Genomic DNA, 55,268 nt, shown 5'->3' on the forward strand with positions numbered 1-55,268 from the left:
CGGATGCGGAACGAGGAGGCCACGACGCCGATCGTACGGCCCGCGTGTTACGCCTCGATACTCCGCGGATGGCGAATTCGCTACGCTTCGATTCTCCGCGTGATGGTCATCTCGCTACGCTTCGATTCTCCGCATGATGGTCATCTCGCTACGCTTCGATGACGAGCGGGACGATCATGGGCCGGCGGCGCAGCGACTGGTTGACCCAGCGGCCGATCGTGCGGCGCACGACCTGCGACAGCGCGTGCGGGTCGCGGACGCCGGACTTGGCGGCCTCGGCGAGCGCTGCAGCGATCTTCGGCTTGACGTCCTCGAACACGGCGTCGTCCTCGGCGAAGCCGCGGGCGTGCACCTCCGGCCCGGAGATGATCTTGCCGGTCGACGCGTCGACCACCACGATCACCGAGATGAAGCCCTCTTCGCCGAGGATCCGGCGATCCTTGAGGTCTGCGTCCGTGATCTCGCCCACCGTCGAGCCGTCGACGTAGACGAAGCCGAGGTCGAACTGTCCGACGACGTGCGCGTCGCCGTTCTTGAGATCGATCACGGTGCCGTTCTCGGCGAGAATGGTCCGCTCCGGCTCGATCCCGGTGTCCTGCGCGAGACGCGCGTTCGCCATCAGGTGGCGATACTCGCCGTGGACCGGCAGCACGTTCTTCGGCTTCAGGATGTTGTAGCAGTAGAGCAGCTCGCCGGCCGCGGCGTGGCCCGACACGTGCACCTTGGCGTTGCCCTTGTGCACGACGTTCGCGCCGAGCTTGGTGAGCCCGTCGATCACGCGGTACACCGCGTTCTCGTTGCCGGGGATGAGGCTCGACGCCAGGATCACGGTGTCGCCGGGACCGGGCTCGATCGCGTGGTCGAGGTTCGCCATGCGGCTGAGCACGGCCATCGGCTCGCCCTGCGAGCCGGTCGACATGTAGACGATCTTGTCGTCGGGCAGGTCGCGCGCCTTCTTGTAGTCGATGAGCACGCCCTCAGGCACGTGCAGATAGCCGAGGTCCTCGGCGATCGTCATGTTCCGCAGCATGCTGCGGCCGAGGAGGGCCACGCGGCGGCCGTGGGCGGCGGCCGCATCCAGCACCTGCTGCACGCGGTGGACGTGGCTCGAGAAGCTCGCCACGATCACACGCCGCGGCGCCTTGCCGATCACCTGGTCGAGCACTGGGCCGATCGACCGCTCGAGGGGGGTGAAGCCGGGCACATCGGCGTTGGTCGAGTCGACGAGGAAGAGGTCGACGCCCTCCTCCCCCAGCCGCGAGAACGCGCGGAGGTCGGTCAGCCGGCCGTCGAGCGGCAGCTGGTCCATCTTGAAGTCGCCCGTCGCGAGCACGAGACCCGCGGGCGTGCGGATCGCGACGGCGAGCGCGTCGGGGATCGAGTGGTTCACCGCGACGAACTCGAGCTCGAACGGCCCGAGGTTCTCGCTCTGTCCCTCCGCCACCGTGAGGCTGTACGGCTTGATCCGGTGCTCCTTGAGCTTCGCCTCGGTGAGCGCGAGCGTCAGCCCCGATCCGATGATCGGGATGTCGCTCTTGAGCTTGAGCAGGTACGGCACCGCGCCGATGTGGTCCTCGTGGCCGTGCGTGAGCACGACGCCGACGATGTCGTCGAGCCGCTTCTTGAGCGGCTCGAAGTCGGGGAGGATCAGGTCGACGCCGGGCTGGTGCTCTTCCGGGAACAGCACGCCGCAGTCGACGACGAGAAGCTTTCCGCCGTATTCGAACACCGTCATGTTGCGGCCGACCTCGCCGAGGCCGCCGAGCGGGACGATCCGTAGGGTTCCTGCTGCGAGCTCCGGCGGGTCGTACGGGGTGGTGGGCATTGCGAAGCCTCCTCCGGGCGCTGGGACGCCCGTCATCTGCGCACCGTCGACCGTTCGACGGCGCGATTCGTCATCTCGTGGTGCCTGAGACCTTCGGCAGCGCGCCGCCGGCGGCGGCGTTGCGGTCGGGGCGGAAGTTCGAGAAGTCGGCGCCGGGCACATCGTTCACGAGCGCGAGCTCGTCCTCGATCTTGGCGGCCTCCCACTCCTCCGGTCCGACCAGCGGCAGCCGCACACGCGGGCTGTCGATGCGGCCGAGGCCGTGGAGGATGTACTTCGCCGACACGGTCCCGGGCACGTGGGTCATCACGGCGCGCACGAGCGGCTCGAGCTGCTGGTGCGCCGCGGTGGCCGTCTTGAGGTCGCCGGCGTTCACGGCGTCGACGATCGCACGGTAGGGCTGCGCCGCGATGTTCGCGGTGACGCCGATGAGCCCCGTGGCGCCGATCGCGAGGTGCGGCAGCACGTTGGCGTCGTCGCCCGAGAAGTACATCAGGTCCGTCTGGTTGAGGACGCGGCTCACCTCGCTGAAGTCGCCCTTGGCGTCCTTGATGGCGAGGATGTTCGGGTGCTTGGCGAGGCGCAGGATCGTCTCGTACCGGATCGGCACGCCGGTGCGGCCCGGGATGTCGTACAGGATCACCGGCAGATCGGTGGCGTCCGCGACCAGGCGGAAGTGCGTCAGGATGCCCGCCTGCGTGGGCTTGTTGTAGTACGGCGTGACGATCATGATGCCGTCGGCGCCGACCTTCTCGCTGGCCTTGTAGAGCTCGATCGCGTGCGCGGTCTCGTTCGACCCGCCGCCCGTGATGATCTTGGCGCGGCCGGCGGCGACATCCTTCCCCACCTCGACGAGGCGGATCTTCTCCGCGTCGGTGAGGGTCGACGTCTCACCCGTGGTGCCGGTCACGACGATGCCGTCGGCCCCCGCGGTGATGACGTCGTCGATGTGCTTCTCGACAGCGGGCCAGTCGACCTCGCCGTCGGCCGTCATGGGGGTGACGAGCGCGACGAGCACCTGTCCGAAGGGGTTGCCCGTATGCGTCATGCACTCAGGTTATCGGGATGCCGCGCCCCGGCGCGCCCGGTGACGCCGGGCTCGGCTCAGCGGCCGCGCTCTCCGATGCGCGCGGCGACCGACGGCGGGGCGAAGCGGGCCAGGGCCACGAGCGCCTTGTAGCGCAGCGACGGGATCGACACGGCCGCACCGCGTGCCGCATCACGCAGCGACTCGGCCACGACGTCGCGCGCATCGAGCCACATCCCGTCGGGCACGCCTTCCTGGCCCGGCGGCAGCCCGAGGCGCTCGTGGAAGTTCGTGTGGGTGTACCCGGGGCAGACCGCGGTCACCGTGACACCCCGCGGACCGTAGCGGCCGTTCGCCCAGCGGCTGAAGCTCACGAGCCACCCCTTGCAGGCGCCGTACGTCGAGCGCGGGATGAACGCGGCCACCGATGCGACGTTGATGATGCGGCCGTGCCCGCGCGCGAGCATCGCGCCCAGGGCCGCGTGGGTGAGGCGCATCGGCACCTCGACGTGCACCTCCAGGTGGCGGACCTCGTCCTCGATGTCGTTGCGCTCGAACGCCAGGGGCAGCCCGAAGCCCGCGTTGTTCACCAGGATCTCGATCGGCCGGGCCTCGTCGGCGACGCGCGCCTCGACCCGCTCGCGCTGGCGGCGCTTCAGCAGATCGGCCGCGAGCACGTCGACCTCGACCCCGTACGTCGACCGCAGCCGGACGGCGAGCTGCTCGAGCGACTGCCGATCTCGTGCGACGAGCACGAGGTGCGCGCCCTTCGCCGCGAGCTGGCGCGCGTACTCCGCACCGAGTCCCGAACTCGCACCGGTGATGAGTGCCGTCTTCGCCATGCGCGCCAGCCTATTGCCGTGTCAGCGCGAGCCGTGCTCCGCCGGCCGCACCAGCCGCAGGAAGCGGTAACGGATGCCGGAACCCGACGTGTGCCAGCCGTCGACCGGGTCCGTCGCGGCCGAGATCCAGCCGGCGCGGTCGGGCGCCAGGGTGTCACCCTCGACCGCGAGATCGAGCTCGGTGACCTCGAGGAGATCGGCGAGCTCGATGGCCTCCGTGAACAGCCGGCCGCCGCCGATCACCCAGATGCGCTCGGGCGCGCCTTCGTCGGCGAGGGCCAGCGCGGCCCCGAGCGATGCGGAGCGCTCGGCGCCCGCATCCGTCCAATCGTCCTGCCGGGTGATCACGATGTTGCGCCGCCCCGGCAGCGGGCGGAAGCGCGCCGGGAAGGACTCCCACGTGCGGCGTCCCATCACGACGGGTGCGCCGAGCGTCAGGGCCTTGAAGTGAGCGAGGTCCTCGGGCACGTGCCACGGCATGCCGCCGTCGGCGCCGATCACGCCGTCGTGCGCCTCCGCCCAGATGAGGCCGATCGGGGCCGTCATACCGCGACCGCCCCGCGGATCGCGGGGTGGTGCTGGTAGTCCTCGAGCACGAAGTCGTCGTAGCGGTAGTCGAGGATCGACTCGGGCGTCCGCGCGATGCGCAGCGTCGGGTACGGGTACGGCTCGCGGGTGAGCTGCTCGCGCACCTGCTCGACGTGGTTGTCGTAGATGTGGCAGTCGCCGCCGGTCCACACGAAGTCGCCGGGTTCGAGACCCGCCTGCTGCGCGACCATGAGGGTCAGCAGCGCGTACGACGCGATGTTGAACGGCACGCCGAGGAAGAGGTCGGCGCTGCGCTGGTACAGCTGGCACGACAGCTTGCCGTCGGCCACGTAGAACTGGAACAGCGCGTGGCACGGCGCGAGCGCCATGTCGGGGATGTCGGCGGGGTTCCACGCCGACACGATCAGCCGACGCGAATCCGGGTTGGCGCGGATCTGGTCGAGCACGAGCGCGATCTGGTCGATGTGGTCCCCCGACGGCGTCGGCCACGACCGCCACTGCACCCCGTAGACCGGGCCCAGCTCGCCGGCGGCATCCGCCCATTCGTCCCAGATGGTGACGCCGTTCTCCTGCAGCCACGCGACGTTCGACTCGCCGCGGAGGAACCACAGCAGCTCGTAGGCGATCGACTTGAAGTGCACGCGCTTGGTGGTGATGAGCGGGAAGCCCTGCGCGAGGTCGAAGCGGATCTGCCGGCCGAACGCACTCGTCGTGCCGGTGCCGGTGCGGTCGTCCTTGTGGGTGCCGTGCTCGAGCACGTCTCGCAGAAGGTCTTCGTACGGGGTCGGGATCGGCGTCGTCACGGCTGCCACGATACCCGCGCCCCGGGACATCGCGACCGCGGCCTTGTCCGCGCCGCGGCCCGCGACGGCACGCGCTGTGTTACGCCGCAAGCGTCATATTCGCTCATCCGGCCTCTATTCAGGTGAAAGGGGTTAGCCTGATCTGCTGTGACCCTGGTCGGAGCCCTCATCGCCCTCGCCGCGCTCCTCGCGGCGACGGTGGCACTCGGTGTCTTCCTGAACTGGCGACAGTCCCACGCCCGCCGCAACGTCGAGCACGAGGTCATCGAGCCTCACCGCCTCGGCGCCGACGGACTCGGCGAAGTCGCCACTCTCCTGCAGTTCAGCACCGAGCTCTGCGCCCGTTGCCCCGGTGTGCACCGCACGCTCTCGGCCATCGCCGACGACCACGAAGGTGTGCGCCACCTCGACGTCGACCTCACCCACCGCCCCGACATCGCGAAGCACTTCCACGTGCTGCAGACGCCGACCACGCTCGTGCTCGACCGCAACGGCGTCGTGCAGACCCGCTTCGGCGGGGCGCCCGGCCGAGACGTGCTCGAGCTCGAGCTCAACCGCCTGATCGCGGAGGACGCGAATGTCTGAGCGACGGGATGCTGTGACCCCACGAGGCATCGACCCCCGCGGTCCGCGTTTCGCGGCCGGCATCACCGCCGTGCTCCTGCTGATCGTCGTGTTCCTCGGGCTGACGGGCCTGTCGACGGCGCAGACGGCCGACGGATGGGCGATCTCCACGGCGAGCGTCGCCCAGCGGATCCTCGACCCCGCCTTCCTCCTGCTGCTCGTCACGACCCTGCTCTTCCTGTGGGGCGTGGTCTCGCCGCGCACCGCGCCGTGGGGTGCGCTCTACCGCGCGGTCGTGGCTCCGCGGCTGTCGGCTCCGACGGAGCTCGAGGACCCGCGCCCGCCGCGCTTCGCGCAGGGCGTCGGCCTCTTCGTGTCGGCTCTCGGTCTCGTGCTGCAGCTGTTCGGCGTGCCGTGGGCATTGACGATCGCCGCGGCGGCGGCCTTCATCGCCGCGTTCCTCAACGCCGTGTTCGGCCTCTGCCTCGGCTGTCAGATGTACCTCCTCCTGCAGCGCGCCGGCATCGTCGGCCGCACTCGCCCGGCGTCGGCCTGACGCCGCGTCGGCCGTCGGCAGACCGAGGGGCGCAGCATCCGGTGTCAACCCATCGCGGTGCGGCAGCCCGACGCCATAGGCTGACGCGAGACGCCCGGCACGCGGGCGCCCCGCCAGCGAGGAGGCCCACATGACCGTCACGAGCGAAGCATCCACGGTATGGAAGGGCGGGCTGTTCGACGGCTCCGGCGAGACCACGTTCGTGTCGTCCGGCCTCGGGACCTTCCCGGTCAACTGGAAGGCGCGGAGCGAAGGCTCGACGTCCGTCACGACGCCGGAAGAGCTCATCGCGGCCGCGCACGCGTCGTGCTTCAGCATGGCGTTCTCGCTCGCACTGGCTGAGAACGGCACTCCCCCGGAGTCGATCGACACGACGGCCTCGGTCACGTTCAAGCCGGGCACGGGCATCACCGGCAGCCACCTGAACGTCAATGCCGTCGTCCCGGGACTCGAGCCCGAGGACTTCGAGCGACTCGCCCAGAGCGCGAAGGCCGGATGCCCCGTCTCGCAGGCCCTGGCGGGCATCGAGATCACCATCGAGGCCACGCTTGCCTGAAGGCCCTCCGGGGGGTGACGACGGTCGGCGGATCGTCGTCGCCGGGGCGTCCGGCCTCATCGGCCGGGCGCTCGTCGAGAGCCTCCGCGCCGACGGCGCCGAGGTGACGACCCTCGTGCGCCGGCCCGCCGAGGCCGCGCACGAGGTCGAGTGGCTCACCACGGCCGAGCCGCTGGATCCTGCCGTGCTCGAGGGTGCGGACGCGGTCGTCGGGCTCAACGGTGCGAGCATCGGTCGCTTCCCGTGGACTCCGGCGTACAAGAGCACCCTGTTGTGGTCGCGCATCGCCCCCACCCGCGCGCTCGCCCGCGCGGTGCGCGAGCTCGGTGCGGCGGCCCCGCATCTCGTGTCGGCCTCGGCCGTGGGCTACTACGGCTCGGTGCCGGGCGCGCGTCTCGCGGAGGACGCCCCGCGCGGCGAGTCGTTCCTCGCGGATCTCTGCGGTGAGTGGGAGGCCGCGGCGTACGGCGCGGGGACGGATGCTGCGGTGGCGGTGCTGCGCACGGCGCCGGTCGTGCACGTCGACGGCGTGCTGAAGCCGCTGATGCTCCTGACGAAGCTCGGCCTGTCCGGCCCGATCGGCCGCGGGACGCAGGCGTGGCCGTGGATCTCGCTCGAGGACGAGGTGCGCGCGATCCGGCACGTGATCGACGCCCGTCTCACCGGTCCCGTGAACCTGTCCGGACCCTCGCGCGCCACGGCGAACGATCTCGGGTTCGCACTCGCAGTGCGGATGAATCGCCCGTTCCTGCTGCGCGCGCCGGTGTGGGGCATGAAGATCGCGCTCGGAGCGGACGCCACCGAGGCGATCCTCACCGCGGATGCGCACGTCGTGCCGCAGGCGCTCGAGGAGTCGGGGTTCGTGTTCTCGCACCCGACGGTCGAAGACGCGGTCGCGGCGGCCGTGCCCGCGGCATCCTGATCCTGCGCCGGTTCAGCCGCCGCGGTCGGCCTTCTCGAGCCGGATGGCAGCCCGCACCGCCTCGCGTGCGCGGCGGCGGTCGCCGGCGGCGTCGTAGGCGAGTCCGAGCCGGTACCACGCCCGCCAGTCGTCGGGGTGGGCCTCAACATCGGCGCGATACGTAGGGAAGACGGCGTCTCCGTCCTCGCGCATCACGCGGCCGCTCGGGCGCACGGCGACCTCCTCCTGCGGCAGGGCGTCCTCGGCCTCGAGCCGCGTGCCGAGCTGCTGCGCGCGCACGCCGAACCACAGCTCCCGCCCGAGCGCCCACGCGGCGATGAGTGGCAGCACGACGAGCGCCGTGCCCATGGCGATGCCGACCGCATCGCCGCTCACGAGCAGCAGCCACGCGCGCTGCCCGACGAGCACGATGTACAGCGCGAGCAGCGCCGCCATGACGGCGACGCCGATGCGCGCGCTCATGCCCCGGTCGCGCGGGCGACCTGGCCGGGCACGCCGCCCTCGTCGACGGGGCGCCCGTGAGGCTGCGCCGTGCCGCGACCGATGCCGATGTCGATCAGGCTGTCGAGGCCGACGGTGACACCCGAGGCGTCGCGCGCGGCGGCAAGGGCGAGACGGATGCCGGGACCGTACGCCTGCGACGGCTCCACGGTGTCGTGCACGATGGTGAGCGACTCCCCCGCCCCCGAGAGGATCGTCTCCTGGCGGGCGACGACGCCCGGGCGGCGCAGCGAGTGGATCGGCACGCTCGCGACCTGCTGGCCGCGGGCGCGCTGGTCGACGTGCGGCGACTCGACCGGGCCGACACCGTCGCGCGCGGCGGCGATGAGCTCGGCCGTGCGCACGGCGGTGCCGCTGGGCGAGTCGATCTTGGTCTCACGGTGCGCCTCGACGATCTCGATCGACGGGAAGAACGGCGCCGCGGCTGCCGCGAGCGCCGAACCCAGTACCGAGCCGAGCGAGAAGTTGGGGATGAAGACGGCGCCGGTGCCGGCGGCCTCGACGAGGGGACGGACCAGCGCGATGCGCTCCGCCGACCAGCCGGAGGTGCCGATGAGCACGTTGATGCCGCGCTCGATCGCGGCGCGGACGACGTCGATCGACACGGCGGGCGTCGATGCGTCGACCACCAGGTCTGCGCCGTCGAGCTCCGACAGCTCCGACCGGGACGACAGCACCCCGGCGACCTCGAATCCGGGTTCGGCGTCGACCACGTCGCGGATGATCGCTCCGAGCTTTCCGGTGCCGCCGACGATGGCCACGCGTGTCGTCATGCCTCCATCCTAGGTGGGGGGCCGGCGAGCAGCCGGGCCTTCCGACCGCGGCAGACGCCTACGCTGGAGGCGTGGTGACTCTCCGCCCCTCCCCCGCCGACGCGCCCGACGCCCACGACCTCCTCGCCGAGTACTTCCGGATCCGCACCGAAGGATTCGCCGACCAGGGGGTCGCCTATCGGACGACCTTCCCCGATCCGGCGGCCTTCGTGCCGCCGGCCGGGGTCTTCGTCGTGCTCGACGACGACGAGGGCGCCGCACAGGGCTGCGGAGGCATCCGACTCATCCCCGACGGGCCGCTCGGCCCGCGGTACGAGCTGAAGCACCTGTACCTGCGGCCCGCCACGCGCGGGCGCGGGTGGGGGCGCCTGCTCGTCGAGGACCTCGTCGAGCGCGCCCGCGGATTCGGCGCCGCCGAGCTCGTGCTCGACACGCATCACTCGCTCGAGGCCGCCGGAGCGCTCTATGCACGCACCGGATTCGTCGCGATCGAGCCCTACAACGACAACCCGAACGCGTCCCGCTGGTACGGCAAGGTGCTCTGAGCGCGGAGACGGGTCAGACGGGGTAGACCTCGGGCAGGCCGGTCCGCAGCTCGACCGGAAGGTGCGCGAGGTCGTTGTGCGACAGGAGCGTCCACGGGCGCCCCTGCTTCTGCGCGATCACGGTCAGTCCGCAGTGCGCCTGGTTGAGCGTCATCCAGCGCCAGTCGGGCGCCTGCAGCACCTCGCGGACGAACCACGCGATCACGAAGTTGTGGGTGATCAGGAGTTCGTGCACCTCGCCGCGCTTGCGCGCCAGGAACTCGCTCGTCGCGTCCGACATCTGGGCGCGACCCGCCTCGACCTCGGCCTCTGTGATCGAGCCGAAGAACGGCTCGAAGGCGGCGGGGGTCTCGTCGGTCATGCCCGTCGGCACGCAGTCGAACAGCAGCGCGGACGGTTCGGGCGTGAGTGACGGCATCCGTTCGGTGACCGCGCGAGCCGTCTGGCTGGCGCGTTCGAGCGGCGAGTGCCAGAGCGCGTCGAACGGAACCCCGGAGAGCCTGTCGGCCAGCAGCGCGGCCTGCCGGCGACCGCGAGGCGACAGCGGTCCGTCGACGAGTCCGTGCTCGGCGTCCTGATGTTCGCCGTGCCGCACGAGGTAGATGTAGTGCGTCACGCAGTTCACTCCGTCGGGGATCGCGTGCCCTGGGGAAAGGCACGACGTCCAGCCTACGACACGTCGTCGGGGCGATTCGGCGACTGTGGACGGCGAGTCCCAAGCGCGGGGGCGACTACTCCGAGGCGCGGCCGATGTCCGACAGCTGGCCGCGGCTGAGGCGGACGCCGACGCCCTGCACCAGCTCCTCGACATGCTGCGGCGCGTACGCGTTCACGATGGGCGCGGTGACGAGCTTCTGCGAGAGCAGCCACGCGACCGCCACGGCCGCATCGGGGACACCCAGCTCGGCGCCGACCGCGTCGAGCGCGCGCAGGGTACGACTCCCCCGGCGGTTGAGGTTGGCCGCGAGCTGCGCGCCGCGCACCGAGAGGGCGCCGCGGATCTTCGAGCGCTGCCGGCCCGCGAGGAACCCGTGCTCGAGTGCGTGCGACGGGGTCACCGCCATGCCCTGCGCCCCGGCGACGAGACGCAGATCGGCGTCGAACTCGTGACGGCGAAGTACGTTGAAGGGGACGTCGAGCACCGTGATCCGGGGGTAGCCGGCCGACGCGAAGATGCGCGCCTCGACGAGCTGCGCGGCGCTGTAGCCGATGGCGCCGAGCGCCCGCACCTTGCCGGTCTCGACGAGCCACTCCGCCGTGGCGAGCGTGTCTTCGAGGGGCGAGGAGCGATCGGTCGTCGCGTCGAGGTAGAGGACGTCGATGCGGTCCGTGCGCAGGCGGGTCAGTGATGCCTCGACGGCGCGCACGAGGTTGACCGGGCCGAGACCGGGGTTGTCGGCGTGGCCGCCGACGCGGACGGCCAGGACGATGTCGTCGCGGAGACCGCGGGACTGCAGCCACTGACCGATGATGTGCTCGCTGCGGCCGCTCGAGTAGCTGTCGGCGGTGTGCACGGCGTTGCCGCCCAGTTCGGCGTACGTGTCGAGGATCGCGTGGCTCGACTCGAGATCGACGTTCCACCCGAACTCGGCTGCGCCGAGGATCAGCGGGAAGATGTGCGAGCCGCTCTCGCCGAGCGCGACGCGCACGTTGCTGCCGATCGAAGGGCCCTGCACCGGGATCGGAGCAGAGGGGTGCGGGCCGCGCACGACGGCGCCAGGCTGCACGGACGCGGCATCCGGACTCGACGACGGGAGCGTCGAGTCAACGCCGAAGTAAGCCATGTGCCACCCCCTCACGAGATCCCCTACGGGAGTCGTGATCACTGTTCGCGCCCCCCGGCGCTTACAGATCAGGGTAGGCCAGTCCGGACAGGGCGCCGTTCACTGAGGCGAACTATGGATAAACATTACATAACGCTTTGGTCACGAAGCGCTGATCCCTAGGGGATACGTCCCCTGTTCGGTGGACAGAGTGCGTGAAGCACCTACCGGACGACCTACGACGGATGCCCGCCCCCTCTCGGGGACGGGCATCCGTCGTTCATCGACCGGTTTCACCGGACGGCGAGATGTGTCAGCCTTCGGCGGGAGCCTCCGGGCCCTCGCTGGCCGCGGCGCGACCCTCCTGGTCAGCAGCCTCCTCGAGCACCGGCTCGAGCGAGAGCTTGCCGCGGTCGTCGATCTTGGTGATCTTGACGAGCAGCTTCTGACCGACCGAGAGCACGTCCTCGACGTTCTCCACGCGCTTGCCACCGGCGAGCTTGCGGACCTCGCTGACGTGCAGCAGGCCGTCCTTGCCGGGCAGGAGCGAGATGAACGCGCCGAACGTCGCGATCTTGACGACGGTTCCCAGGAACTGCTCGCCGACCTCCGGGTTGGTGGGGTTGGCGATCGCGTTGACCTGGGCGCGGGCGGCCTCGGCCGAGGGCCCGTCGGTCGCGCCGATGTAGACGGTGCCGTCCTCCTCGATGGAGATCTGCGCGCCGGTCTCGTCCTGGATCGCGTTGATCGTCTTGCCCTTCGGGCCGATCAGCTCGCCGATCTTGTCGACCGGGATCTGCACGCTGATGACGCGCGGAGCGGTCGGAGCCATCTCGTCCGGGCCGTCGATCGCGGCGTTGAGAACGCCCAGGATCGTGAGGCGCGCGTCCTTGGCCTGCGTGAGCGCGGCGGCGAGCACCGACGACGGGATGCCGTCGAGCTTCGTGTCGAGCTGGATCGCAGTGACGAACTCGCTCGTGCCGGCCACCTTGAAGTCCATGTCACCGAGGGCGTCCTCGGCGCCGAGGATGTCGGTCAGCGCGGCGTAGCGCGTCTGGCCGTCGACCTCGTCCGACACGAGACCCATCGCGATGCCGGCGACGGGGGCGCGCAGCGGCACACCCGCGTTCAGCAGCGACAGGGTCGACGCGCACACCGATCCCATGGACGTCGAGCCGTTGGAGCCGAGAGCCTCGGACACCTGGCGGATCGCGTACGGGAACTCCTCGCGGCTGGGCAGCACCGGCACGAGCGCGCGCTCAGCCAGGAAGCCGTGCCCGATCTCGCGACGCTTCGGGCTGCCGACACGGCCGGTCTCACCGGTCGAGTAGGGCGGGAAGTTGTAGTGGTGCATGTAGCGCTTGCTCGTCACCGGCGACAGCGAGTCGATCTGCTGCTCCATCTTGAGCATGTTCAGCGTGGTGACGCCCAGGATCTGGGTCTCGCCGCGCTGGAAGATCGCCGAGCCGTGGACGCGCGGGATGACCTGCACCTCGGCGTCGAGCGGACGGATGTCGGCCAGACCGCGACCGTCCATGCGGACGCCCTCGGCGAGGATGCGACCGCGGACGATCTTCTTGGTGACCGACTTGTAGGCGGCCGAGAACTCGGTCGTCGCGACGGCCGGGAGCTCGCCGGCCTCGACAGCGGCCAGAAGCTCCGCCTTGACGGCGTCCTTCAGCTCGTCGTCGGCGTTCTGACGGTCCTGCTTGTCGGCGATCTGGTAGATCGGGACGAGCTTGTCGTACGCGCGGTGGGCGACGAAGTCGTACGTCTCCTGGCTGTACGGCAGGAAGACCGGGAACTCCTTGATCTCCTTCGCCGCACTGTTGGCGACGACGTTCTGCGCCGCGACGAGCTCCTTGATGAAGGGCTTCGAGGCCTCGAGGCCCTGCGCGACGATCTCCTCGTTCGGCTTGGTGGCTCCGGCCTTGATGAGGTTCCAGCTGTGCTCGGTGGCCTCGGCCTCGACCATCATGATCGCGACGTCGCCGTCGGGCAGGACGCGACCGGCGACGATGAGGTCGAACACGGCCTCCTCGAGCTGGGTGACGGTCGGGAACGCGATCCACTGGTCGGCGTGCTCGCCGTGACCCGGGATGAGCGCGAGGCGCACACCGGCGATCGGGCCCGAGAACGGCAGACCCGAGATCTGGGTCGACAGCGAGGCCGCGTTGATCGCGAGCGCGTCGTAGAACTCGCCCGGCGCGATCGAGAGCACCGTGACGACGATCTGCACCTCGTTGCGGAGGCCGTCGACGAAGGACGGGCGCAGCGGGCGGTCGATGAGACGGCAGACGAGGATCGCCTCGGTCGAGGGGCGGCCCTCGCGACGGAAGAACGAACCGGGGATCTTGCCCGCGGCGTACGAACGCTCTTCGACGTCGACGGTCAGCGGGAAGAAGTCGAAGCCCTCACGAGGCGACTTGCCGGCGCTGGTCGCCGACAGGAGCATCGTCTCCTCGTCGAGGTACGCGGCGACGGCACCCTGTGCCTGCTGCGCGAGTCGCCCGGTCTCGAACCGGACGGTACGGGTGCCGAAGCGGCCGTTGTCGAGAACGGCTTCAGCGGCGGTGATTTCAGGACCTTCCAAGAGGTCTCTCCTTCTTTGTTTAGGCTCGCACGCGCGTTTCGCGCACGAGCTTGTGCGAAGGAGCAGGAACAGGCAGATCTCGGCGCGCGGGAGTGCCGCGGGGTTCGCCAGCGCTGGTCACCAGTAGAAGATCACCCGACGTCGTCCGGCGGGGAATCCACCACAGGGGACCAGCTTCCTGCCGGCCTGCTCCGTGTAGCTCAGATGTGGAATTGAGCGGTTGCCCCAGGGCAACCCGCCCAAGCCTATCAGCAGCACCCCGGATGACCCCCACCCTGGCGAGCGTCGGATGCCGCGCCTAGGGTGGGGGCATGAGCACCGACGAGAAGCCGGCGTCTGCGGCATCCGATGAGATGAAGCGCAAGTTCAAGGAAGCACTCGACAAGAAGAACGCGAATCACCGCGAGGGCGAGTCCCACATGGATGGCGACTCCGCGATCCACGGAACGCACGGCGCGGTCACGAAGCGCGAGTTCCGTCGCAAGAGCGGATAGGAGCAGGCCATGGTCTTCGACCCGACGTTCCACGAGATCTCGAACGAGGCCGACGAGCTGCCTGACCTGGACGGTCAGGACGACGCCCCTCCCCTCGAGGGCGAGATCGAGGAAGACGAGCTGCCGCCGTACGGCGAGGAGTGATCGCGAGCAGGCCATGAGCGACTTCCGAGAACGCATCCCCGACGACGAGCGCGACGTGCCCGTCGACGACAGCGTGGAGTTCGAGCTCCCGCCGCCGACCATCGACCCGCTCGAGGCGGTCGAGGAGGATGTCGACGAGCTCGAGCTCGAGGAGCGCGAGTCGGCGATCGAGGCCGGCGAGATCGCCCCGGACGACTGAACGGGCGGGCGCGGGTTCGACCCGCGCCCGCCCGTGCCGTCCGCTCAGCGCGACAGCAGCTCCTCGCGCTCGCGGACGCGGCGCTCCTTGGCCTCCGCCTCGCTGATCGCAGCTTCCTCGAGGCCCTGCACCCCGACCGCGTCCGCGGCGGGCGACATCCCGTCGTGGTCGTCGCCCGACAAGGTCGTCTCGTCGAACGGCAGCTCCCCGGCGAGCACGCGGCGCGCGCGGGAGGCGTCGAACTCCTTCGTCCACGTGCCGATCAGCACCGTGGCGACGGCGTTGCCGGTGAAGTTCGTGAGCGCACGGCCCTCCGACATGAACCGGTCGATGCCGACGATGACGCCGACGCCGTTCACCAGGTCGGGCCGGTACGCCTGCAGACCGCCGGCGAGAGTCGCCAGGCCCGCACCGGTGACGCCGGCCGCGCCCTTCGAGGCGATGATCATGAAGACGAGAAGGCCGATCTGCTGGCCGATCGACATCGGGGCCCCCATGCCGCTCGCGATGAACAGCGATGCCATCGTCAGGTAGATCGCGGTGCCGTCGAGGTTGAACGAGTACCCGGTCGGCACGGTGATGCCCACCACCGGCTTCGAGACGCCGAGGTGCTCCATCTTCGCGATGAGGCGGGGCAGAGCCGATTCGGAGGAGGACGTCCCCACGATCAGCAGGTACTCGCGGGCGAGGTACTTGATGAGGCTGAAGATGTTCACGCGGGTGACGGCGTACAGCAGCGTGCCGAGGACGCCCACGATGAACAGCACGCACGTGATGTAGAACGCGATCATCAGCGTGCCGAGGGCCCAGATCGCGGCGATGCCGGTGTTGCCGACCACGGCGGCGATGGCGCCGAATGCTCCGATCGGCGCGAGCCACAGGATCATGCCGAGGATACGGAAGACCAGCGCCTGCAGGTGCTTCACCGCGTTCATGATCGGCGTGCCCTTGTCGCCCATCTGCTGCAGCGCGAAGCCGACGAGGAGTGCGATGAAGAGGACCTGCAGCACGCTCTCGCCGGTGAAGGCCGAGAAGAACGTCGTGGGGATGATGCCGAGGATGAACTCCTGCGTCGTCTTCGCCTCCGCGGTCGCCTCGTAGGTGGCGTTCGCCATGTTCAGACCCTCGCCCGGGTGCAGCAGGTTGCCGACGACGAGGCCGATGGCGAGCGCGAACGTCGACATCACCATGAAGTACAGGAGCGCGAGACCGCCGATCTTGCCGACGGTGGCCGCTTTCGCGATGGAGCCGACGCCCACCACGATCGTGCAGAAGATGATCGGCGCGATCATCATCTTGATGAGGGCGACGAAGCCCTCGCCGAGCGGCTTGAGCGCGACGCCGACGTCGGGCCAGACCAGCCCGACGATCGCGCCGAGGACGACGGCGGCGATGACCGAGAGGTAGAGCCAGGTGTGCTTGTCCCACGCCTGCTTGCCACGCCTCCAGTTGAAGCCGGGGAGCGTGAAGGACGTGGTGCGGGTCGAGAGAGCCATCATTGCCTCCTGCGGGATGAAACGGCGGTGTTTCCGCGGTGCCGCTCGATGGTGCGGCGTGTGAGACAGCGTGCGCGTCGCGGCGGCGGCCGGCGATTTACGGTCGTATTGGTCGCACCCGCGGACTCCCCTCTGCTGCCCTCGACGGGCGAGGATGGATGCGGCGGCATCGACGAGGAGGGCCATGTCAGCGAAGACGCAGCAGGGCAGCGCGGCATCGCGCGTGTTCGTCGTCGTCGCCGTCTCGGCGGCCGTGATCGTCGCCGCCCTCGCCGCCGTGCTCGTGCTCGACGCGGAGCGCTCCGAACGGAACGAGGCGGAGGAGGTGACGCGGGCCGTCGCGTCGTCCCTGGCGTCACTGCCTGAGGTGGCGGACTCCCTGAGCGCACCCGACCCTTCGGAGGCGCTTCAGCCGCTCGCGGCTGACGTGATGGCGCAGACGGGTCTTGACTTCGTCACGATCATGACCCCGGACGGCATCCGCGTCAGCCACCGCGACCCCGCCGAGATCGGCCGGCACTACCTCGGCACGATCCCGAGCACGCCGAGCGTCTTCACCGAGGAGTTCACGGGCACGCTGGGTCCGTCCGTGCGCACGATCGTCCCGGTCACGACCGGCGGCGAGCTCGTGGGCTGGGTGTCGGTCGGCGTCACGATCGGCAGCATCTGGTCGAAGATCCTGCCGCGGTTGCCCTTCGTCGTGTCGATCGCACTCGCCCTCCTCGCGGCCGGCCTCGTGGGCGCATGGCTCGCCCGCCGCACGACGAGGCGCGTTGCGGGCGACCTGCCCGCCGGGACGATCCGCGACGCGGTCGCCTCGTACGAGTCCGTGCGGACGCTCGGCGAGGCGCTGCGCGCGCAGACCCACGAGCACGGCAACCGCATACACACCGCCGTGTCGCTGCTCGAGCTCGGCCGCACCGGCGAGGCGATCGAGATCCTCACCGAGACGTCACGGCAGAGTCAGGAGCTCGTCGACCAGGTGGCCGCCCGGCGCGGCGGCGACCCCACCGTGGGGGCGCTGCTGCTCGGCAAGGCGGCCCAGGCGCGGGAGCGCGGCATCGAGTGGTCGGCCGAGATCGACCCGGACGCGCCACGAAGCGTGCTGTCGCCCGTCGACGCGGTGTCGGTGGTCGGCAACCTCATCGACAACGCGATGGATGCTGCGGCCGCCGCGGAGGCGCCCCGATGGGTGCGCGTCGTGTTCGGGAGGACGCCCTCTTCCCCCGCGTCGCTGCGGATGGAGGTGTCGGACAGCGGCACCGGCGTGCCCGAGGCGCTGCGCGAGCGCATCTACGAGCACGGCTTCACCACCAAGCCCGGCGGAGCCGAGGGACGCGGTGTGGGCCTCGGGCTCGTCCGCTCGATCGTGGCGAGCGCGGGCGGTCAGCTGGAGCTGCGCGACGACCCGACGGTCTTCGTGGTCACCCTGCCGGCGAGGGCGACATGATCCGCGTCCTCCTCGTCGACGACGACGCGCTCACGCTCGAACTGCACCGTGACTACCTCGCGCGCCTGGAGGACTTCGAGGCCGTCGCCGAGTGCACGGGCGCTCGTGCCGCCATCGACGCCGTGCTGGAGCGCGGGGACGAGATCGACCTCGTGCTGCTGGACGTCACGATGCCGGACGGCACGGGGCTGGACGTGCTGCGGCACGTGCGCGCCCGCGGCGCCGCCGTCGACGTCATCGCGATCACGGGCGTCCGTGACGCCGAGGTCGTGCGGCAGATGGTGTCGCTCGGCGTCGCGCAGTACCTCGTCAAGCCGTTCACCTTCGCGGTCTTCCGCGAGCGCCTGGAGCAGTACCGCGAGTTCCGGCGGCGCGCGGCCGAAGCTGCGGGCGTGCCGACGCAGGCCGAGATCGACGCGCTCCTCGGGGCGCTGCGACCCGCGACGCCGGTCGCGCTGCCGAAGGGCCTCTCCGCCGATACGCTCGCCCGCATCAGCGACGAGGTGCGCGAGCGCGGCCCCGTCTCCGCCGCGGAGGCCGCGGAGCGACTGGGAATGTCGCGCGTCGCTGCTCGTCGCTACCTCGAGCACCTCGTGACGCAGGGTCGCGCGCAGCGCGCAGCGCGCTACGGCACGCGCGGCCGGCCGGAGTCCGAGTACGCGTGGGCGCAGCATCCGTCCCTTCCGTAGGAGAACAGCGCCCGAACATCGCCCTCTCACGCGATCTAGGGGATGACGGCGCGACCTCAGCGGTATAGCTTCGGCACCGAAGGGGCCGAAGGGGCGCGGTCGACTGGGCACCGCAGACTCCCGACGCGCATCCGCGCGATCGGTCCGCAAGCGACGGAGGATGCATGTACCAGGACGAGGCGCTCCAGCCCACCTTCACCCGCGCCGGCGAGGCGACGACCGCGAGGTACAACGTCATCCCCGAGGGCGAGATGCTGCCCGAGACGGCGTACCGCGTGATCCGCGACCAGACGATGCTGGACGGCAATGCGCGGCTGAACCTCGCCACCTTCGTCGGCACGTGGATGGACGACTACGCCAACAAGCTCGCCGTCGACTCCGCCGACAAGAACATGATCGACAAGGACGAGTACCCGGCGACGGCCGCCATCGAGGAGTGCTGCTGGCGCATCCTCGGCGACCTGTGGAACGTCCCCGACAACGACGACGTGATCGGCACGTCGACCATCGGCTCGTCCGAGGCGTGCATGCTCGGCGGTCTCGCGCTCAAGCGCCGCTGGCAGCACGCGCGCCGCGCCGCCGGCAAGTCCACCGAGAAGCCGAACCTCATCATGAGCTCGGCCGTCCAGGTGTGCTGGGAGAAGTTCTGCAACTACTTCGACGTCGAGATGCGGCTGGTCCCCGTCACCGAGGAGCACCCGCTGATGGACGGCACCGGGCTCGAGGACTACGTCGACGAGAACACGATCGGCGTCGTCGCGATCGTGGGCGTCACCTACACCGGCGCCTACGAGCCGGTGAAGGCCATCGCCGCGAAGCTCGACGAGATCCAGGCGAAGACCGGGCTCGACATCCCGATGCACGTCGACGGCGCGTCGGGAGCCATGATCGCGCCGTTCCTGCAGCCCGACCTCGAGTGGGACTTCCGGGTGGAGCGCGTGCAGTCCATCAACACGTCGGGTCACAAGTACGGGCTCGTGTACCCGGGCGTGGGCTGGGTGGTGTGGCGCAACGCCGCAGCGCTGCCCGACGACCTCGTCTTCAAGGTGAGCTACCTGGGCGGCTCCATGCCGACCTTCGCGCTCAACTTCTCGCGCCCCGGCACGCAGGTGCTGCTGCAGTACTTCCGGTTCCTGCGCCTCGGTCGCGCCGGCTACACCGCGATCCAGCAGGCCTCGCAGAACGTCGCCGTGTACCTCTCGTCGGCGATCGGCGAGCTCGACGCGTTCGAGCTGCTCAGCGACGGCACCGACATCCCGGTCTTCGCCTGGCGGCTCAAGGAGGGCCACACCGACAAGTGGACGCTGTACCACCTGTCCGAGCGACTGCGGATCAAGGGATGGCTCGTCCCCGCGTATCCGCTGTCGGGCGAGTTGTCGGATCAGACCGTGATGCGCATCGTGTGTCGGAACGGGCTCAGCCGCGACCTCGCCGAGGACCTGTTGAAGGACATCAAGAGCGAGACAGAGTTCCTCGACTCGCTCGACAGCCCCATGCCCCACCCCGGCATCGGCCCCAGCTTCCACCATTGAGCGCGCGACGACCGCTGGACCCGACCGCCCGGCGGATCCGGCGACTCCGGCGGGAGTCCTGGGGCTTCGCGGTCGGGTCGGCGCTGTTCTTCATCGGCGTCGTCCCGGCCTACGCCGCGTGGACGGGTCCGGTCGGCGCGAACGTAACGTTCTTCGCCGGATCGATCTTCTTCACCACAGCGGGTCTCATCCAGCTCCTGCTGAGCGGGCGCAGCACGCCGGACGCGCGCATGAACCGGGCCGACCGCTTCGACTGGTGGGCCGCCGCCATCCAGTTCGCCGGCACGCTCCTGTTCAACGTGTCGACCGCCGCCGCCCTCATCGCCGCGATCACGGACCCGGACTACGTCGGGGCGGGATGGCGGCCTGACGCGTGGGGCTCCGCGGCCTTCCTCGTCTCCAGCGTCCTGGCGGTCGTGGCGACGAAGGACCGGGGGACGCTGTGGGACCGCGATGCGCGCACATGGCACGGCACCGGCCTCAACCTGCTGGGGTCGATCGCCTTCGGGGTGTCGGCGGTCGCGGCGTTCGTGGTGCCGTCGACAGGTGAGCTCGTGAGCCCGCTGTGGGCGAACCTCGGCACGGGCATCGGCGCGCTCTGCTTCTTCGCGGCCGCGCTGCTGGCCCGGCGCACGATCGGCGAGGCGGACTGAAGAGGACGGAACGGATGCCTCAGCCGGCGTGCAGGCGAGCAGGCACGTCGCCGGGTCCGCCGATGAGCACGTAGTCCGAGTGCTTGGCGATGAGCCCGTCTCCGGCCGTGCGTCCGTGGAGGCGTCGCCACACCCACGGCAGGGCGTCGCGACGCAGCCACGTGCCCGGCAGCACCGGGTCGTCGTCGGCGTGGAGGCTCGCGTCGAGCTCGCCGAGCGCCTCGGCGTCGGGTACTCCGAGCGCCTCGGCCGCGCGGTACGCGAGGTACCGGTGGCCGCGCGGGCGCAGGTGCACCTTGTCGTCGGCCCAGAAGTCGAGGTCGCCGATGGCAGGGAGCCCGCGCGCGTCGAGGAACGCGTCGGTGTCGAGCAGCACGGCGCCGGTGGTTGCGGCGATCCGGCGCAGTTCGGACGAGAACACCGCGAACCGGCGGGCGAACAGCCGCGCAGGGCGCCGACGCGGGAGGAAGGGCGTCACGAGGAGCACGTCGATGCCGGCTGCGCGCAGCTCCGTCACGGACTGCTCGAGGTCGCGCGCGACGGCGATCGGGTCGACCCGGCGCCCGACGAGGTCGTTGGCCCCGGCGAGGATCGACACCAGCTGCGGCCGGAGGGCCAGCGCGCGTGGCACCTGCTCACTGACGACGTGCCGCACCCGGCGGCTGCGCACCGCGAGGTTGGCGTAACCGAACGGCTCGTCCGCGCCGCCGGCGTGCGCGAGCAGCTGTGCGAGTCGGTCCGCCCACCCGCGGTACTGCCCCGTCGGCATGCGCGAGGCGTCGCAGAGTCCCTCGGTGATCGAGTCGCCGAGCGCGACGAACCGCGACCACGAGCCCCGCGGGGCGGGCGTCGGAACGGCCGGCCGGGTCGCCGCGCGCTGGGGCTGCGCGTCGTCGATGGGGCGCAGCATCCGTGCCTCGTCGTAGTGCTCGACCAGGCGGCTGCAGACGGCGTGCCACGTGCGCTCGCGCACCGACTCGCGCGCCGCCGCAGCGAACGCGCGGCACTTGCCGTCGTCGCCGACGAGATCGGCGACCCGCGCGCGCAGGTCGACCAGGTCGCCGGGCCGGTAGAGCCAGCCGTCGACCGACGATCGCACCAGATCGACGGGTCCGCCGACGCCGGTCGCGACGACCGGCACGCCGCTGGCGAGCGCCTCCTGGATCGTCTGCCCGAACGTCTCGCTCTCGCCGGGGTGCACGAACACGTCGAAGCTCGCGAGCGCCTCGGCGAGCGCGGCTCCGCTGAGGTGCCCGGTGAAGACGGCGTCGGGGAGTCGGCGCTCGAGCGCCGGTCGTGACGGTCCGTCGCCGACGATCACGAGGCGCGTCCCCGGGAGTCCGGCGAGCGCCGCGAGATCCTCGACCTGCTTCTCGGGGGCGAGGCGGCCGACGTAGCCGACGATCGTCTCTCCCTGCGCGAGCTGCGCACGCCAACGGTCGCTGCGTCGACCCGGACCGAAGCGCTCGACGTCGACGCCGCGCCCCCAGCGACGGAGGCGGTCGACGCCGAGGCGCTCGAGCTGCTGCAGCGACGCCGTCGACGGCGCAAGGGTGAGTGTCGCCCGTCGGTGCAGCCGCCCGATGTGGCGTCCGACGAGCGCGGCGGCCTGCGGCATCCCGTACTTCTCCGCGTACGCGACCACGTCGGTCTGGTACACGGCGACAGAGGGCACGCGCAGCGCGTCGGCGGCCGCGAGCCCCTGCCAGCCGAGCACGAACGGCGACGCCAGATGCACGACATCCGGCCGGAATTCGCGGAGGATCGCCGTCAGCCGGGCGGCGCGCGCGAACACCACGCGCACCTCGGGATACGACGGCAGGGGCGCCGAGCGCAGCAGCTCGGTGCGGGCGCCGTGGAGATCGGTGGTGATCTCCCCGGCGCGCGGTGCGATGACGAGCGTCTCGTGTCCTTCGGCGGCCAGATGCCGCAGGACATGGAGCACCGACCCCGTCACCCCGTTCATGTGGGGCAGGAACGATTCGGCGAGCAGTGCGACTCTCACGCCTCCAGGGTGACGGGACGAACGAGGACGGATGCCGCGAACCGGCGTCCGTGCGCAAGAGTTCACCGGATGCACCGCGGCGGGTCACCGGACGTGCCCCGTTCCGTCGCCGTTCACCGCGGGCGGCTACCAAGAAGGCATGGTGGAGGACCTGCTCACCACGGTGGCGTCGAGCGCGTGGGCGCTGCCGCTGCTGTTCGTGCTCGTGCTGGGCGACGCGTTCCTGGTGGTGATACCGGGCGAGGCCGCCGTCACCGCGCTGGGCGCGCTGGCGGTGTCGCAGGGCGAGCCCGCGCTCGTGGCGATCGTGCTCGTGGCCGCCGCGGCCGCTCTCACCGGCGACGCGGCGTGCTACCTCGTAGGGCGCACGATCGGCCTCCAGCGGTGGCGCTGGATGCGCACGTCGCGCGCGCAGGCCGCCTTCGCCTGGGCGCGGCTGCGCCTGGAGCGCCGCGCGGCCGTGGTGCTGTTCACCGCCCGGTTCATCCCGTTCGCACGACTCGCGGTCAACCTGACGGCGGGTGCGACGCGCCTGCCGGCGCCGCGCTACCTGGCGGTGGCGGGCCTCGCCGCCCTCGCATGGGCGGTCTACCAGGCCCTCGTGGGGGCGGTGGTGGCGACGCTGGTGCCCGGCGGGCCGGTCGTGGCGGTGGTCGTCTCGGTCGCGTTCGCGGTCGGACTCGGGCTCGCCACCGACGCTGTCCTCGCCCGTCGGCTCGGCGCGAGAAGGGTGGCCGACGGTGAGTGAGCCTCGGCGTCGCGCGATGGCGCCCGCTGGGGCCATGATGGGCGCGTGGCAGACGTGACCTCGGACGCATACGACGACGCCTTCCTCGGCGTCCCGCTCCCCCTCCCCCGTCCCGGCGACGGGCGCGAGGTGCGCGAACTGACCTACCCGCGGTTCACCGTGCTGCTCGATCCGGAGCGCCGGCTCGCGGCGGTGACCGGCGTCAACATCGACGGCGCCGCGCTGCAGGACCCGCCACGGACGGGCAGCTGGGATCTCGATCCGCGGATCCCGGCCGCGGAGCAGGCGGGCCCGGCCGTCTACGCCTCGAATGACCTGGACCGCGGCCACCTCGTGCGCCGCCGCGACCCCGGCTGGGGGTCGGCGGAAGAGGCCCGGCGGGCGACGGAGGCGACGTTCACCTACCCGAACGCCGCACCGCAGGCGAGCGGGTTCAACCGGTCGAAGGAGCTGTGGCTCGGACTCGAGGACCACGTGCTCGAATTCGCCGAGACCACCGACGAGCGGATCAGCGTCTTCACCGCACCGGTGCTGGCCGAAGGCGACCCGCCGTACCGCGGCATCCGTGTTCCGCGCCGATTCTTCAAGGTCGCGGCGTGGACGACGCGGGAGGACGGGACGCCGCGGCTCGCGGCCGCGGGGTTCGTGCTCGACCAGTCGGAGCTGATCGACCTGCGCGAGGGCGTGCTCGACGTGCCGACGCTCGGCGCCTTCCGCACCTTCCAGGTGCGGATCGCCGACATCGAGGAGCTGTCGGGCATCGACCTCGGCGCGCTCGTCGATGCCGACGTGCTCGCACAGGCGACGGTTCGCGGAGAGAGCGCGTGGCGCCCCCTCCGCGAACCGGAGGATGTCGTTCTCGGCTGAGGGCTACTCCCCCGCGAGACCGCCGAGCAGGTGGCCGAACGAGCGTCCCTCGCCGAGGTAGTTCGCGGGGTCGAACGGATCGGCGTCGGAGGCCGGCTCACGGCGTGCCATGGCGTCGGCGAGCTCCCGGGCGCCGCGGTCGACGCGCTCGCCCAGCGGGGCGATGTTGTCGGCCGAGGCACCCCAGTCGCTGGACGCGGCGAACACTCCGGTCGAGACGGGCTCGGCATGCAGGTACGTGAACAGCGGCCGGATCGCGTAGTCGATCGCGAGCGAGTGGCGGGCGGTGCCCGCGTTCGCGCCGATCAGCACGGGCTTGCCGGTGAGCGCGTCGGGGTCGAGCACGTCGATGAACGACTTGAACAGCCCGGAGTAGCTCGTCGAGAAGATCGGCGTCACTGCGATGACCGCGTCGGCCGACACGACCGCGTTGATCACCGACTCGAGCGCCGGAGGCGCGAACCCCGTGAGGAGGTTGTTCGTGATGTCGTGCGCGTAGTCGCGCAGCTCGAACACGTCGACCTCGACCTCGATGCCGCGCTCCGAGAGCTGCTTCGCGGTCGCTGCGGCGAGCCGGTCGGCGAGCATGCGGGTCGACGACGGGTTCGACAGTCCGGCCGAGATCACCGCGATGCGGCGTGCGGAGCTGGTCATGTCACGCCTCCTTCCGGCCGAGACCGAACGCCGCGCCCGCGGGGGCGGGGGTGTCGGCGTACGGGCTGGAGCCCACGAGGTTATCGCCGCGGTTCGCGCCGGGAACGGCCTGGCGCGGCGCTTCGTCGCCGTACTTCGCGGTCACGAGGTTCGCGTGGGTCGGGGCATCCGGAACGTCCGCCGGACGGTTCTTCTGCAGTTCCTTGCGCAGCACCGGAACCACCTCGCCGCCCAGGATGTCGAGCTGCTCGAGCACGGTCTTGAGGGGCAGACCGGCGTGGTCCATCAGGAACAGTTGGCGCTGGTAGTCGCCGTAGGTCTCACGCATCGCGGCGTAACGGTCGATCACCTGCTGGGGCGATCCCACCGTGAGCGGCGTCATCTCGCTGAAGTCCTCGAGGGACGGGCCGTGGCCGTAGACCGGCGCGTTGTCGAAGTACGGGCGGAATTGCTTCACCGCGTCCTGCGAGTTCGCAGCCATGAAGACCTGTCCGCCGAGGCCGACGATCGCCTGCTCGGGCGTGCCGTGACCGTAGTGCGCGAAGCGCTGGCGGTAGAGCTGGATCAGGCGCTGGTAGTGCTCCTTGGGCCAGAAGATGTTGTTCGCGAAGAAGCCGTCACCGTAGTACGCGGCCTGCTCGGCGATCTCGGGGGTGCGGATCGAGCCGTGCCACACGAACGGCGCGACGCCGTCGAGGGGGCGCGGGGTCGAGGTGAATCCCTGCAGCGGCGTGCGGAACTGGCCCTCCCAGTCCACGACGTCCTCGCGCCAGAGGCGGTGCAGCAGGTTGTAGTTCTCGATCGCGAGGGGCAGGCCCTGGCGGATGTCCTTGCCGAACCACGGGTACACCGGGCCGGTGTTGCCGCGTCCGATCATGAGATCGGCGCGGCCGTCCGACACGTGCTGCAGCATCGCGTAGTCCTCGGCGATCTTCACCGGGTCGTTCGTGGTGATGAGCGTCGTGGCGGTCGAGAGGATGAGGCGCTCGGTCTGCGCCGCGATGTACGCCAGCGTCGTGGTCGGCGACGACGACCAGAACGGCGGGTTGTGGTGCTCGCCGAGCGCGAAGACGTCGAGGCCCACCTCCTCGGCGTGCTTGGCGATCTTCAGGGTCGCCTTGATCCGCTCCGCCTCACTGGGCGTGGTGCCGTCGGTCGGGTCCTGGGTGATGTCGGACACCGTGAAGATGCCGAACTGCATACCCGACCACGTGGTGCTCTCGCTCACGATCGCTTCTCCGCTCTTTCGCCGTGCGGGTTCTCCGTCGTGCGAATCCATGCAAATGAATGTATCTCGTGCAACGTGTGCGCACCAAGATTATTCCGAAACGCATGCCGCGACCTCGCCGAGTGCGCGCACGCCGGCGTTCAGTCGAGCCGCAGCCGGTCGACGGCCGCCTGGATCGCGACGGCGGCCGCGCCGCGCGCCCACGCGGTGAAGGCCGAGTCATCGACGAAGAGCCGAACGGGTTCCGCCCGAGGATCCCGCCCCGCGGAGATCGCCGCGCGCACGCGTTCCTCGCCGATCGCGTAGAGCCCGATGCCCTCGCCGGCGAGCACCGCGGCAGTCTGGAAGGTGAGATTGGCCGCGAGCGCGATGAACCGGCCCAGCGCGTCGGCCGCGGCGTCGACCACCGTGACGGCGGCGGGCTCGCCTGCGGCGGCGAGCGCCAGCACCTCGTCGTAGCTCACAGGTCGCTGCAGTGCCGCCGACACCTGCGCGGCGATCGACCCCGACGTGAGCATGGCCTGCGAGCAGCCACGATGGCCGGCCTGGCAGAGCGGACCGTTGTCGCTCAGGGGGATGTGGCCGCCCAGGCCGAGCCCTGCCTCCGCCGTGCGCACCACCTCGCCGCCCACGACGAGGCCGTAGCCGACGCCCGCACCGATGGTCAGCACGACGAAGCCGGAGATGCCCCGACCGAGTCCGAACCAGCGCTCGGCCTCGGCGAGCGCGACGAGGTCGTTCTCGAGCGCGACCGGAACACCGAGATGCCGCTCGAGCAGCGACGCGAACGCGACATTCTCCCACTCCAGGAACGGGGCGTATCGCACGATGCCCGCGTCGACGGCTCCGCCGAGCGCGACGCCGACTCCGACGAGCGAGTCGATGTCGAGCGCGCGAATCGCCGCGGCGATGCGTGCGGCGACCATCGCGGGTTCGTGCGTGTCGAGCGGCAGCGTGCGCTGGGCGAGGAGCCCCGCACGAACGTCGGTGACGACCACTTCGATCGCGTCGCCGGTGATCTTCACTCCGGCGAAGCTCCCGAGGCCCGGCGCGACGTCGAGGGGGCGCACCGGCCGCCCGACCGATCCGTCGGCGAGGTCGTCGAGTTCAACGAGGTACCCGCGATCGAGGAAGGGCTTCGCGAGTCGAGTGAGGCTCGCAGGCGAGAGTCCCAGGCGGGTCGTCAGTGCACTGCGAGCGATCGGCCCATGGATGAGCACGGCTCGGGCGAGTGCGCGCTCACTGTCGGTCAGCATCCTCGTTGATCTCCCATCCGGGGCCGAAATGCTTTCATTCTGGCACGAATCACGCTGCTGAGGCGGAAGAACCGCGCGCAATCACCCTCTTGCCTCCCTTATTACTTCCATGGTAGAACTAACTCCATGCACAGCACCGACAGGAAGCTCGCCGCCGAGCACACCGTCTCTGCCCCGGAGCCTCGCGTTCTGCACCTCGGGCGGGGAGGAACGAGTGTCGTCATCGATCTCGATGCCGCGCCGGCGCCGGCCATCGTTCATTGGGGCGCTGCTCTCGCGGATTCGACGCCGGAGACGCTCCGGTCCCTCGCCATCGCTGCCCGCGCGCAGCGCGTGTCCGGCGGTCTCGACGCGACGCCCGCACTGACACTGCTCCCCACGGGCGCCGAGGGCTGGTTCGGAACCCCCGGTCTCGAGGGACACCGCGAGGGCTCGGGGGTGAGCATCCGGCTCACGCTGGCCGATGTGCAGGCCGGCGACCATCGCGCGAGCATCGCTCTCGCCGACGCCGAGGCCGGCCTCGCGGTGCGCGTAGAGGTGAGGATCGGCATGAGTGGCCTGTTCCACCAGCGCGTCACGGTGCGCAACACCGGTGGAACCCCCTACTCGCTGCAGTCGGCACACCCCACCTTCCCCCTCCCCTGGGACGCCACCGAGGTCTTCGATACGACGGGCCACCACCTCCGCGAGCGCTCACCGCAGCGGCGCACCCTGGGCATCGGCTCCCACGTCCGCGAGAGCCGTCGCGGCCGCACCGGCGCCGACTCCGCGATCCTGCTCGCGGCCGGCCGGCCGGGCTTCGGCTTCGAGCGGGGGCGTGTGCACGGCATCCACGTGGCCTGGAGCGGCAATCACCGGGTCATCGCCGAGCGGACGACCACGGGCGACGCGTTCCTCGCGGGCGGGGAGCTGCTGCTGCCGGGCGAGGTCGTGCTGGCCGCCGGCGCCGCCTACAGCTCCCCCTGGGTGATCGGCTCGTGGGGCGACGGCCTGACCGAGCTCTCGGCGCGCTTCCACGCCGAGTGGCGCGCGCGCCCGCAGCATCCGCGGCGAGCTCGCCCTGTCACGCTCAACACCTGGGAGGCGGTCTACTTCGACCACTCCCTCGAGCGCCTCGCCGCACTCGCCGATGCCGCGGCATCCGTCGGCATCGAGCGTTTCGTCCTCGACGACGGCTGGTTCGAGGGCCGTCGAGACGACACCGCCGGACTCGGCGACTGGACGGTCGACACCGACGTGTGGCCGGACGGCCTGCATCCGCTGGTCGACCACGTGCGCGCGCTCGGCATGGAATTCGGCATCTGGGTCGAGCCCGAGATGGTCAACCCCGACAGCGACCTCGCGCGCCGGCATCCTGACTGGATCCTGCGGGGACGGATGTCGCTGCCGCCGTCGGCACGCCAACAGCAGGTCCTCGACCTCGCACACCCGGATGCGTACGCCCACATCGCCGAGCACCTGCACGCGCTGCTCGACGAGTACCCCATCGCGTATCTGAAGTGGGACCACAATCGCGACCTCGTCGACGCGGCGAGCGGACCCGCCGGCTCCGCCCGGGTCCACGAGCACACGCTCGCGGTCTACCGCCTGCTCGACGAGCTCAAGGCGGCGCACCCCGGACTCGAGATCGAGAGCTGCGCCTCCGGTGGCGCGCGCGTCGACCTCGGGATCCTGGACCGCACCGACCGCGTCTGGACCAGCGACAGCCTCGATCCGCTCGAGCGGCTCGACAACCAGAAGCACACCGGCATCGTGGTGCCGCCCGAGATGCTCGGCATGCACCTGACGACCCCCGTCGTCCACTCCTCCGGTCGCACGGTCTCCGTCGATCTCAGCGGCGCTGTCGCCCTGCTCGGCCACTTCGGCATCGAGTGGGATCTGACGACCCTCGACGACGCGGGTCGTGCCGAGGTTGCGGAGTGGGTCGCGCTGGCGAAGCGCCTACGCCCGCTCATCTCGTCGGGCCGCGTGGTTCATGTCGACGGCGTCGAGCCGGGGATCGACGTGCGCGGTGTGGTCGCGGCGGATGCGTCATCCGCCGTGTTCACCATCGTCCAGACCGCGACGAGCGCCGCCTACCCGCCCGGACGCATCCGGATGCCGGGACTCGGGCCGGCACGGACCTACCGGCTTCGCGTCCTGACGCGCGACCGCGAAGACGCCGGGCAGTCTTCCCTCGAATGGGCCGAGACGACGACGGTGCTCACCGGACTGCAGCTCGCCGAAGTGGGCGTGCGCCCACCCGTGCAGCGCCCGCAGCAGGCGATGGTCGTCGAACTCATCGCCGAGAACTGAACACTCCCCACCCCCACGCGCAAGGAGGCGCACGATGAGAACCATTCACCGACGATGGATCCGGCCGCTCGCGGCCGCGGTCGTCGCCGCAACCGCCGTCGCCGTCGGCGGCTGTGCCCAGAACCCCGCCGATGGCGTGACGACCCTGAACTTCTTCCAGTTCAAGGGCGAGGCGCTCGAGGACTTCAACGAGATCATCGCGGGCTTCGAGGCCGAGAACCCCGACATCAAGGTGGTGCAGAACCAGGTCGCAGACGCCGACACCGCCATCCGCACGCTGTTGGTGAAGGATCGCATCCCCGATGTCATCACCCTCAACGCGAACGGCAACTTCGGCCGGCTCGCCCAGGCCGGCGTGTTCTACGACTTCTCGAACGAGCCGGTGCTCGACACGATCAGCCCGGCCGTGCAGGACATCCTCGCCGACCTCGGCACCTACGGCGACGAGGTGAACGGGCTCGGCTACGTCAACAACGCCAACGGTGTGATCTACAACCAGGACATCTTCGAGGAGCAGGGGCTGGAGGTCCCGCAGACCTGGGACGAGTTCATCGCCGTGTGCGACGCACTGCAGGATGCCGGCATCCAGCCGTTCTACGGCACGCTCGCCGATTCGTGGACCGGCATTCCCTCGTGGAATGCGCTGGGAGCCTACCCGGCGCAGAACGGCTTCTTCGACAAGATGCGCGAAGAGGGCGCGAACGTCGGCCCCGACTCCGAGGTGTCTTTCGAGAAGGACTTCGCCGAGGCGATGGATCGCCAGTACCAGCTCTACTCGTACATGCAGGACGGCTACCGCGGCAAGACCTACGACGACGGCAACGCCGCGTTCGCACGCGGCGAGTCGGCGATGCTGCTGCAAGGCATCTGGGCCACCAACCCGATCAAGCAGGTGAACCCCGACATCCGGATGGGGATCTTCCCCTACCCCACCGACGAGCCTGGTGAGAGCCTCCTCGTCTCGGGCGTCGACGTCGTCTTCACCCTCGGAAAGGACAGCCCCAAGCACGACGCGGCGATGCGCTTCATCGACTACGTGTTCCAGCCGGAGGTGATCGAGAAGTTCGCCGCCTCGCAGAACATGGTGCCCTCGGTCGAGGGCGCCGAGCTCAGCGACGATCCCGCGCTGCAGTCGGTGCGGCCGTACTTCGAAGATCAGCGGATCACCGGCTTCATCGACCACCAGATCCCACCGGCCCTTCCCCTGATCCCCACCGACCAGCAGTTCCTGTTCGACGGGGACGCCCAGAAGGCGCTCCAGACCCTCGACAGCGAGTGGGCCAAAGTGGCCGCCCGCACGATCCCCGTGACGGGAGAATGACATGGCCACCACCCTCACCCAAGCCGTTCGGTCCACACCGGTCGGCACCGCGCGCAAGCGTGCGTCCCGCACGCGCAGCGACTCCTCGCGTGCCCTCCCCGCCTACTACTGGATGGTGTGGCCCGCGGTCATCGCGTTCGCCGCGTTCCACACCCTGCCGGTCGTGGTGGGCATCTTCTTCAGCTTCACGAACTATGCCGGCTATGGCGCCTGGAACTTCGTGGGTCTGTCGAACTACCTCAACCTGTTCAAGGACGACCGCGTCCTGCAGGCCTATGGCTTCTCGTTCCTGTTCGCCATCGTCGCCACGATCCTGACGAACGTGTTCTCGCTGGCGATCGCCCTCGGACTGAACGCGAAGATCAAGGCGCGCAACTTCTGGCGCGGCGTGTACTTCGTGCCCTACATCCTGGCGATCCTCGTGATCGGCTACGTGTTCCAGTTCTTCTTCTCGAACTCGCTGCCGAAGATCCTCTCGGGCATCCCGCTGTTCCGCGACAACATCCTCACGAACGAGACGTGGGCGTGGACCGCGATCGTCGCGCTCGCCGTCTGGCAGGCGTGCGCCTTCGCGATCATCATCTACCTGTCGGGGCTGCAGACGATTCCGTCGGAGCTCTACGAGGCGTCGTCCCTCGACGGCGCCAGCCCGTGGCGGCAGTTCCGATCGATCACCTTCCCTCTCATCGGGGCGTTCTTCACCATCAACGTGGTGCTGAGCCTCAAGGGATTCCTTCAGGTCTTCGACCCGATCGTCGCCCTCACCAACGGCGGACCGGGCACGTCGACCGAATCAGTGACGCTGCTCATCTTCCGGGGCGGCTTCTCAGGCGGAGAGTTCGCCTACCAGACGGCCAACGCGGTGATCTTCTTCATCGTGATCACGGTCGTCTCACTCCTGCAGTTCCGGGTCCTTCAGCGCAGAGAGGCCGACTTCTGATGACCACCATGACCAACACCGCGTCCCAGCTCGAGCAGGAGGTCGACGCCGTCACGGCGAACAACCGCCGCAGGCGCCGCAGCGAGCCCGACGACGACACGCGCAAGACCAATTGGTGGGCCACCGCGCTCATCGCGGTGTGCTCGCTCACCGTATTGATCCCGCTCTACCTGGCGGTCGTCGTCGCCCTCAAGACGCCGGATCAGCTGACCGAGGGCACCGGGTTCGAACTGCCGAACCCGATCCGCTGGGAGAACTTCGCCGACGCCTGGGTGCGCACGAGCTTTCCGCAGGCGCTGCTGAACACGGCGATCATCACCGTCGGCTCCGTGGCGTTCACACTGCTGACGAGCTCGATCGTGGCGTACGCGCTGGCACGCAACATCCACCGCCCGTTCTTCAAGGGCGTGTTCTTCTACCTGCTGGCTGCGCTGTTCATCCCGTTCCCGATCATCATGCTGCCGCTCGTCAAGCAGACGTCGATCCTGGGACTCGACAACCAGGCCGGCATGATCATCCTGTACACGATCTACGGGCTGTCGCTGAACATCTTCATCTACACGGCGTACATCCGCTCGATTCCGATCGAGCTCGAAGAGGCCGCACGCGTCGACGGCGCCTCGACGTGGAGGGTGTTCTGGCAGGTGATCTTCCCGCTGCTCATGCCGATGAACGCGACGGTCGGCATCCTCACGTGCGTGTGGGCGTGGAACGACTTCATCATGCCGCTCGTCGTGCTCACAGAGCCCTCGGCGCGGACGCTGTCGCTCGCGCAGTACGTCTTCCAGGGGCAGTTCAACACCGACTACACGGTGGCGTTCGCGTCCTACCTGATGGCGATGGCACCGCTGCTGATCGTCTACATCTTCAGCCAGCGCTGGGTGATCTCGGGCGTCACGCGGGGCTCGATCAAGTGAGATGAGGAGTGGATGCCGCGGCCCGCGGCATCCACTCCTCACTGCGCGTCGGCGAAGAGTCGCAGCATGTCGCGCGCGAGCTGGTGCGGAGCGGTCTCGCAGGGCGCGTGCCCCGTGGGGTACGTCGCGACACGGGCGCCGATGCGCGCGGCGTAGGCATCGTGCTGCGCCTGCGGCCAGAGGTCCTGGTCACCGACGGCGATGAGCTTCGGGATGCCCGTGGCCGCGACGGCGTCGGCGAAGTCGGGCGTCGACATCATGAGTCCGACGACGTCGTCGATGCAGGCGCGGCCCGTGACGCCGAGCCGCTCCCGCACGAAGGCGATGCGGCCGGGAGGCGTGCGGTTGAGGTTGTACCGGATGCCCCACAGGATGAGCCCCGCGGCGCGGTGCGGCGACATGTCGGAGATCGGCCCGATGTGCTTCACGCCACGGAAGACCTGGCCGGTCGCGGGCGGCGCAGCCATGAGCGTGAGGCTCCGGAACAGGTCGGGACGCTCGACGAGCGCGAGCTCGGTGACCAGGCCCGCGAAGCTGTAGCCGAGCACGTGGGCGGGGCCGCCGTCCTCGAGGATCGCGATGAGATCGTCGACGAACAGCGCATAGTCGTATTGCTCGCGCGGCGGGTCGAGGTGCTGCGGGCCGGCCTCCACCGACTCGTAGTGGCCGGCGATGTCGTACGACTCGACGCGGTACCCGGCGGCGGCGAGCAGCGGGAACAGCAGGACGAAGTCCTCCTTCGATCCCGCCACGCCGGGGACGAGCACGACCCTCGGCGCGTCGTGGTCACCCAGGCGCACCCGCGCGAGACCGCCGCTGGGGGCGCGGAACTCATCGCGCTCCGTGCCGCCCGGGAACACATGCCAATCGAGGTCCGGAATGGCCTGGTCGCGCTGCAGCGCGTCGTCGATCGTCGTCATCGCGCCTGCGAGACTACCCCTCGGGAAGACCGTCGAGCTCGTTCTGACGCGGCGCGTAGTCGATGTGCCCGCCGTCGGCATCGAACGCCTGCACCGGCCGCCGCGCCGACCATGCCTCCCAGCCCGGATCGCCGTCGACGACGAACGACACCCACGCTCGATGCATCGCGTCGGCGAGGGCCTGGGGCCCGTCCGGACCCCCGATGCCGATCGCGTCGGGCTCGCCGAGCCGGTCGAACACGAAGCCGAGCTCCATGACGTGCGCGGCGCCGAGCCCGTCGACGGGGCTCCGCCACCGGAACTCGTACACCCACGTCGGCGATTCCGTCGACTCGACCCGACTGTCGGCGAAGCGCGTGATCGGGCCGCGCAGCAGCATGTCGCCGATCACCTCGCCCAGCACCTCCCCCGGCTTCGCGTCGGGGCGGCGCACGCGGTGAGCGCGCACGATCCGCGCCGGCACGCGCGCGGCCAGCCGCGCAACGGTCACCGTGAGCCAGCTCGCCTTGTCGACCGCCCCGGACGGGACGAGCCAGAGCCGGTACTCCTCGCTGGTGGAGCCGATCAGCACCGGGATACCGCGACCCGCGCCCGCGAGCAGCGCATCGAGCGGGCTGCGAGGCACGGCCTCGCCCCCGATCACCAGCGCGACCGTCGGCCCGCCGCCGAGCGGAGAGCCGCCCGCGGCGAGCGCGGTCTGCTGCGCGACGAGCTCGTCCGCAGGGACGCCGGAGAACCCCGCACGCGTGGCCGCGACCTTGAGGCGCTGGGCGATCTCGCGGGTCATGCGGCCCGCCTTCTTGGGCGGCCGCGCCTCGAGCGGGCCCGACTGCAGGATCGCCCGGTCGAACAGCTCCTTCGCGTGCGGGAGGGCGAGGAGAGCCGTGAGCGTGTTGGCACCGGCCGAATGCCCCATGACCGTGACGCGGGCAGGGTCTCCGCCGAAAGCGGCGATCTCGCGGCGCACCCAGCGCAGTGCGAGCTCCTGGTCGAGCACGCCGAGGTTCTGCGGCACATCGTCGAGCACCGCGAAGCCCTCCTGGCCGAGCCGGTACTGGATCGACACGTACACGATGCCGTGCCGCGCGAACCGCTCGCCATCGTAGGTGGGCAGCGCCGTCGTGCCCCGCGTGAGCGCGCCGCCGTGCACGAACACCAGCACGGGCAGAGTGGCGTCCGGAGCGCGGTCCGCGGGCGTCCACACGTTCACGGTGAGGATGTCGTCGCCGGGGACCTCGACGGACGCGAGGTACTTCGCGATCGCCGGACTGTACGGCCGCTGCGGCGCGGTCGGGCCGAAGGCCGAGGCATCCCGCTCCCCCACCCACGCCGCGGCAGGCTCGGGAGCCCGGAAGCGGCGCTCACCCACCGGCGGGGCGGCGTACGGGATGCCGAGGAAGCGGTCGAGCGCACCCTCCCGGTTTCCGCGGACGGCACCTGTGCTCACCATCACGACCGGCCGGGTGGTCGCCGAGCCCGTCGCACCGGCCTGGGTCGCAGCATCCGTCATCGGTGAATCCCTCCCGGCGACCGCCGTCGGCACGCTCGTACTCAGATTCAGCCAGCGTGGGACTCGGTGTCAAGCGAGAGCGCCGCGCGGCGCACGCGGCTAGTCTGGTCTGCGCCCCGGCGAGAGGTGACGATGACCGGCAGCAGCGTTCCGCCTACGGCGACCCCCACCCCGACGGGATCCATCGCCCGTCCGCGGCGGCGCACGCCGTTCTGGGACAACGCGCGCTTCGCGTGCATCGTGTTCGTGGTGCTCGGCCACGCGGTGCAGCGGCTGACATACGACTCCGACATCGCGCTGGGCCTGTACCTCGTGATCTACGCCTTCCACATGCCGGCGTTCGCGATCATCTCGGGCTACTTCTCGAAGTCGGATGCCCCGACCAAGACGCAGATGGCACGCGTGATCACCGACATCCTGGTGCCGTACATCGTGTTCGAGGGGCTGTGGACCCTCACCAAGTGGATCGTCGAGGGTCAGGCGAACCCCAACATCACCCAGCCCTCCTGGACGCTGTGGTTCCTGCTGGCGCTCGGCATCTTCCGACTCGTGCTCCCCTATCTGGCGCTGCTGCGCTGGCCGCTGCTGTGGACCATCGTGATCTCGATCGGCGCCGGCTACCTGCCGAACATCGGCTCGACGTTCTCGCTGTCGCGCACGCTCGGACTGCTGCCGTTCTTCACGCTCGGCTGGTGGCTGCGCGAGCACGACGTCGTCGCACGGCTTCGACTCCTCGACCGCCGGCCGTGGTGGGTGCTCGCGGGCGGGCTCGGACTCTTCGCCGTCGCCGGCTGGGCGGCGTGGTTCTTCGTCGACGACTGGCGCGCGATGAACCTGCGCGAGTGGCTGTTCTACGACGAGAACTACGCGTCGATCGGCGGCACGCAATGGTGGGCGGGCGGCGTGCGCCTCGCGCTGATGCTCGTCGCGGTGGTGCTGTCGACCGCGTTCTTCGCGCTCGTGCCGCGCGACACGCACTGGTGGACCCACTTCGGCCAGTACACGATGTACGTCTACCTGCTGCACTCGTTCGTGCTCTACCCGTTCCGCGAGAACGGCCTGCTGCGCAATGCCGAGCCGACCTGGCTGTGGCTGCCGCTCGTGATCGTCGGATCCGTGCTGATCGCCCTCGGGCTCGCGACGAAACCCGTGCGCCGCATCTTCCGCCCGCTGGTCGAGCCGCGTCCGACCTGGCTGTTCGCCGACCGCACCCTCGCCCGCCGCGAGGGACGGCGCAACGATCCCACGGGATCGCGCCGGCCGCGGGAGGAACCGCGGACGCCCCGACCCGATCCGCGCCAGAACGGCTGACCCCGTTCCGAAACCCCTGGACATCAGGGGGTTGTGCGGCGCGCCCGCACCACATATGTTAACGGCGAATCACATTCGTCCTGGATGGATCGACACGCGGGAACCGGCGTCGAGGATGACGCCGGGCGTGGTCCGTCCCCCGTCGGGAAGCAGGTACCCCCATGCCCGAAATGACCAGACGTTCCGTCCTGACGCTGGGGGCCGCGCTCGGTCTCGCCGGCGTCGCCATCCCCAAAGCGGCCTGGTCGTGGTCGCCCGCAGGGTCGGTGCTCGGCACCGGCTCCGGCGTCGATCCGCAGTGGGTGTGGGACGACGACCTCGACCGCATCATGGCCTCCGTCATCTCCAGCGGTCAGACCGCCGCGGTCAACGACGCGATCCTGCCGTGGGTCAACAACTGGCAGCAGGTGCCCACCGGCCTTCCGCCGGAGCTGGCGGGCTTCCTGCAGGGTTCGACGCAGCTCCCGTCCTGGGCCGACCGGACCAAGCTGCGTCGCGCGGCGGACTTCAACCGCCGCAAGGACACCTACCTCTTCATGATCTACGGGATCGGCGGCGGCATCATGAGCACCGTCATCCCGCGCGAGGCGCGGTCGGTGTACCACTCGAAGGGCGGCGCCGATATGCAGGACCGCGCGGCGAAGACGTTCAGCTTCGGCTACGACCTGAGCGACATCAACGCGTTCGAGAGGACGGGCGAGTTCATGGTGACGTCGAACAAGACGCGCATGGTGCACTCCGCCGTCCGCCACCTCCTGCCGCAGTCGCCGCACTGGCAGCAGAGCGGGCACGACGAGCAGATCCCGATCAGCAACCACGACATCCTCGTCACCTTCCACAGCACCGGCACCTTCGCGCACAAGAAGCTCAAGGAGTGGCGGGTGCCGATGTCGACGGCCGACCAGGACGCCTTCCTGCACTCGTGGCAGGTGGCGCTGCACTTCCTCGGCGTCCGGGACGAGTACATCCCCGCGACCTGGGACGCCGCCCACGCCCAGGCCGCGCAGATCCTGACGCCCAAGCTCGCGTGGACGCCCGAGGGCCAGGAGCTCGCCGAAACGCTTCTCGGGCTCACCGCGCAGGTCGACCTCGGCGTGACGCGCGGCTTCCTCAACGAATTCGTCCGGTACCAGCTCGGCAACGAGATCGGCGACTGGCTCGGCCTCCCCCGCGACTACGTGTCGGCCGCCACGATCCGGGTCGGCTGGCCGAGTTACATCGCGTTCCGCGAGGGACTGCTGCCACTCATGCCCGCGAACTTCTACCTGTTCGACCAGCTGCTCCGCGGCATCGCGATGGCGTTCCTGAACCGCGGCGCATCGGGGACCACCACTCCGATCACCATCCCCGACATGAACCGCCCCACCTCCTGACGATCGCCGATGGCCGGGTCGCGCGCCGGCCCGGCCATCGGCCGGCGTCAGGGCCGCGGGGACGGGAACTGGGTGCGCAGCACGCGCTCGAACGCCCGTTCCGGAAGCACCCGACGCAGCGACAGCATCATCGTCGCCGACGGCGCGACCCGGTAGCGGGCCCGCGGCCGCGGAGACTCGGCTGCGCGCACCACGCGCTCGGCGACGTCGCGCGGCGAGCAGGCGAGCCGGGCGCGCGGCCCCGCGTCCCACGTGAGCGTCAGCTCTGACACCCGGGCGGTGAAGTCCGCCCAATGCGCGTCATCGGCCGCGGCGTCGCTGCGCCGCGCCGCCGAGTGCCCGAACCCGGTCGTCACCATGCCGGGCGCGATGAGCGAGACCTCGATGCCGAAGGGCCGGAGCTCGTAGCGAAGGGCGTCGCTGAACGCCTCGAGCGCGTGCTTGGTGGCGGCGTATGAGCCCATGCCCGGCATCGTCCAGCGGCCGTTCATCGAGCCGATGTTCACGATGCGCCCGGCGCCGCGGGTGCGCATGCCCGGGACCACGAGCTGCGTCAGGCTCAGCATGCCGAAGACGTTGGTCGCGAACATCCGCTCCACGTGCGCCACCGGCATGGCCGCCGTCGCGCCGAGCTCGCTGATGCCGGCGTTGTTCACCAGCACGCCGACCGCCCCCTCGGCCGCCATGACCGCATCGACGGCGGCGGCCCGCGAAGCCTCATCGGTCACGTCGAGCTCGAGGAGGCGGCATCCATGCCTCTCGAGATCCGCGATGGCGTCGAGACGCCGAGCCGTCGCGTAGACGCGCCAGCCGCGCAGGGCGAGGACCGATGCCGCCTGGCGGCCGATGCCGGTGGAACAGCCGGTCACGAGCACGTTGCGTGGGGGACGCGTCATGCGTCCAGCACATCGGACGACGGTCGCGGGCGCAACGGGTGAGCCCGGTGCGCAGAGCGACGCCTCGCGGAGCGAAACCGAAGGCAACAAACGGGACGGATGCTGCGCAGCCGCCTACTCTCGCACCATGACCGACCTCAACCTGCCGATCCTCGACCTCTCCCGGCTCGACGCGGGCCCGGAGGCGGCCGCGCGGTTCCGCGACGACCTGCGTGCCGCGACCCACGACGTCGGCTTCTTCTACCTGATCGGCACGGGGGTCTCCCCCGAGTTGGAGGCGCGCCTGCACCGAGCTGCGCGCGACTTCTTCGCCCTCCCGGAGGCCGACAAGCTCGCCATCGAGAACGTCAACAGCCCGCACTTCCGCGGGTACACCCGCGTCGGCGGCGAGCGCACGCAGGGCAAGGTCGACTGGCGCGAGCAGATCGACATCGGACCCGAGCGCGAGGCGATCGCCGACCCGGAGGCGCCCGACTTCGCGCGCCTCATCGGACCCAATCTCTGGCCCGAGGCGCAGCCCGAGCTGCGCGAGGTCGTCTCGGAGTGGCACGACCACCTGTCGGGCGTCGCACGCAAGCTGCTGCGCGCGTGGGCGCTGTCGCTCGGCGCCGCGGAGAACTACTTCGACGAGCACTTCGGCGAACCCTCGACGCTCATCAAGATCGTGCGCTACCCCGGCAAGGAGGACCCGACGCCGCAGCAGGGCGTGGGCGCCCACAAGGATTCCGGCGTGCTGACTCTCCTGTGGGTCGAACCGGGCAAGGGCGGCCTCCAGGTCGAGAGAGACGGAGAATGGGTCGACGCTCCCCCGGTGCCCGGCGCGTTCGTCGTCAACATCGGCGAACTCCTCGAGTACGCGACACAGGGCTACCTCATCGCGACGAAGCACCGCGTGATCTCTCCCCGCTACCCCGACGACCGCATCTCGGTGCCGTTCTTCTTCAACCCGGCCCTCGACAAGCGCCTGCCGCTCATCGAGCTTCCGGCCGAGCTCGCGACGCAGGCGCGCGGCGTCACGCAGGATCCGTCCAACCCGATCCACGCGCTCTACGGCGAGAACGCGCTGAAGTCGCGCCTGCGCGCGCACCCCGACGTCGCCGAGATCCACCACGCGGATCTGGTCGCGGCCCGGGCCGAGGCATCCGCTCGCCCTTAACGGGTGAAGGCCTCCCCACACCGTGGGGAGGCCTTCCAAGAATGTTTTGCGCGATTGAACGCTGGTCGATGCCTTATCGACGGAGACCGAGGCGCTCGATGAGCGAGCGGTAACGGTTGATGTCGATGTCCTGGAGGTAGCCCAGGAGACGGCGGCGCTGACCGACGAGCAGGAACAGCCCACGACGCGAGTGGTGGTCGTGCTTGTGCTCCTTGAGGTGCTCGGTGAGGTCCTTGATGCGCTGCGTCAGCATCGCGACCTGCACCTCGGGGGATCCGGTGTCACCGGGGTGCGTCGCGTACTCTTCGATGATCGCCTTCTTGACGTCTGCTTCCAGTGCCATAGGTGATCCCCTCTCTGCTTGTTGCGCGGTGCTCGTCACCCGATGTGCGAGCTCTCTTTCTCCGCGGCCGATCCAACGGCAACCTGAAGAGTCTACCAGCGAACGGATGCCCCGGCGAACCGGCCGCGCATGAGCCCGGGTACGCTCGAATCCGTGCAGGACACCGAGGCAGACGAGTGAGCGCCGGGGAGCATCGCAGCCACTTCATCGACCTGCGGCCCTTCCGCGCCAGTCCCCCGTTCGCGCGCATGTGGATCGGCTCGACGCTCGCCGGTCTCGGCGGACAGCTCACGATCGTCGCGATCATGCTGCAGATGTACGACCTGACCGGGTCCACCTTCGCGGTGTCGATGATCGCGGTCGCCGGCCTCGTGCCGATGATCTTCGCCGGCATCTACGGCGGCATGCTCGCCGACGCCTTCGATCGCCGCGCCGTGGCCCTGATCGCCGCGACCGTCACGTTCGCCTCGACCGCACTGCTCGCCGTGTTGACCTGGGCGCAACTCGAGACCGTGTGGTGGCTCTACGCGCTCAGCATCGTCAACTCGTCGGCGAACTCGATCGTCTTCGCCTCGCGCCAGGCGATCGTTCCGCGCCTGCTTCCCCGCGAGCTGCTGCCGGCGGCCTCGGCGCTGGGCGGCATCACGGTCGGGATCATGGTGATGGCAGGCCCTGCCCTCGCGGGTGTGCTGGTCGCGCTGACCGGCTACGCGTGGACCTACACGCTCGACGTCGTGCTCATGACCTCGCTCTTCCTCGGGCTGTGGACTCTTCCGAATCTCCGCCCCGAAGGCGAGATCGTGCGGCCGGGACTCGAGTCGCTCCGCGACGGCTGGCGGTTCTTGAAGCGCGCGTCGAACATCCGGCTCCAGTTCATCCTCGACATCATCGCGATGACCTTCGGTCAGCCGCTTTCGCTCTTCCCCGCGATCGGCGCGGTGCTGCTCGGCGGCGGGCCGATCACGACGGGCGTGCTGACCGCCTCGGTGGCAGCCGGAGCCTTCGCCTCCAGTCTGTTCTCGGGCCGGGTCGGCGGCATCCGGCGTCAGGGCGTCGGGATCGAGCGCGCGATCCTCGCGTACGGCGGCTCGATCGCCGCGTTGGGGCTCGTCCTGGGCGCCGCGGCGCTCGGGTGGTTCGCGCCGGTCGGCGTCGACGCCGACACCCCGAACCTGGTGCTCATCGCACTCGCGTGCCTCGTGCTCGCGGTCTCGGGCGCCGCCGACAACATCAGCTCCATCTTCCGCAACACGATGGTGCAGTCCGCCGTGCCCGACACGATCCGCGGCCGCCTGCAGGGGATCTTCATCGTCGTGGTGACGGGCGGACCCCGCCTCGGCGCGCTGTACGCGGGCACGCTGGCGACGCTCACCGCGCTGTGGCTCCCACCGCTGCTGGGCGGCTTCATCATCATCGGCCTGGTCGCCACGCTGGTGCGGCTGACACCGAGGTTCCGCGCGTACGACGCCGAGAATCCCGTTCCCTGAGGTGCGCCGTAGCCTGACGGCCGCACACCGGCGGATTTCGGACGTCGCATCCTCTCCCAGGCCCGGGCGTCGGCGGGCGGGCGTACGGTGGCCACCGTGACCTCGACAAGAACGGCTGCGCCGGCGCTGCGTGCGGAGCGACTGCCGTCCCCGCGCTGGATCACGGTGCAGTTCGTGCTCGCCGGGATCGTGTGGGGCGCGAGCTTCCTCTTCATGAAGGTGTCGCTCACCGGCATCTCCCCCGCGCAGGTCGCGTGGACCCGCATCCTCCTCGGCGCGCTGACCCTCGGCGCCCTCGTCCTCCTGCGGCGCGAGCACCTGACCCGCAGCTTCACGGTGTGGGCGCACCTGACGGTGCTCGGGCTCACGTTCTGCGTCATCCCGTTCCTGCTGTTCTCGTGGGCTCAGCAGCACGTCAGTTCAGGCGTCGCCAGCATCTTCAACGCGACCACGCCGATCATGACCGCGGTCATGGCGTGGCTGGTCTTCCGCGTCGAGCGGCTCAGGGCCCTGCAGGTCCTCGGGATCGGTGTGGGCATCCTCGGCGTGGTGGTGATCATCGCCCCGTGGCAGGGCATCGCCGTCGACGGAAGCCTCGTCGCCGAGCTCGCCATCCTCGGTGCGACCGCGAGCTACGGCTTCAGCTTCGCCTACATGCGGCGCTTCGTCTCGAACACCGGGATGTCGGCGCTCGCATTCACGTTCGGCTACATCGCGATGGCCGGCGTCGTCATGGCACTGCTGACGCCGTTCCTCGTGCTGACGCCCGTGCGCCTGGACGTCCCGATCGTGGTGAGCCTGCTGCTGCTCGGGTGCCTCGGCACCGGCATCGCGTACGTGTGGAACCAGAACACCGTGCGCGCGTGGGGACCCACGCGCGCCTCGACCGTGACCTACATCACTCCGGTCGTCGGCGTGCTCCTCGGCATCCTGATCCTCGGCGAGACGATCACGTGGAATGAGCCGATCGGCGCGCTCGTCGTGTTCCTCGGCATCCTGCTCGCCCAGGATCGACTGCGCCGACGCCCGCGCGCCTGACGCTGCACCGCACGCCGGGCATCAGGCCGCGCTGCGGCGCACCGCCCCGGGCGTCTCCCCCGTCACGCGTGCGAACGCACGGCTGAAGGCCGCCTCCGAGCCGTAGCCGTGCGCGGCGGCCACCGCGGCCACGCTGCTGCCTTCGGCGAGCATCGCGCGCGCGCCACGCATCCGCGCGGCCGACACGTAGGCCATCGGCGGCATCCCCACGACAGACGCGAACCGCGCCGCGAACACCGACCGCGACATCGTCGCGCGGCGGGCGAGCACCTCGAGGGTCCACGGATGCCCCGGATCGCGGTGCACGGCGGCGAGAACAGCACCCAGCTGCGGATCGCGCAGGGCTGCGAGCCACCCGTTCGAGTCCGCGCGCTCATCGGCCAGCCAGGCGCGGACGGTCTCGACGACGAGGACGTCGGCCAGCCGCGTTGCCACGGCATCCCCACCCGGCTTCGGTTCGCGCAGCTCCCGCGCGAGCAGCGGCAGCAGCGCCGCCATCACGGGATGACGGGAGGAGTCGACGGTGACGATCGGCGGGAGCACGGCGAGCATGTCGTCGACGGCGGGCGAGTCGAACGCGACGACGCCGCACAGGAGCGCGAGCGGCGGCTCCGCGACCTCCGGCCCGATGCGCAGCACCGAGAACGCGTCGCCGAGCATCGCCTGGGGCAGCAGGTCTGCGCGGCCGACGACCTCCGCCCCGGGAGACGTCGCGACGCGGTGGCCGATCCCCCGCGGCACGAGGGCGAGCTCGCCGGCGTCCAGCCGCACCGGGTCGGCACCGTCGACCTCGAGGTACGCCGTGCCGTGGGCGACGATGTGGAAGCTGAGAGTGCCGGGGAACTGCGGCATCTCGACGGCGCACTCGGTCGACGCCTCGGTCCACGAATAGAACGCTCCGCGCATGCGCACCCGATAGAGGGCGGCCGTCAGGGCGTCCTCGCTGTCCCACGGCATCGCGACGCTCATCTCGCCTCCGGACGATCGATCAAGAAATGCGTACTGCTGACGATAGATCATCCGGACGCCGACGGCGAGAGTGGGACCACACCACCGAAGGGAGACCCTCATGAACATCCTCGTCATCGGCGCCACCGGCGGCTCCGGCCGCGCCGTCTGCGACGCCCTCCTCGAGCGCGGCCACCGGGTGACCGCCCTCGCCCGCCACGCCTCCGCGCTCCCCGCCCGAGCGGGACTGGAGCGCGTCGACGGCGACGCCACCCGGGCATCCGTCCTGGATGCCGTGATCCCCGGCCACGACGCGATCGTCGTCACGCTCGGCATCTCGGAGCCGACACTGCGCGTCCGGCTCCGGGGCGCTCAGGGCACGCGCAACGACGTCCGCTCGAAGGGCACGGCCGAGATCGTGGCGGCTGCGCGTCGCGTCGGCGTGCACCGGCTCGTGGTGCAGTCGTCCTACGGGGTCGGCGACACGCGCGCACTCCTGCGTCTGACCGACCGCATCCTCTTCGCGCTGCTGATCCGCCCGCAGATCATCGACTCCGAGATCCAGGAGGGCGTCCTGCGCGGCTCCGAGCTCGACTGGACCATCGTGCAGCCGGTCTATCTCACCGACGGCGACTCGACCGAGCACTTCACGTCGGTCGACGGCACGATCCGGCGGAACAAGGTCGCCCGCCGCGGCGTGGCCCGCGTCCACGCCGACCTCGTCGAGGGCGCGGGCAGCGTCCGTGAGACGGTGTCGGTGTCGGGCTGAGCCCCGGCTGCGTACGAGAAGAGCGGATGCCTCGGGGTCGAGGCATCCGCTCTTCGTCGCGGTATCGCGTGTTCAGTCCTGCTGGAGCGCGCCCTGCAGGTCGAGCGTGATCGTGACGTCCTTGCCGACCAGCACACCGCCGGTCTCGAGGGCGGCGTTCCAGGTCAGGCCGAAGTCCTCGCGGTTCACGACCGTCTTGGCCGTCGCGCCCGCCTTGTAGTTGCCCCACGGGTCGGTGCCGAAGCCGCCGAACTCGAACTCGAACGACACGGGCTTGGTGACGCCGCGGATGGTGAGGTCGCCGTCCACGAAGAACTCGCCGTCCTTGACGTGGGCACCGGTCGAGACGAACTCCATGGTGGGGTGGTTCTCGACGTCGAAGAAGTCCGCGGAGCGCAGGTGGTTGTCGCGGCCCTCGTCCTTGGTGTCGACGGAGGTGACGTCGACGGATGCCTCCACCTTGGCGTCGAGCGGGTTCTCGGGGGCGACGAGCGTCGCGCTCTTCATTCCGAAGGTGCCGCGCACCTTCGAGATCATCATGTGGCGCACGCTGAAGGTGACCTCGCTGTGCGCGGGGTCGAGCAGCCAGGTGCCTGCCTTGTAACCGGGAACGTCGATCGTGGTGGAGTCGGTCATGGTCGTCCTTCGTGTTCAGGTCCGTGTGGGGCGCCCGAGGGGACGGGCATACGGGGTCCAACACAGCCTTGCAGAAGTTCTATTCCCGTGAATGCAAATTACGTGAGAACTCCTGGGAACGACGGAGGGACGGATGCCGCGGCATCCGTCCCTCCGGACGATCGATGTCGGGCTCAGCCGACCTTGATGAGGTCGATGACGAAGATGAGCGTCTTGCCGCCGAGGAAGTGGCCGCCGGCCGGACCGTAAGCGAGGTGCGGCGGGATGACGAGCTCGCGGCGACCGCCCTCCTTCATGCCCGGGATGCCGTCCTGCCAGCCCTGGATGAGGCCGCGGAGCGGGAACTGGATGCTCTCACCACGGTTCCACGACGAGTCGAACTCTTCGCCGGTCTCGTACTCGACGCCCACGTAGTGGACGGTCACGGTGTCGCCGGGCTTCGCCTCGGCGCCCTCGCCCACGACGATGTCGCGGACGACGAGGTCGGCCGGCGCCGGGCCGGCGGGTGCGTCGATCTCGGGCTTGGTACGGTCGTCAGTCATGCGTCCATCCAACCATTGGAAGCCCGCCGGCGCCGAGCGAGTTCGCCGTCAGGGGAACCGCCGGGGTTCTCTTGACACCCGCGCAGGCCTCCCGGCATGCTGGGGGCAGACCAACTCAGCGCTCGGTTGACACGCAGGCATCGCCGCGGCACCGAGCGCTGAGTCTTGAGTCGGGGGGTTCTCCCGTTACGGCGCGAACATCGCGGCGCGGGTCGCCGCGGTCTTCGCGAGCAGATCGCGTTCCTCAGCCGAGGCCTGGGGATCGCGCCCGGTGATCGCCCGTTGGCGCGTCGCGGCGAGAGCCGTGGCGTCCGTGATGAAGGTCTTCATGAGCGACGTGCGGTCTCCTCGCAGCGTCCGCGCCCACGCGAGGGCTGCCTTGCGCCCCCCTGACGTCGCGAGCATGTCGACCTCCTGCGGGGTGAACCAGCCGGCGGAGGCGTACTCGCCGAGCCGGCGTCGCGTGAGCCGCGACTCCTCTCGCCTCAGCGCGACGACACCGAGGATGAACCCGATGAAGAGCGGCACCTGCAGCGTCAGGTAGAGGAAGAAGAAGTCGCCGAACATGGCGGACCCGTTCCAGAAGGCGTGCAGCGCGATCGCGCCCGCGAGCCCGAGCAGCCCGGGGCCGATCGCCTGACCGGTCGACAGCCCGCGGCGCGCGGCGAGACCGAGCGCGAAGCCCGTGACGCTGGTGAACATGACATGGGCGAACGGCGACAGGATGCCGCGCAAGAAGAACGTCGTGGTCGTCTCGGTCGCGCCGCCCTCGATGAAGCTCACGGCGAAGTACTGGATGTTCTCGGTGAACGCGAAGCCCGCACCGACCAGGGCGCCATAGACGATGCCGTCGATCGGGCCGTCGAACGCGCGGCGGGCGGTCGCGAAGATGAGGAAGACGCCGAGCCCCTTCGCGAACTCCTCGACGACCGGTGCCTGGACGACGGTCTGCAGCACCTCGCGAGCGCCCGTTGCGGGGCCGAACACCATCGACAGCAGCAGGTCGACGCCCAGCGCGATCCCGACGGCGGCGATCGCACCCCACGCGATCGCGAGGATGAGCAGTCCGCGGGGCTCGGGTTCCCAGCGGTCGACGATGCGCACCGCGAAGAGAACGCCGACGAGCGGCACCACAGCCAGCACCATCCCGATGAGCGACGCCGCCGGGCCGAGCGCGGTGAGGAAGTACGCCACCAGCACGATCAGCACGAGCACGAGGATGCCGATGATCCAGACCGACGCGCTGCGTCCGCGACGCGACGCGGCCGCGGCCGGGATCTGCACGGGTTCGGGCGAGGACGACGGGGGCGTGATCGCCGCGGGGGCCGCGACGCGGGGCTGCGCGAGCGCGGAGGCGAACTCCGGCGGCGTGAGCGAGGGCCGGGGGCGGGAGGCACCGGGGTCGAGCGTCATGCGCACAGCCTATGGGTGCAGAACGCTCACCCGTCATACGGGCTGTGGACCGCCCGCACGCGTACCCCGGCGGCTAAGTTGGGGGCATGCGCTTCGCCCATGTCGTGCCACCGGAGTCGGGCGAGCCGAGGCTCGCGCTCGTCGATGGCGACGAGGTGGCGATCGTCGAGGAGCTGTTCGATGGAGCGCCCCGCGTGCTCGAAGCGCTCATCGCCGGCGGCGATGAGCTGCTCGCACGCGTGCGGGATGCCGCACACCGCGGCAGGCGGCATCCGATCCAGGGAATGGGCTTCGCGTCCGCGGTCCTCGCGCCCCCGGTGATCCTTGCGATCGGCCTCAACTACGCCGCGCACTCCAGCGAGCTCGGGCTGAAGACCGACTCGACGCCGACGGTGTTCGTGCTCTGGCCGAACTCGCTCGCCGGGCACGACCACACCACGATCTGGCCGCGGTCGCTCAGCGAGTCCGTCGACTACGAGGCCGAGCTGGGCGTCATCATCGGCACTCCCGCGAAGGACGTCTCCCCCGAGGACGCGCTCGACCATGTCTGGGGCTACACCGTGGTCAACGACATCACCGCGCGTGACATCCAGTACTCCGAGGCGCAGTGGTCCCGCTGCAAGTCGTTCGACGGCTTCACGCCGACGGGTCCGTTCGTGGTCACTGCCGACGAGGTGCCCGATCCGCAGGACCTCCACATCTGGACCGTCCTCGACGGCACCATGCTGCAGGATGCGACCACGGGCCAGATGGTACGCCCGGTCGCCACACTCATCTCGCACCTGTCGAAGTCGGCGACGCTGCTGCCCGGGACGCTCATCTCGACGGGCAGCCCGGGCGGCGCCGGGTACTCGCGGGACCCGCAGGTGTTCCTGCGCGACCGCTCGACGGTCACCGTCGGCATCGACGGCATCGGCGCGCTCACGACGCACTGCCGCATCCTCGGCTGAGGCCGCACCTCACGACGCGGAAGGCGGGCCCGCGTCGCGGACCCGCCTTCCGATGTCGATGCCTGCGTCAGTTGCAGGTGATGGTGCCGCCACCCTGGAGTTCCCACACACCCGGGCCGAGTTCGGCGCAGGCGGCTGCGAGACCACCGAACACCACGGTCAGGATGATGATCGTCACGATGATGCCGACGACGATCAGCACCGCCGAGATGATGATCGCCGCGAGGGCGAAGCCGTTCTTGACCCCGGCCTTGCGGCTCTGCACGAGCGCGACGATGCCGAGGATCAGCGCGACCAGCTGGACGAAGAACGACAGGATGAACGCGACGATGCCGAGCGTCTTGCCCGGGACGGGCGCGTCGGCCGGAGCCCCGTACGCGGCGGGCGGCGCCGCGCTGTACGCCGGGGGCGCGGCGTTGGAGGCGGGAGCGCCCGCGGGGTACGCCGGCGGAGCTGCCGCGTACTCGGGCTGGGCTGCGGGCGCGGACGGGGCCGAGTAGTCGGGCGCAGGAGCGGCGGGCTCTGCCGCGGGCGGAGCCGGCGCGGGAGCGGCGGGCTCTGCCGCGGGCGGAGCCGGCGCGTCGGCGGGCGGCTGAGGCGCAGTGGGCTGCGCCGCGGGCTGCTGCGGCGGCTCGGGCGCGGCCGGGTTCTGCGGATCGGTCATTTCTCGCCTTTCGTTCGAGTCTCCCTGACGTTATCGATCGGGAGCCGTCCGCGGCAACCGGCTCAGCGCGTGTCTGCCGGAGCCTCCTCGATGACGTCCTCAGGCGCCACCACGATCGGGATGGCGGCGGTGACGGTCTCGAGCCCCGACAGGCGGGCGGGCGAGAGCTGCTTGGCGACCTCGTCTCGCGACATGAGCCCGGCCTCGACGACGAGGTCGGCGACGCCGCGCCCGGTGAGCAGGGCGGCCTTCGCCAGCGCCGCGGCGGCCGCGTAGCCGATGAACGGCGTGAGCGCGGTGATGACGCCGACGGATGAACCCACCATGGCGCCGAGCCGCTCGCGGTTCGCGGTGATGCCGTCTACGCAGTTGACGCGCAACGTGAACATCGCCTGACGCAGCCACGTGATCGACTGAAAGATCGAGTGCGCGATGACCGGCTCGAACGCGTTGAGCTGCAGCTGCCCGCCCTCGACTGCCATCGTGACGGTGAGGTCGGCGCCCGCGACCGAGAACGCGACCTGGTTGACGACCTCGGGGATGACGGGGTTCACCTTCCCGGGCATGATGCTCGACCCCGCCTGCCGCGCGGGCAGGTTGATCTCGCCGAATCCCGCCTGCGGGCCCGACGACAGCAGACGCAGGTCATTGCAGATCTTCGACAGCTTGATCGCGTTGCGCTTGAGCGACGCCGAGAACGACATGAACGAGCCGGTGTCGCTGGTCGACTCGACCAGGTCGGAGGCGGTGGCGAGGTCGAGTCCCGAGATCTCGCGCAGGTGGCGCAGCACGGCGGGCGCGTACGCAGGGTGGGTCGTGATGCCGGTGCCGATCGCGGTCGCGCCCATGTTGACCTCGTAAAGGAGGTAGGCGTTCTCGGTGAGGCGCTGGTGGTCGTAGCCGAGGGTCGTCGCGAACCCGTGGAACTCCTGCCCGAGCGTCATCGGCACGGCGTCCTGCAGCTGCGTACGGCCGACCTTGAGCACGTCGTGGAATTCGACGGCCTTCGCGAGGAACGCGCGGCGCAGCAGGTCGAGCTCCTCGAGCAGCGTCTTCAAGTCCAGACCGAGGCCGACCTTGATGGCGGTCGGGTAGACGTCGTTCGTCGACTGGCTGCGGTTCGTGTCGTCGATCGGCGACAGGAAGTCGTAGTCGCCCTTGGGGCGCCCGGCGAGCTCGAGCGCGATGTTGGTGATGACCTCGTTCGCGTTCATGTTGGTCGACGTCCCGGCGCCGCCCTGGATCACGCCCACGACGAACTGGTCGTGGAAGTCGCCATCGATGACGAGCTGGGCGGCGCGGTCGATGAGATCCGCCTTGGCAGGGTCGAGCACACCGATCTCGCGGTTCGCGCGGGCCGACGCCTGCTTCACCATCGCGAGCGCCCGCACCAGGTCGGGGTAGACCGAGATCGGCCTCTTCGAGATCGGGAAGTTCTCGAGCGCGCGGGCGGTGTGGATGCCCCAATACGCGTCGGCGGGGATCTCCAGGGATCCCAGGGAGTCGGTCTCGATGCGGGTTCGCGTCATTGCGTCCAGAGCCATGTGTTGCAGTCCTCGTGGGTCGTTCACAGCGGTGTGCGGGATGCTTCGAGCCTACCCGCGGCACCCGTCGACCGGGCTGTACACGGCGTACACCTGACCACACGACCGCATACACAGTGGCGGTCGGGACGTGGCGAGGAGGACGCCGTCAGCGGCGCTTGCGTGAGAACGCCTCGAGTCGCTCCTCGGGCGTGAGCCGCGACATCCGCTCGACCCATTCGGCGGAGAACACATCGCCGGTCGGCGCGTCGACGACGGGCACGACGGCGTGGGTGATCGTGTCGTCGTAGACGTGCACGAGGTGGAACGACTGGCCGGCGTCCATGCCGTTGACGTCCGCCGCCGGGCGCGCGAGGTTCATCGTGTAGCAGGTGGCTGCGGCGACGCTCACCGGGACGCCCGCGAACGTGCCGCTCGTCGAGTAATGCAGGTGGCCCGCGAGGATCGCCCGCACATCGGTGCCGGCGATCACGTCGGCGAGCCGCCCCTGCTCCCGGAGCTCGAGGATGTCGAACAGCGGCACGTGCGACGGCAGCGGCGGGTGGTGGAGCGCGAGGATCGTGCCGAGCGGCGCCGGCGTCGCGAGCTCATGGCGCAGCCACTCGAGCTGCCCGTGGTCGAGGTCGCCGTGATGCCAGCCGGGCACCGTCGAGTCGAGACCGATGAGCCGCAGCCCGCCGAGATCCCACACGCCGGTCACGGGCTCCTCGGTCGGCTCCAGCCCGAGCAGGTCGCGCCGCAGCGCGGGGCGCTCGTCGTGGTTTCCGGCGACCCACACCACGGGCGCACCGAGTCGTTCCGCCACCGGCTCCACCGCGGCGCGCAGGGCGATGTACGCCTCGGGCTCGCCGAGATCCGCGAGGTCGCCGGTGAACACGATCGCGTCGGGACGGATGCCGGTCGTCTCGGCCGCCTCGAGCGTCCGGGCGAGGTTCGCCGCGGTGTCGAAACGGCCACCGAGCGGCGCGTTGCCCGCGAGCAGGTGCGTGTCGCTCACGTGCAGCAGCGTGCGCCGCGCAGGCGGGTACTGACCGAACTGGACGGATGTGGCGGTGGCCATGGGCCTCAGCCTAGGCGGTCGTGCCGACAGCATCCCGTCCCGGCGCGGTCGCGTCGCTCAGTGGTTGAAGACGATGAGCAGCAGTCCGCCGGCCACGGCTGCGGCGCAGACGGCGAAGCACGCGTAGGCACCGATGAGGGCGAACCGCTTCTGCCCGACGGTCAGCGGGCTGCGCTTGGCGGCCTTGGCTGCGGCCTTCTCGGCGCGCCGCGCCTCCTTCTCGGAGATGACGGTGATGGCGTCGGTGAACTCCGCGGGAGCCACCACGGGAGCGCGGCCGGCGCGCACGAGCAGTCGCAGCCCGAGCGCGTAGAACGAGACGACCACGACGGCCGAGATGAACGCCGCGACGAACACCTGAACGAAGGCGAGCCAGTTGATGATCATCGCGGGCCTCCGTCCTTCGGCCGGTTCTCAGATCGCCCGGCGGCCTTGGCGGCCTTCTTTGCGGCCGCCTCCGCCGCGGCCACGCGGCGAGCCTCCTCGCGCGCCATCGCGCGCTGGCGACGCGTGGGCGGCGGGTTGCGCTTGACCTTGACGGCGCGGCCGGAGTCTGCGACCTCGCTCATTGCGTTCGATGCGGTCACCTCGTCGCGGCGCGAACGCATGAAGAGGAAGAGGATGATGATGACCGCGAGGATCGCGTCGATGATGACGCCCCACACGGGCAGCCACACGACGATGAGCGCCGCCATCGCGCCGACCGCACCGGCCGCGGGAAGCGTGAGGATCCAGCCGACCATGATCCGGCCCGCGGTGCGCCACCGCACCTGCGAGCCGCGACGGCCCAGGCCCGAGCCGATGACCGATCCCGACGCGACCTGCGTGGTCGACAGCGCGAAGCCGAGGGCGCTCGAGGCGAGGATCGTGGACGCCGTCGACGCCTCGGCCGAGAAGCCCTGCGCCGGCTTGACCTCGGTGAGGCCCTTGCCGAGGGTGCGGATGATGCGCCAGCCCCCCATGTAGGTGCCGAGGGCGATCGTGATCGCACACGCGAAGATCACCCAGGTCTGCGGCTCGGGGTTCGACGCGGACTGCAGGCCGGACGTGATGAGCAGGAGCGTGATGATGCCCATGGTCTTCTGCGCGTCGTTCGTGCCGTGGGCGAGCGCCACCAGCGACGACGTGAAGATCTGACCGACGCGGAAGCCGTCCCGTCCGTCGGGCTTGCTGTCGTAGCGTCGCGTGAGCGCGTACGCGAGCTTCGTCGCGGTGAACGCGATCACTCCCGCCGTGACCGGCGCGATGAACGCCGGCAGGATCACCTTCGACATCACCACGCCGAAGTTGACCGCCGAGACACCGACGCCGACGATCGTGGCGCCGATGAGCCCGCCGAACAGGGCATGGGACGACGACGAGGGAAGACCGAGGAGCCAGGTCAGCATGTTCCACGTGATGGCGCCGATGAGGCCGGCGAGGATGATCTCGGGGAAGATGTCGTGCGAGATCTGATCCTCGTTGATGATGCCGCCCGAGATCGTCTGCGCCACCTCCGTCGACAGGAACGCGCCCACCAGGTTGAGGAGCGCGGCGAGCAGGACGGCGGTCTTGGGCTTGAGCGCGCCGGTGGCGATGGGCGTCGCCATCGCATTCGCGGTGTCGTGGAAGCCGTTCGTGAAGTCGAAGAACAGCGCCAGCGCGATCACCAGAACGATGATGAGGGTTGCGGTTTCCACCGTTCGCTTTCGGTGAGGAGAATGTGGAGGGGTGTGCCGACGAGATCGGCGCGACGAACGAAGAGTTCACCAAGAGTTCAGGAACCGGCAACCGGCCAGGAAGAATCCTACATCGGCGACCCTGACGGTCAACTCGGAGACGACTAGCGTGGAACGGTGACTCTCAGCGACTCCGCACCCGCCCCGTCCGCCCCTGTCGCCGGCATCCGTCCGATCGTCCGATCCCATCACGGCGATGACGTCGAAGACCGCTACGAGTGGTTCCGCGAGAAGGAGGATTCGGCCGTCATCGCGCACCTCGAGGCCGAGAACGCGTACACGCAGCAGCGCACGGCGCACCTCGAGGGCCTGCGCGAGCGCATCTTCGGCGAGATCAAGGGCCGCACGCTCGAGACGGACCTGTCGGTGCCGACCCGCCGCGGCGAGTGGTGGTACTACGGCCGCACGCTCGAGGGCAAGCAGTACGGCATCCAGTGCCGCGCCCCGCTCGCGTCCGCCGACGACTGGACGCCCCCTGAGCTCTCCCCCGACGTCGAGGTGGCGGGCGAGCAGATCCTGCTCGACGGCAACGTCGAGGCGGAGGGCCACGAGTTCTTCTCGCTCGGCAGCTTCGAGGTGTCGAACGACGGCACCCTCATGCTCTACGGCGTCGACGTCGCGGGCGACGAGCGCTACACGGTGCGCGTGCGCAACCTCGTGACCGGCGAGCAGCTCCCCGACGAGATCCCCGACACCTTCGCGGGCGCGACCTTCTCCCCCGACGGCCGCTTCATCGTCTACACGACGGTCGACGACGCGTGGCGCCCCGACACCGTCTGGCTGCACGAGCTCGGCACGGCCGTCGCCGACGACGCGAAGCTCTTCCACGAGCCTGACGAGAAGTACTGGGTGGGCGCCGGGTTCACGCGCAGCGACCGCTTTCTCGTGATCGGGCTCGGCTCGTCCATCACGTCCGAGGAATGGCTCCTGGATGCCGACCACCTCCGTGGCGAGCCGCGCGTGGTGTGGCCGCGCACCGAAGGGGTCGAGTACGACTCCGAGCACGCCGTCGTCGACGGCGAGGACGTGCTCTTCATCCTCCACAACGACGGAGCCCTGGACTTCGAGCTCGTGCGGGTGGCAGCATCCGATCCGTCCGGCGACCGCTCGGTGGTCATCCCCCACCGTCCCGGCGAGCGTCTGCTCGGCGTCTCGACGTTCCGCGACTGGGGCGTCGTGGGCTACCGCCGCGGTGGCCTCGCCCGCCTCGGCATGCTCGACTACGCGACGGGCGCCGTCGACGAGATCACGTTCGACGAGCCGCTGTACTCGGTGGGCACCGGGGGCAACCCGGAGTGGGCGCCTCCCCTGCTGCGCCTCGGCTACGGCTCGTTCGTCACCCCCGGCACCGTGTACGACCTCGACGTCGCCACGCGCGAGCTGTACCTGCGCAAGCGGCAGCCGGTGCTCGGCGGCTACGAGCCCGACGACTACGCGCAGGCCCGCGTGTGGGCGACCGCCCAGGACGGCACGCAGATCCCGATCTCGCTCGTCTACAAGCGCTCGTTCGGCGACGCCGGCGTGGCACCGCGCCCCGTCCACCTCTACGGCTACGGCTCGTACGAGCACTCGATCGAGCCCGGCTTCTCGGTGCCGCGCCTGTCGGAGCTCGACCGAGGCGTCGTCTTCGCCGTCGCCCACGTGCGCGGCGGCGGCGAGATGGGCCGCCAGTGGTACGAGGACGGCAAGCTCCTCAACAAGCGCAACACGTTCACGGACTTCGTCGACAGCGCACTGCACCTCATCGACAACGGGTACACGACGGCCTCGCAGCTCGTCGCCGAGGGCGGCTCGGCCGGCGGCCTGCTGATGGGCGCGGTCGCGAACATCGCGCCCGAGCTCTTCGCCGGAGTGCTCGCCGATGTGCCGTTCGTCGACGCGCTGACCACGATCCTCGACCCGTCGCTGCCGCTGACGGTGATCGAGTGGGACGAGTGGGGTGACCCGCTGCACAACGCCGACGTCTACGCCTACATGAAGTCGTACTCGCCGTACGAGAACGTGCGGACGGATGCTGCGTACCCGCGCATCCTCGCCGTCACGTCGCTCAACGACACCCGGGTCCTTTACGTCGAGCCGGCGAAGTGGGTCGCCCGTCTCCGCGAGGTCGGCGCCGACGCCCTGCTCAAGTGCGAGATGGTCGCCGGTCACGGCGGCGTCTCGGGCCGCTACAACGCGTGGCGCGAGCGCGCGTTCGAGCTCGCATGGCTGCTGGACGTGCTCGGCGTCGCCGACGCCTGAGCCGGCGCGGCGACGGCGAGACAGGGGATCTCGGCCGAGACC

Annotated in this window: 55 protein-coding genes (1 of these 55 cut by a window edge); 26 read left to right on the forward strand and 29 right to left on the reverse strand. The window is 70.2% G+C overall.

Annotated elements, in window-relative coordinates; all coding sequences use genetic code 11:
* The 6 genes from ACFC1K_RS18935 to ACFC1K_RS18960 all read right to left on the reverse strand — a co-directional run.
* Window positions 1–23, reverse strand: the 5' portion of a protein-coding gene (locus ACFC1K_RS18935) for a GNAT family N-acetyltransferase (RefSeq protein WP_375872797.1). Its footprint begins 472 nt before the window's first position; only the first 23 of its 495 coding nucleotides appear in the window; it begins with the start codon at window positions 21–23; its stop codon lies off the left edge, out of view.
* Window positions 24–148: 125 nt separating this feature from the next.
* On the reverse strand, window positions 149–1,825 hold the full coding sequence (locus tag ACFC1K_RS18940) for a ribonuclease J (protein ID WP_375872798.1): 1,677 nt from the start codon (window positions 1,823–1,825) through the stop codon (window positions 149–151).
* A gap of 70 nt (window positions 1,826–1,895) precedes the next feature.
* The gene (dapA, locus tag ACFC1K_RS18945) at window positions 1,896–2,873 is read right to left on the reverse strand and encodes a 4-hydroxy-tetrahydrodipicolinate synthase (protein ID WP_375872799.1); all 978 of its coding nucleotides are present in this window, start codon (window positions 2,871–2,873) and stop codon (window positions 1,896–1,898) included.
* Window positions 2,874–2,929: 56 nt separating this feature from the next.
* On the reverse strand, window positions 2,930–3,694 hold the full coding sequence (locus ACFC1K_RS18950; RefSeq protein ID WP_375872800.1) for an SDR family NAD(P)-dependent oxidoreductase: 765 nt from the start codon (window positions 3,692–3,694) through the stop codon (window positions 2,930–2,932).
* 21 nt (window positions 3,695–3,715) lie between these two features.
* On the reverse strand, window positions 3,716–4,240 hold the full coding sequence (locus tag ACFC1K_RS18955; RefSeq protein ID WP_310289851.1) for a dihydrofolate reductase: 525 nt from the start codon (window positions 4,238–4,240) through the stop codon (window positions 3,716–3,718).
* Window positions 4,237–5,076: a thymidylate synthase gene (locus tag ACFC1K_RS18960; protein ID WP_375872906.1), complete on the reverse strand. Its 840-nt coding sequence runs from the start codon at window positions 5,074–5,076 to the stop codon at window positions 4,237–4,239. The genes ACFC1K_RS18955 and ACFC1K_RS18960 overlap by 4 nt, the downstream gene beginning before the upstream one ends.
* Window positions 5,077–5,193: 117 nt before the next feature.
* Here ACFC1K_RS18960 and ACFC1K_RS18965 point away from each other — a divergent pair, with 117 nt between their 5' ends.
* The 4 genes from ACFC1K_RS18965 to ACFC1K_RS18980 all read left to right on the forward strand — a co-directional run bounded on the left by ACFC1K_RS18965 (window position 5,194) and on the right by ACFC1K_RS18980 (window position 7,644).
* Window positions 5,194–5,631, forward strand: a complete 438-nt coding sequence (locus ACFC1K_RS18965; RefSeq protein WP_310289848.1) for a thioredoxin family protein — start codon at window positions 5,194–5,196, stop codon at window positions 5,629–5,631.
* Entirely contained in the window at window positions 5,624–6,166 is a 543-nt protein-coding gene (locus ACFC1K_RS18970) for a DUF4395 domain-containing protein (RefSeq protein ID WP_375872801.1), read from the forward strand. The genes ACFC1K_RS18965 and ACFC1K_RS18970 overlap by 8 nt, the downstream gene beginning before the upstream one ends.
* Window positions 6,167–6,296: 130 nt before the next feature.
* Window positions 6,297–6,722: an OsmC family protein gene (locus ACFC1K_RS18975; protein ID WP_375872802.1), complete on the forward strand. Its 426-nt coding sequence runs from the start codon at window positions 6,297–6,299 to the stop codon at window positions 6,720–6,722.
* The gene (locus ACFC1K_RS18980) at window positions 6,715–7,644 is read left to right on the forward strand and encodes a TIGR01777 family oxidoreductase (protein ID WP_375872803.1); all 930 of its coding nucleotides are present in this window, start codon (window positions 6,715–6,717) and stop codon (window positions 7,642–7,644) included. The genes ACFC1K_RS18975 and ACFC1K_RS18980 overlap by 8 nt, the downstream gene beginning before the upstream one ends.
* Window positions 7,645–7,656: 12 nt before the next feature.
* Here the strand turns inward: ACFC1K_RS18980 and ACFC1K_RS18985 are convergent, their stop codons facing one another.
* Window positions 7,657–8,106, reverse strand: coding sequence for a hypothetical protein (locus ACFC1K_RS18985; RefSeq protein WP_375872804.1), 450 nt, complete (start codon window positions 8,104–8,106; stop codon window positions 7,657–7,659).
* Entirely contained in the window at window positions 8,103–8,918 is an 816-nt protein-coding gene (locus ACFC1K_RS18990; RefSeq protein WP_375872805.1) for a 4-hydroxy-tetrahydrodipicolinate reductase, read from the reverse strand. The genes ACFC1K_RS18985 and ACFC1K_RS18990 overlap by 4 nt, the downstream gene beginning before the upstream one ends.
* A gap of 71 nt (window positions 8,919–8,989) precedes the next feature.
* Between ACFC1K_RS18990 and ACFC1K_RS18995 the strand changes: the two genes are divergently transcribed.
* On the forward strand, window positions 8,990–9,463 hold the full coding sequence (locus ACFC1K_RS18995) for a GNAT family N-acetyltransferase (protein ID WP_375872806.1): 474 nt from the start codon (window positions 8,990–8,992) through the stop codon (window positions 9,461–9,463).
* 13 nt (window positions 9,464–9,476) lie between these two features.
* Here the strand turns inward: ACFC1K_RS18995 and ACFC1K_RS19000 are convergent, their stop codons facing one another.
* The 3 genes from ACFC1K_RS19000 to ACFC1K_RS19010 form a co-directional block, all read right to left on the reverse strand.
* Complete coding sequence (locus ACFC1K_RS19000) at window positions 9,477–10,079, reverse strand: histidine phosphatase family protein (protein ID WP_310289832.1); 603 nt, start codon at window positions 10,077–10,079, stop codon at window positions 9,477–9,479.
* A 115-nt stretch (window positions 10,080–10,194) separates the two neighbouring features.
* Window positions 10,195–11,247 (reverse strand): aldo/keto reductase, encoded by a 1,053-nt coding sequence (locus ACFC1K_RS19005; RefSeq protein WP_310289830.1) that lies wholly within the window; start codon window positions 11,245–11,247, stop codon window positions 10,195–10,197.
* A gap of 292 nt (window positions 11,248–11,539) precedes the next feature.
* A complete protein-coding gene (locus tag ACFC1K_RS19010; RefSeq protein WP_310289828.1) occupies window positions 11,540–13,819 on the reverse strand; it encodes a polyribonucleotide nucleotidyltransferase in 2,280 nt (759 codons plus the stop codon).
* 311 nt (window positions 13,820–14,130) lie between these two features.
* Between ACFC1K_RS19010 and ACFC1K_RS19015 the strand changes: the two genes are divergently transcribed.
* Genes ACFC1K_RS19015 through ACFC1K_RS19025 form a run of 3 tightly spaced genes read left to right on the forward strand, consistent with a single transcriptional unit; the run spans window position 14,131 to window position 14,656 of the window.
* A complete protein-coding gene (locus ACFC1K_RS19015; RefSeq protein ID WP_310289826.1) occupies window positions 14,131–14,313 on the forward strand; it encodes a DUF5302 domain-containing protein in 183 nt (60 codons plus the stop codon).
* A gap of 9 nt (window positions 14,314–14,322) precedes the next feature.
* Complete coding sequence (locus tag ACFC1K_RS19020) at window positions 14,323–14,457, forward strand: hypothetical protein (protein ID WP_310289824.1); 135 nt, start codon at window positions 14,323–14,325, stop codon at window positions 14,455–14,457.
* Between the two features lie 13 nt (window positions 14,458–14,470).
* On the forward strand, window positions 14,471–14,656 hold the full coding sequence (locus tag ACFC1K_RS19025) for a hypothetical protein (RefSeq protein WP_045297299.1): 186 nt from the start codon (window positions 14,471–14,473) through the stop codon (window positions 14,654–14,656).
* A 44-nt stretch (window positions 14,657–14,700) separates the two neighbouring features.
* Here the strand turns inward: ACFC1K_RS19025 and ACFC1K_RS19030 are convergent, their stop codons facing one another.
* Window positions 14,701–16,152: a cation:dicarboxylate symporter family transporter gene (locus ACFC1K_RS19030; RefSeq protein ID WP_375872807.1), complete on the reverse strand. Its 1,452-nt coding sequence runs from the start codon at window positions 16,150–16,152 to the stop codon at window positions 14,701–14,703.
* 184 nt (window positions 16,153–16,336) lie between these two features.
* On the opposite strand from ACFC1K_RS19030, the gene ACFC1K_RS19035 reads away from it, so the two are divergent.
* The 4 genes from ACFC1K_RS19035 (at window position 16,337) to ACFC1K_RS19050 (ending at window position 20,476) form a co-directional block, all read left to right on the forward strand.
* Window positions 16,337–17,602 (forward strand): ATP-binding protein, encoded by a 1,266-nt coding sequence (locus ACFC1K_RS19035; protein WP_375872808.1) that lies wholly within the window; start codon window positions 16,337–16,339, stop codon window positions 17,600–17,602.
* Entirely contained in the window at window positions 17,599–18,291 is a 693-nt protein-coding gene (locus ACFC1K_RS19040) for a response regulator (RefSeq protein WP_310289816.1), read from the forward strand. The genes ACFC1K_RS19035 and ACFC1K_RS19040 overlap by 4 nt, the downstream gene beginning before the upstream one ends.
* A 164-nt stretch (window positions 18,292–18,455) precedes the next feature.
* Window positions 18,456–19,823, forward strand: coding sequence for a glutamate decarboxylase (locus tag ACFC1K_RS19045; RefSeq protein ID WP_375872809.1), 1,368 nt, complete (start codon window positions 18,456–18,458; stop codon window positions 19,821–19,823).
* Window positions 19,820–20,476 carry a YrhK family protein gene (locus ACFC1K_RS19050; RefSeq protein ID WP_310289812.1) on the forward strand — a complete coding sequence of 219 codons (657 nt, stop codon included), beginning with the start codon at window positions 19,820–19,822 and terminating at the stop codon, window positions 20,474–20,476. Before ACFC1K_RS19045 ends, ACFC1K_RS19050 begins: the two co-directional genes overlap by 4 nt.
* A gap of 19 nt (window positions 20,477–20,495) precedes the next feature.
* Here ACFC1K_RS19050 and ACFC1K_RS19055 read toward each other — a convergent pair whose 3' ends face one another.
* Window positions 20,496–22,481 (reverse strand): glycosyltransferase, encoded by a 1,986-nt coding sequence (locus ACFC1K_RS19055; RefSeq protein ID WP_375872810.1) that lies wholly within the window; start codon window positions 22,479–22,481, stop codon window positions 20,496–20,498.
* Between the two features lie 139 nt (window positions 22,482–22,620).
* On the opposite strand from ACFC1K_RS19055, the gene ACFC1K_RS19060 reads away from it, so the two are divergent.
* Entirely contained in the window at window positions 22,621–23,229 is a 609-nt protein-coding gene (locus ACFC1K_RS19060) for a DedA family protein (RefSeq protein ID WP_375872811.1), read from the forward strand.
* A gap of 54 nt (window positions 23,230–23,283) precedes the next feature.
* Entirely contained in the window at window positions 23,284–24,096 is an 813-nt protein-coding gene (locus ACFC1K_RS19065; protein ID WP_375872907.1) for a DNA/RNA non-specific endonuclease, read from the forward strand.
* 3 nt (window positions 24,097–24,099) lie between these two features.
* Here the strand turns inward: ACFC1K_RS19065 and ACFC1K_RS19070 are convergent, their stop codons facing one another.
* The 3 genes from ACFC1K_RS19070 to ACFC1K_RS19080 all read right to left on the reverse strand — a co-directional run bounded on the left by ACFC1K_RS19070 (window position 24,100) and on the right by ACFC1K_RS19080 (window position 27,234).
* Window positions 24,100–24,750 (reverse strand): FMN reductase, encoded by a 651-nt coding sequence (locus ACFC1K_RS19070; protein ID WP_375872812.1) that lies wholly within the window; start codon window positions 24,748–24,750, stop codon window positions 24,100–24,102.
* 1 nt (window position 24,751) lies between these two features.
* Complete coding sequence (locus ACFC1K_RS19075) at window positions 24,752–25,951, reverse strand: LLM class flavin-dependent oxidoreductase (protein ID WP_310290071.1); 1,200 nt, start codon at window positions 25,949–25,951, stop codon at window positions 24,752–24,754.
* Window positions 25,952–26,118: 167 nt separating this feature from the next.
* Window positions 26,119–27,234 (reverse strand): ROK family protein, encoded by a 1,116-nt coding sequence (locus tag ACFC1K_RS19080; protein ID WP_375872813.1) that lies wholly within the window; start codon window positions 27,232–27,234, stop codon window positions 26,119–26,121.
* A gap of 126 nt (window positions 27,235–27,360) precedes the next feature.
* On the opposite strand from ACFC1K_RS19080, the gene ACFC1K_RS19085 reads away from it, so the two are divergent.
* Genes ACFC1K_RS19085 through ACFC1K_RS19100 form a run of 4 tightly spaced genes read left to right on the forward strand, consistent with a single transcriptional unit; the run spans window position 27,361 to window position 32,707 of the window.
* On the forward strand, window positions 27,361–29,529 hold the full coding sequence (locus ACFC1K_RS19085; protein ID WP_375872814.1) for an alpha-galactosidase: 2,169 nt from the start codon (window positions 27,361–27,363) through the stop codon (window positions 29,527–29,529).
* A 34-nt stretch (window positions 29,530–29,563) separates the two neighbouring features.
* Entirely contained in the window at window positions 29,564–30,850 is a 1,287-nt protein-coding gene (locus tag ACFC1K_RS19090) for an ABC transporter substrate-binding protein (protein WP_375872815.1), read from the forward strand.
* A 1-nt stretch (window position 30,851) separates the two neighbouring features.
* The gene (locus ACFC1K_RS19095) at window positions 30,852–31,790 is read left to right on the forward strand and encodes a carbohydrate ABC transporter permease (protein ID WP_082497075.1); all 939 of its coding nucleotides are present in this window, start codon (window positions 30,852–30,854) and stop codon (window positions 31,788–31,790) included.
* Window positions 31,790–32,707 (forward strand): carbohydrate ABC transporter permease, encoded by a 918-nt coding sequence (locus ACFC1K_RS19100; protein ID WP_310289795.1) that lies wholly within the window; start codon window positions 31,790–31,792, stop codon window positions 32,705–32,707. Before ACFC1K_RS19095 ends, ACFC1K_RS19100 begins: the two co-directional genes overlap by 1 nt.
* Window positions 32,708–32,745: 38 nt before the next feature.
* Here the strand turns inward: ACFC1K_RS19100 and ACFC1K_RS19105 are convergent, their stop codons facing one another.
* Window positions 32,746–33,627, reverse strand: a complete 882-nt coding sequence (locus ACFC1K_RS19105) for an alpha/beta fold hydrolase (protein ID WP_375872816.1) — start codon at window positions 33,625–33,627, stop codon at window positions 32,746–32,748.
* A 13-nt stretch (window positions 33,628–33,640) separates the two neighbouring features.
* Window positions 33,641–35,137: a carboxylesterase/lipase family protein gene (locus tag ACFC1K_RS19110; protein ID WP_375872817.1), complete on the reverse strand. Its 1,497-nt coding sequence runs from the start codon at window positions 35,135–35,137 to the stop codon at window positions 33,641–33,643.
* 132 nt (window positions 35,138–35,269) lie between these two features.
* Between ACFC1K_RS19110 and ACFC1K_RS19115 the strand changes: the two genes are divergently transcribed.
* Both ACFC1K_RS19115 and ACFC1K_RS19120 read left to right on the forward strand, forming a co-directional pair.
* Complete coding sequence (locus tag ACFC1K_RS19115; protein ID WP_375872818.1) at window positions 35,270–36,448, forward strand: acyltransferase family protein; 1,179 nt, start codon at window positions 35,270–35,272, stop codon at window positions 36,446–36,448.
* 170 nt (window positions 36,449–36,618) lie between these two features.
* Window positions 36,619–37,821 (forward strand): oxygenase MpaB family protein, encoded by a 1,203-nt coding sequence (locus ACFC1K_RS19120; RefSeq protein ID WP_375872819.1) that lies wholly within the window; start codon window positions 36,619–36,621, stop codon window positions 37,819–37,821.
* A 47-nt stretch (window positions 37,822–37,868) separates the two neighbouring features.
* On the opposite strand, the gene ACFC1K_RS19125 is transcribed toward ACFC1K_RS19120, so the two are convergent.
* Window positions 37,869–38,717, reverse strand: a complete 849-nt coding sequence (locus ACFC1K_RS19125) for an SDR family NAD(P)-dependent oxidoreductase (protein WP_375872820.1) — start codon at window positions 38,715–38,717, stop codon at window positions 37,869–37,871.
* A gap of 127 nt (window positions 38,718–38,844) precedes the next feature.
* Here ACFC1K_RS19125 and ACFC1K_RS19130 point away from each other — a divergent pair, with 127 nt between their 5' ends.
* Window positions 38,845–39,873, forward strand: a complete 1,029-nt coding sequence (locus ACFC1K_RS19130) for an isopenicillin N synthase family dioxygenase (RefSeq protein WP_375872821.1) — start codon at window positions 38,845–38,847, stop codon at window positions 39,871–39,873.
* 73 nt (window positions 39,874–39,946) lie between these two features.
* Here ACFC1K_RS19130 and rpsO read toward each other — a convergent pair whose 3' ends face one another.
* The gene (gene rpsO, locus ACFC1K_RS19135) at window positions 39,947–40,216 is read right to left on the reverse strand and encodes a 30S ribosomal protein S15 (protein ID WP_005048780.1); all 270 of its coding nucleotides are present in this window, start codon (window positions 40,214–40,216) and stop codon (window positions 39,947–39,949) included.
* 176 nt (window positions 40,217–40,392) lie between these two features.
* Between rpsO and ACFC1K_RS19140 the strand changes: the two genes are divergently transcribed.
* Together ACFC1K_RS19140 and ACFC1K_RS19145 are read left to right on the forward strand one after the other, a co-directional pair.
* Entirely contained in the window at window positions 40,393–41,703 is a 1,311-nt protein-coding gene (locus tag ACFC1K_RS19140; RefSeq protein WP_375872822.1) for an MFS transporter, read from the forward strand.
* Window positions 41,704–41,799: 96 nt separating this feature from the next.
* Window positions 41,800–42,741: a DMT family transporter gene (locus ACFC1K_RS19145; RefSeq protein WP_375872823.1), complete on the forward strand. Its 942-nt coding sequence runs from the start codon at window positions 41,800–41,802 to the stop codon at window positions 42,739–42,741.
* Between the two features lie 21 nt (window positions 42,742–42,762).
* Here the strand turns inward: ACFC1K_RS19145 and ACFC1K_RS19150 are convergent, their stop codons facing one another.
* The gene (locus ACFC1K_RS19150) at window positions 42,763–43,710 is read right to left on the reverse strand and encodes an AraC family transcriptional regulator (protein ID WP_375872824.1); all 948 of its coding nucleotides are present in this window, start codon (window positions 43,708–43,710) and stop codon (window positions 42,763–42,765) included.
* A gap of 100 nt (window positions 43,711–43,810) precedes the next feature.
* Between ACFC1K_RS19150 and ACFC1K_RS19155 the strand changes: the two genes are divergently transcribed.
* Window positions 43,811–44,458 carry an NAD(P)-dependent oxidoreductase gene (locus ACFC1K_RS19155; RefSeq protein ID WP_375872825.1) on the forward strand — a complete coding sequence of 216 codons (648 nt, stop codon included), beginning with the start codon at window positions 43,811–43,813 and terminating at the stop codon, window positions 44,456–44,458.
* 72 nt (window positions 44,459–44,530) lie between these two features.
* Here ACFC1K_RS19155 and ACFC1K_RS19160 read toward each other — a convergent pair whose 3' ends face one another.
* The 3 genes from ACFC1K_RS19160 to ACFC1K_RS19170 form a co-directional block, all read right to left on the reverse strand.
* Entirely contained in the window at window positions 44,531–45,094 is a 564-nt protein-coding gene (locus tag ACFC1K_RS19160) for a YceI family protein (protein ID WP_310289776.1), read from the reverse strand.
* Between the two features lie 173 nt (window positions 45,095–45,267).
* Window positions 45,268–45,636 (reverse strand): FKBP-type peptidyl-prolyl cis-trans isomerase, encoded by a 369-nt coding sequence (locus ACFC1K_RS19165; RefSeq protein WP_056370156.1) that lies wholly within the window; start codon window positions 45,634–45,636, stop codon window positions 45,268–45,270.
* 186 nt (window positions 45,637–45,822) lie between these two features.
* Window positions 45,823–47,049 carry a PrsW family intramembrane metalloprotease gene (locus tag ACFC1K_RS19170; RefSeq protein ID WP_310289774.1) on the reverse strand — a complete coding sequence of 409 codons (1,227 nt, stop codon included), beginning with the start codon at window positions 47,047–47,049 and terminating at the stop codon, window positions 45,823–45,825.
* A gap of 86 nt (window positions 47,050–47,135) precedes the next feature.
* Between ACFC1K_RS19170 and ACFC1K_RS19175 the strand changes: the two genes are divergently transcribed.
* Window positions 47,136–47,999 (forward strand): fumarylacetoacetate hydrolase family protein, encoded by an 864-nt coding sequence (locus ACFC1K_RS19175; protein ID WP_375872826.1) that lies wholly within the window; start codon window positions 47,136–47,138, stop codon window positions 47,997–47,999.
* Between the two features lie 67 nt (window positions 48,000–48,066).
* Here the strand turns inward: ACFC1K_RS19175 and ACFC1K_RS19180 are convergent, their stop codons facing one another.
* The 5 genes from ACFC1K_RS19180 to ACFC1K_RS19200 all read right to left on the reverse strand — a co-directional run bounded on the left by ACFC1K_RS19180 (window position 48,067) and on the right by ACFC1K_RS19200 (window position 52,946).
* Window positions 48,067–48,663 (reverse strand): hypothetical protein, encoded by a 597-nt coding sequence (locus ACFC1K_RS19180; protein WP_375872827.1) that lies wholly within the window; start codon window positions 48,661–48,663, stop codon window positions 48,067–48,069.
* A 62-nt stretch (window positions 48,664–48,725) separates the two neighbouring features.
* On the reverse strand, window positions 48,726–50,207 hold the full coding sequence (locus tag ACFC1K_RS19185; protein WP_375872828.1) for an aspartate ammonia-lyase: 1,482 nt from the start codon (window positions 50,205–50,207) through the stop codon (window positions 48,726–48,728).
* 148 nt (window positions 50,208–50,355) lie between these two features.
* Window positions 50,356–51,267 carry a phosphodiesterase gene (locus ACFC1K_RS19190; protein ID WP_375872829.1) on the reverse strand — a complete coding sequence of 304 codons (912 nt, stop codon included), beginning with the start codon at window positions 51,265–51,267 and terminating at the stop codon, window positions 50,356–50,358.
* A 57-nt stretch (window positions 51,268–51,324) separates the two neighbouring features.
* A complete protein-coding gene (locus ACFC1K_RS19195) occupies window positions 51,325–51,654 on the reverse strand; it encodes a peptidase (protein WP_375872830.1) in 330 nt (109 codons plus the stop codon).
* Entirely contained in the window at window positions 51,651–52,946 is a 1,296-nt protein-coding gene (locus tag ACFC1K_RS19200; protein WP_375872831.1) for an anion permease, read from the reverse strand. The genes ACFC1K_RS19195 and ACFC1K_RS19200 overlap by 4 nt, the downstream gene beginning before the upstream one ends.
* Window positions 52,947–53,102: 156 nt before the next feature.
* Here ACFC1K_RS19200 and ACFC1K_RS19205 point away from each other — a divergent pair, with 156 nt between their 5' ends.
* Complete coding sequence (locus tag ACFC1K_RS19205) at window positions 53,103–55,226, forward strand: S9 family peptidase (RefSeq protein ID WP_375872832.1); 2,124 nt, start codon at window positions 53,103–53,105, stop codon at window positions 55,224–55,226.
* The last annotated feature ends 42 nt before the right edge of the window (window positions 55,227–55,268 follow it).

This window comes from Microbacterium sp. NPDC056057 (genome assembly GCF_042266945.1).
Classification (GTDB): domain Bacteria; phylum Actinomycetota; class Actinomycetes; order Actinomycetales; family Microbacteriaceae; genus Microbacterium; species Microbacterium trichothecenolyticum_C.

Bases quoted from the DNA above. Each gene is read 5' to 3' on its own strand.
- ACFC1K_RS19120 (WP_375872819.1), top strand. From the start codon at position 36,619: ATGACCAGACGTTCCGTCCTGACGCTGGGGGCCGCGCTCGGTCTCGCC.
- ACFC1K_RS19160 (WP_310289776.1), bottom strand. From the start codon at position 45,094: ATGACCGACTCCACCACGATCGACGTTCCCGGTTACAAGGCAGGCACC.
- ACFC1K_RS19115 (WP_375872818.1), top strand. From the start codon at position 35,270: ATGACCGGCAGCAGCGTTCCGCCTACGGCGACCCCCACCCCGACGGGA.
- ACFC1K_RS18955 (WP_310289851.1), bottom strand. From the start codon at position 4,240: ATGACGGCCCCGATCGGCCTCATCTGGGCGGAGGCGCACGACGGCGTG.
- ACFC1K_RS19125 (WP_375872820.1), bottom strand. From the start codon at position 38,717: ATGACGCGTCCCCCACGCAACGTGCTCGTGACCGGCTGTTCCACCGGC.
- ACFC1K_RS19150 (WP_375872824.1), bottom strand. From the start codon at position 43,710: ATGAGCGTCGCGATGCCGTGGGACAGCGAGGACGCCCTGACGGCCGCC.
- ACFC1K_RS19155 (WP_375872825.1), top strand. From the start codon at position 43,811: ATGAACATCCTCGTCATCGGCGCCACCGGCGGCTCCGGCCGCGCCGTC.
- ACFC1K_RS19105 (WP_375872816.1), bottom strand. From the start codon at position 33,627: ATGACGACGATCGACGACGCGCTGCAGCGCGACCAGGCCATTCCGGAC.
- ACFC1K_RS19040 (WP_310289816.1), top strand. From the start codon at position 17,599: ATGATCCGCGTCCTCCTCGTCGACGACGACGCGCTCACGCTCGAACTG.
- ACFC1K_RS19095 (WP_082497075.1), top strand. From the start codon at position 30,852: ATGGCCACCACCCTCACCCAAGCCGTTCGGTCCACACCGGTCGGCACC.
- ACFC1K_RS19110 (WP_375872817.1), bottom strand. From the start codon at position 35,137: ATGACGGATGCTGCGACCCAGGCCGGTGCGACGGGCTCGGCGACCACC.
- ACFC1K_RS19070 (WP_375872812.1), bottom strand. From the start codon at position 24,750: ATGACCAGCTCCGCACGCCGCATCGCGGTGATCTCGGCCGGACTGTCG.
- ACFC1K_RS18975 (WP_375872802.1), top strand. From the start codon at position 6,297: ATGACCGTCACGAGCGAAGCATCCACGGTATGGAAGGGCGGGCTGTTC.
- ACFC1K_RS19170 (WP_310289774.1), bottom strand. From the start codon at position 47,049: ATGACGCTCGACCCCGGTGCCTCCCGCCCCCGGCCCTCGCTCACGCCG.
- rpsO (WP_005048780.1), bottom strand. From the start codon at position 40,216: ATGGCACTGGAAGCAGACGTCAAGAAGGCGATCATCGAAGAGTACGCG.
- ACFC1K_RS18970 (WP_375872801.1), top strand. From the start codon at position 5,624: ATGTCTGAGCGACGGGATGCTGTGACCCCACGAGGCATCGACCCCCGC.
- ACFC1K_RS19180 (WP_375872827.1), bottom strand. From the start codon at position 48,663: ATGACCGATCCGCAGAACCCGGCCGCGCCCGAGCCGCCGCAGCAGCCC.
- ACFC1K_RS19190 (WP_375872829.1), bottom strand. From the start codon at position 51,267: ATGGCCACCGCCACATCCGTCCAGTTCGGTCAGTACCCGCCTGCGCGG.
- ACFC1K_RS19025 (WP_045297299.1), top strand. From the start codon at position 14,471: ATGAGCGACTTCCGAGAACGCATCCCCGACGACGAGCGCGACGTGCCC.
- ACFC1K_RS19195 (WP_375872830.1), bottom strand. From the start codon at position 51,654: ATGATCATCAACTGGCTCGCCTTCGTTCAGGTGTTCGTCGCGGCGTTC.
- ACFC1K_RS18990 (WP_375872805.1), bottom strand. From the start codon at position 8,918: ATGACGACACGCGTGGCCATCGTCGGCGGCACCGGAAAGCTCGGAGCG.
- ACFC1K_RS18940 (WP_375872798.1), bottom strand. From the start codon at position 1,825: ATGCCCACCACCCCGTACGACCCGCCGGAGCTCGCAGCAGGAACCCTA.
- ACFC1K_RS19085 (WP_375872814.1), top strand. From the start codon at position 27,361: ATGCACAGCACCGACAGGAAGCTCGCCGCCGAGCACACCGTCTCTGCC.
- ACFC1K_RS19075 (WP_310290071.1), bottom strand. From the start codon at position 25,951: ATGCAGTTCGGCATCTTCACGGTGTCCGACATCACCCAGGACCCGACC.
- ACFC1K_RS19185 (WP_375872828.1), bottom strand. From the start codon at position 50,207: ATGGCTCTGGACGCAATGACGCGAACCCGCATCGAGACCGACTCCCTG.
- ACFC1K_RS19100 (WP_310289795.1), top strand. From the start codon at position 31,790: ATGACCACCATGACCAACACCGCGTCCCAGCTCGAGCAGGAGGTCGAC.
- ACFC1K_RS19030 (WP_375872807.1), bottom strand. From the start codon at position 16,152: ATGGCTCTCTCGACCCGCACCACGTCCTTCACGCTCCCCGGCTTCAAC.
- ACFC1K_RS19005 (WP_310289830.1), bottom strand. From the start codon at position 11,247: ATGGCTTACTTCGGCGTTGACTCGACGCTCCCGTCGTCGAGTCCGGAT.
- ACFC1K_RS18985 (WP_375872804.1), bottom strand. From the start codon at position 8,106: ATGAGCGCGCGCATCGGCGTCGCCGTCATGGCGGCGCTGCTCGCGCTG.
- ACFC1K_RS19080 (WP_375872813.1), bottom strand. From the start codon at position 27,234: ATGCTGACCGACAGTGAGCGCGCACTCGCCCGAGCCGTGCTCATCCAT.
- ACFC1K_RS19045 (WP_375872809.1), top strand. From the start codon at position 18,456: ATGTACCAGGACGAGGCGCTCCAGCCCACCTTCACCCGCGCCGGCGAG.
- ACFC1K_RS19015 (WP_310289826.1), top strand. From the start codon at position 14,131: ATGAGCACCGACGAGAAGCCGGCGTCTGCGGCATCCGATGAGATGAAG.
- ACFC1K_RS18950 (WP_375872800.1), bottom strand. From the start codon at position 3,694: ATGGCGAAGACGGCACTCATCACCGGTGCGAGTTCGGGACTCGGTGCG.
- ACFC1K_RS19020 (WP_310289824.1), top strand. From the start codon at position 14,323: ATGGTCTTCGACCCGACGTTCCACGAGATCTCGAACGAGGCCGACGAG.
- ACFC1K_RS19165 (WP_056370156.1), bottom strand. From the start codon at position 45,636: ATGACTGACGACCGTACCAAGCCCGAGATCGACGCACCCGCCGGCCCG.
- ACFC1K_RS19060 (WP_375872811.1), top strand. From the start codon at position 22,621: ATGGTGGAGGACCTGCTCACCACGGTGGCGTCGAGCGCGTGGGCGCTG.
- ACFC1K_RS18960 (WP_375872906.1), bottom strand. From the start codon at position 5,076: ATGTCCCGGGGCGCGGGTATCGTGGCAGCCGTGACGACGCCGATCCCG.
- ACFC1K_RS19175 (WP_375872826.1), top strand. From the start codon at position 47,136: ATGCGCTTCGCCCATGTCGTGCCACCGGAGTCGGGCGAGCCGAGGCTC.
- ACFC1K_RS19090 (WP_375872815.1), top strand. From the start codon at position 29,564: ATGAGAACCATTCACCGACGATGGATCCGGCCGCTCGCGGCCGCGGTC.
- ACFC1K_RS19130 (WP_375872821.1), top strand. From the start codon at position 38,845: ATGACCGACCTCAACCTGCCGATCCTCGACCTCTCCCGGCTCGACGCG.
- dapA (WP_375872799.1), bottom strand. From the start codon at position 2,873: ATGACGCATACGGGCAACCCCTTCGGACAGGTGCTCGTCGCGCTCGTC.
- ACFC1K_RS19035 (WP_375872808.1), top strand. From the start codon at position 16,337: ATGTCAGCGAAGACGCAGCAGGGCAGCGCGGCATCGCGCGTGTTCGTC.